At 63.7% G+C, this 56,199-nt stretch carries 55 protein-coding genes; 26 read left to right on the top strand and 29 right to left on the bottom strand.

Annotated features, from left to right (window positions below):
* The first annotated feature begins 50 nt into the window (after positions 1-50).
* Positions 51-1,142: a glycosyltransferase gene (locus J0M27_RS13155; RefSeq protein WP_294992353.1), complete on the top strand. Its 1,092-nt coding sequence runs from the start codon at positions 51-53 to the stop codon at positions 1,140-1,142.
* Complete coding sequence (locus tag J0M27_RS13150) at positions 1,142-2,476, top strand: NDP-hexose 2,3-dehydratase family protein (RefSeq protein ID WP_294992351.1); 1,335 nt, start codon at positions 1,142-1,144, stop codon at positions 2,474-2,476. Before J0M27_RS13155 ends, J0M27_RS13150 begins: the two co-directional genes overlap by 1 nt.
* A gap of 110 nt (positions 2,477-2,586) precedes the next feature.
* On the opposite strand, the gene dnaJ is transcribed toward J0M27_RS13150, so the two are convergent.
* The 7 genes from dnaJ to hrcA form a co-directional block, all read right to left on the bottom strand.
* The gene (gene dnaJ, locus J0M27_RS13145; RefSeq protein ID WP_294992349.1) at positions 2,587-3,714 is read right to left on the bottom strand and encodes a molecular chaperone DnaJ; all 1,128 of its coding nucleotides are present in this window, start codon (positions 3,712-3,714) and stop codon (positions 2,587-2,589) included.
* Between the two features lie 101 nt (positions 3,715-3,815).
* Positions 3,816-5,756: a molecular chaperone DnaK gene (gene dnaK, locus J0M27_RS13140; RefSeq protein ID WP_294992346.1), complete on the bottom strand. Its 1,941-nt coding sequence runs from the start codon at positions 5,754-5,756 to the stop codon at positions 3,816-3,818.
* A gap of 82 nt (positions 5,757-5,838) precedes the next feature.
* On the bottom strand, positions 5,839-6,432 hold the full coding sequence (grpE, locus tag J0M27_RS13135; protein WP_294992345.1) for a nucleotide exchange factor GrpE: 594 nt from the start codon (positions 6,430-6,432) through the stop codon (positions 5,839-5,841).
* Positions 6,433-6,508: 76 nt separating this feature from the next.
* Complete coding sequence (locus tag J0M27_RS13130; RefSeq protein ID WP_294992342.1) at positions 6,509-8,131, bottom strand: methyl-accepting chemotaxis protein; 1,623 nt, start codon at positions 8,129-8,131, stop codon at positions 6,509-6,511.
* A gap of 123 nt (positions 8,132-8,254) precedes the next feature.
* A complete protein-coding gene (gene trxC, locus J0M27_RS13125) occupies positions 8,255-8,689 on the bottom strand; it encodes a thioredoxin TrxC (RefSeq protein WP_294992339.1) in 435 nt (144 codons plus the stop codon).
* A gap of 51 nt (positions 8,690-8,740) precedes the next feature.
* Positions 8,741-9,826 carry a ferrochelatase gene (gene hemH / locus J0M27_RS13120; RefSeq protein ID WP_294992336.1) on the bottom strand — a complete coding sequence of 362 codons (1,086 nt, stop codon included), beginning with the start codon at positions 9,824-9,826 and terminating at the stop codon, positions 8,741-8,743.
* Positions 9,827-9,853: 27 nt separating this feature from the next.
* Complete coding sequence (gene hrcA, locus J0M27_RS13115; protein WP_294992377.1) at positions 9,854-10,873, bottom strand: heat-inducible transcriptional repressor HrcA; 1,020 nt, start codon at positions 10,871-10,873, stop codon at positions 9,854-9,856.
* Between the two features lie 108 nt (positions 10,874-10,981).
* Here hrcA and J0M27_RS13110 point away from each other — a divergent pair, with 108 nt between their 5' ends.
* Together J0M27_RS13110 and recN are read left to right on the top strand one after the other, a co-directional pair.
* A complete protein-coding gene (locus tag J0M27_RS13110) occupies positions 10,982-11,860 on the top strand; it encodes an NAD kinase (protein WP_294992333.1) in 879 nt (292 codons plus the stop codon).
* Positions 11,861-11,863: 3 nt separating this feature from the next.
* Positions 11,864-13,528: a DNA repair protein RecN gene (recN, locus tag J0M27_RS13105; protein ID WP_294992330.1), complete on the top strand. Its 1,665-nt coding sequence runs from the start codon at positions 11,864-11,866 to the stop codon at positions 13,526-13,528.
* Positions 13,529-13,582: 54 nt separating this feature from the next.
* On the opposite strand, the gene J0M27_RS13100 is transcribed toward recN, so the two are convergent.
* Entirely contained in the window at positions 13,583-15,031 is a 1,449-nt protein-coding gene (locus J0M27_RS13100) for a PcfJ domain-containing protein (protein WP_294992328.1), read from the bottom strand.
* A gap of 801 nt (positions 15,032-15,832) precedes the next feature.
* Between J0M27_RS13100 and J0M27_RS13095 the strand changes: the two genes are divergently transcribed.
* From J0M27_RS13095 to J0M27_RS13070, 6 genes are all read left to right on the top strand, one after another.
* Positions 15,833-16,828 carry a DUF2779 domain-containing protein gene (locus J0M27_RS13095; RefSeq protein ID WP_294992325.1) on the top strand — a complete coding sequence of 332 codons (996 nt, stop codon included), beginning with the start codon at positions 15,833-15,835 and terminating at the stop codon, positions 16,826-16,828.
* Between the two features lie 5 nt (positions 16,829-16,833).
* Positions 16,834-17,790 (top strand): WYL domain-containing protein, encoded by a 957-nt coding sequence (locus tag J0M27_RS13090; protein ID WP_294992322.1) that lies wholly within the window; start codon positions 16,834-16,836, stop codon positions 17,788-17,790.
* 92 nt (positions 17,791-17,882) lie between these two features.
* Positions 17,883-18,521 (top strand): hypothetical protein, encoded by a 639-nt coding sequence (locus J0M27_RS13085; protein ID WP_294992319.1) that lies wholly within the window; start codon positions 17,883-17,885, stop codon positions 18,519-18,521.
* 134 nt (positions 18,522-18,655) lie between these two features.
* Positions 18,656-19,180 (top strand): hypothetical protein, encoded by a 525-nt coding sequence (locus J0M27_RS13080; protein WP_294992317.1) that lies wholly within the window; start codon positions 18,656-18,658, stop codon positions 19,178-19,180.
* 137 nt (positions 19,181-19,317) lie between these two features.
* Positions 19,318-19,542 (top strand): AbrB/MazE/SpoVT family DNA-binding domain-containing protein, encoded by a 225-nt coding sequence (locus tag J0M27_RS13075; RefSeq protein WP_294992314.1) that lies wholly within the window; start codon positions 19,318-19,320, stop codon positions 19,540-19,542.
* Positions 19,539-19,940, top strand: coding sequence for a PIN domain-containing protein (locus tag J0M27_RS13070; protein WP_294992311.1), 402 nt, complete (start codon positions 19,539-19,541; stop codon positions 19,938-19,940). Before J0M27_RS13075 ends, J0M27_RS13070 begins: the two co-directional genes overlap by 4 nt.
* A 2-nt stretch (positions 19,941-19,942) precedes the next feature.
* Here J0M27_RS13070 and J0M27_RS13065 read toward each other — a convergent pair whose 3' ends face one another.
* Together J0M27_RS13065 and fur are read right to left on the bottom strand one after the other, a co-directional pair.
* On the bottom strand, positions 19,943-20,509 hold the full coding sequence (locus J0M27_RS13065) for a TMEM165/GDT1 family protein (protein ID WP_294992308.1): 567 nt from the start codon (positions 20,507-20,509) through the stop codon (positions 19,943-19,945).
* A gap of 97 nt (positions 20,510-20,606) precedes the next feature.
* Positions 20,607-21,056 carry a ferric iron uptake transcriptional regulator gene (gene fur / locus J0M27_RS13060; protein WP_294992306.1) on the bottom strand — a complete coding sequence of 150 codons (450 nt, stop codon included), beginning with the start codon at positions 21,054-21,056 and terminating at the stop codon, positions 20,607-20,609.
* 141 nt (positions 21,057-21,197) lie between these two features.
* Between fur and J0M27_RS13055 the strand changes: the two genes are divergently transcribed.
* The 6 genes from J0M27_RS13055 (at position 21,198) to J0M27_RS13030 (ending at position 28,127) form a co-directional block, all read left to right on the top strand.
* Positions 21,198-21,620, top strand: coding sequence for an outer membrane protein assembly factor BamE (locus J0M27_RS13055; protein ID WP_294992303.1), 423 nt, complete (start codon positions 21,198-21,200; stop codon positions 21,618-21,620).
* A gap of 3 nt (positions 21,621-21,623) precedes the next feature.
* A complete protein-coding gene (dapB, locus tag J0M27_RS13050) occupies positions 21,624-22,430 on the top strand; it encodes a 4-hydroxy-tetrahydrodipicolinate reductase (RefSeq protein ID WP_294992301.1) in 807 nt (268 codons plus the stop codon).
* Positions 22,431-22,568: 138 nt separating this feature from the next.
* Positions 22,569-23,699 carry a glutamine-hydrolyzing carbamoyl-phosphate synthase small subunit gene (gene carA / locus J0M27_RS13045; RefSeq protein WP_294992299.1) on the top strand — a complete coding sequence of 377 codons (1,131 nt, stop codon included), beginning with the start codon at positions 22,569-22,571 and terminating at the stop codon, positions 23,697-23,699.
* Position 23,700: 1 nt separating this feature from the next.
* A complete protein-coding gene (carB, locus tag J0M27_RS13040) occupies positions 23,701-26,946 on the top strand; it encodes a carbamoyl-phosphate synthase large subunit (protein WP_294992296.1) in 3,246 nt (1,081 codons plus the stop codon).
* On the top strand, positions 26,943-27,422 hold the full coding sequence (gene greA / locus J0M27_RS13035; protein WP_294992294.1) for a transcription elongation factor GreA: 480 nt from the start codon (positions 26,943-26,945) through the stop codon (positions 27,420-27,422). The genes carB and greA overlap by 4 nt, the downstream gene beginning before the upstream one ends.
* A 240-nt stretch (positions 27,423-27,662) precedes the next feature.
* On the top strand, positions 27,663-28,127 hold the full coding sequence (locus J0M27_RS13030) for a DUF4149 domain-containing protein (protein ID WP_294992291.1): 465 nt from the start codon (positions 27,663-27,665) through the stop codon (positions 28,125-28,127).
* Here the strand turns inward: J0M27_RS13030 and J0M27_RS13025 are convergent.
* On the bottom strand, positions 28,124-28,501 hold the full coding sequence (locus J0M27_RS13025) for a YhbY family RNA-binding protein (protein WP_294992288.1): 378 nt from the start codon (positions 28,499-28,501) through the stop codon (positions 28,124-28,126). The two genes, J0M27_RS13030 and J0M27_RS13025, sit on opposite strands and share 4 nt — an antisense overlap.
* Before the next feature lie 14 nt (positions 28,502-28,515).
* On the opposite strand from J0M27_RS13025, the gene rlmE reads away from it, so the two are divergent.
* The 4 genes from rlmE to glmM all read left to right on the top strand — a co-directional run bounded on the left by rlmE (position 28,516) and on the right by glmM (position 33,371).
* Entirely contained in the window at positions 28,516-29,157 is a 642-nt protein-coding gene (gene rlmE, locus J0M27_RS13020) for a 23S rRNA (uridine(2552)-2'-O)-methyltransferase RlmE (RefSeq protein WP_294992286.1), read from the top strand.
* Positions 29,158-29,246: 89 nt separating this feature from the next.
* Positions 29,247-31,127, top strand: a complete 1,881-nt coding sequence (gene ftsH, locus J0M27_RS13015; protein WP_294992283.1) for an ATP-dependent zinc metalloprotease FtsH — start codon at positions 29,247-29,249, stop codon at positions 31,125-31,127.
* A gap of 58 nt (positions 31,128-31,185) precedes the next feature.
* A complete protein-coding gene (folP, locus tag J0M27_RS13010; RefSeq protein WP_294992281.1) occupies positions 31,186-32,016 on the top strand; it encodes a dihydropteroate synthase in 831 nt (276 codons plus the stop codon).
* Positions 32,016-33,371: a phosphoglucosamine mutase gene (glmM, locus tag J0M27_RS13005; protein WP_294992278.1), complete on the top strand. Its 1,356-nt coding sequence runs from the start codon at positions 32,016-32,018 to the stop codon at positions 33,369-33,371. Before folP ends, glmM begins: the two co-directional genes overlap by 1 nt.
* 36 nt (positions 33,372-33,407) lie before the next feature.
* Here glmM and J0M27_RS13000 read toward each other — a convergent pair whose 3' ends face one another.
* Positions 33,408-33,860: a histidine phosphatase family protein gene (locus J0M27_RS13000; protein WP_294992275.1), complete on the bottom strand. Its 453-nt coding sequence runs from the start codon at positions 33,858-33,860 to the stop codon at positions 33,408-33,410.
* 601 nt (positions 33,861-34,461) lie between these two features.
* Here J0M27_RS13000 and J0M27_RS12995 point away from each other — a divergent pair.
* On the top strand, positions 34,462-35,487 hold the full coding sequence (locus J0M27_RS12995; protein ID WP_294992272.1) for a M14 family zinc carboxypeptidase: 1,026 nt from the start codon (positions 34,462-34,464) through the stop codon (positions 35,485-35,487).
* Positions 35,484-36,251, top strand: a complete 768-nt coding sequence (locus tag J0M27_RS12990) for an alpha/beta hydrolase (protein ID WP_294992270.1) — start codon at positions 35,484-35,486, stop codon at positions 36,249-36,251. Before J0M27_RS12995 ends, J0M27_RS12990 begins: the two co-directional genes overlap by 4 nt.
* A gap of 89 nt (positions 36,252-36,340) precedes the next feature.
* On the opposite strand, the gene J0M27_RS12985 is transcribed toward J0M27_RS12990, so the two are convergent.
* From J0M27_RS12985 to J0M27_RS12950, 8 genes are all read right to left on the bottom strand, one after another.
* Positions 36,341-37,420 (bottom strand): porin, encoded by a 1,080-nt coding sequence (locus J0M27_RS12985; protein ID WP_294992267.1) that lies wholly within the window; start codon positions 37,418-37,420, stop codon positions 36,341-36,343.
* A 249-nt stretch (positions 37,421-37,669) separates the two neighbouring features.
* Complete coding sequence (locus J0M27_RS12980; RefSeq protein WP_294992264.1) at positions 37,670-39,187, bottom strand: CYTH and CHAD domain-containing protein; 1,518 nt, start codon at positions 39,185-39,187, stop codon at positions 37,670-37,672.
* A gap of 56 nt (positions 39,188-39,243) precedes the next feature.
* Positions 39,244-40,056: a UDP-2,3-diacylglucosamine diphosphatase gene (locus J0M27_RS12975; protein ID WP_294992262.1), complete on the bottom strand. Its 813-nt coding sequence runs from the start codon at positions 40,054-40,056 to the stop codon at positions 39,244-39,246.
* Complete coding sequence (locus J0M27_RS12970; RefSeq protein ID WP_294992259.1) at positions 40,053-41,246, bottom strand: glycosyltransferase family 1 protein; 1,194 nt, start codon at positions 41,244-41,246, stop codon at positions 40,053-40,055. The genes J0M27_RS12975 and J0M27_RS12970 overlap by 4 nt, the downstream gene beginning before the upstream one ends.
* Before the next feature lie 2 nt (positions 41,247-41,248).
* On the bottom strand, positions 41,249-41,638 hold the full coding sequence (locus tag J0M27_RS12965; RefSeq protein ID WP_294992257.1) for a diacylglycerol kinase: 390 nt from the start codon (positions 41,636-41,638) through the stop codon (positions 41,249-41,251).
* On the bottom strand, positions 41,635-42,963 hold the full coding sequence (locus tag J0M27_RS12960; RefSeq protein WP_294992254.1) for a glycosyltransferase: 1,329 nt from the start codon (positions 42,961-42,963) through the stop codon (positions 41,635-41,637). Before J0M27_RS12960 ends, J0M27_RS12965 begins: the two co-directional genes overlap by 4 nt.
* The gene (locus J0M27_RS12955) at positions 42,960-43,733 is read right to left on the bottom strand and encodes a GNAT family N-acyltransferase (RefSeq protein WP_294992252.1); all 774 of its coding nucleotides are present in this window, start codon (positions 43,731-43,733) and stop codon (positions 42,960-42,962) included. The genes J0M27_RS12960 and J0M27_RS12955 overlap by 4 nt, the downstream gene beginning before the upstream one ends.
* A 50-nt stretch (positions 43,734-43,783) precedes the next feature.
* Positions 43,784-44,608 carry a lysophospholipid acyltransferase family protein gene (locus tag J0M27_RS12950; RefSeq protein ID WP_294992249.1) on the bottom strand — a complete coding sequence of 275 codons (825 nt, stop codon included), beginning with the start codon at positions 44,606-44,608 and terminating at the stop codon, positions 43,784-43,786.
* Between the two features lie 145 nt (positions 44,609-44,753).
* Here J0M27_RS12950 and J0M27_RS12945 point away from each other — a divergent pair, with 145 nt between their 5' ends.
* From J0M27_RS12945 to pstB, 4 genes are all read left to right on the top strand, one after another.
* Positions 44,754-45,740: a PstS family phosphate ABC transporter substrate-binding protein gene (locus tag J0M27_RS12945; protein ID WP_294992246.1), complete on the top strand. Its 987-nt coding sequence runs from the start codon at positions 44,754-44,756 to the stop codon at positions 45,738-45,740.
* Between the two features lie 111 nt (positions 45,741-45,851).
* Entirely contained in the window at positions 45,852-46,805 is a 954-nt protein-coding gene (pstC, locus tag J0M27_RS12940; protein WP_294992244.1) for a phosphate ABC transporter permease subunit PstC, read from the top strand.
* A 4-nt stretch (positions 46,806-46,809) separates the two neighbouring features.
* Positions 46,810-47,733 carry a phosphate ABC transporter permease PstA gene (gene pstA, locus J0M27_RS12935; protein WP_294992375.1) on the top strand — a complete coding sequence of 308 codons (924 nt, stop codon included), beginning with the start codon at positions 46,810-46,812 and terminating at the stop codon, positions 47,731-47,733.
* A gap of 5 nt (positions 47,734-47,738) precedes the next feature.
* Entirely contained in the window at positions 47,739-48,542 is an 804-nt protein-coding gene (gene pstB / locus J0M27_RS12930; RefSeq protein ID WP_294992241.1) for a phosphate ABC transporter ATP-binding protein PstB, read from the top strand.
* Positions 48,543-48,566: 24 nt separating this feature from the next.
* Here pstB and J0M27_RS12925 read toward each other — a convergent pair whose 3' ends face one another.
* From J0M27_RS12925 to frdA, 9 genes are all read right to left on the bottom strand, one after another.
* The gene (locus J0M27_RS12925; protein WP_294992238.1) at positions 48,567-49,778 is read right to left on the bottom strand and encodes a cytochrome c peroxidase; all 1,212 of its coding nucleotides are present in this window, start codon (positions 49,776-49,778) and stop codon (positions 48,567-48,569) included.
* Positions 49,759-50,235 carry a hypothetical protein gene (locus tag J0M27_RS12920; protein WP_294992234.1) on the bottom strand — a complete coding sequence of 159 codons (477 nt, stop codon included), beginning with the start codon at positions 50,233-50,235 and terminating at the stop codon, positions 49,759-49,761. The genes J0M27_RS12925 and J0M27_RS12920 overlap by 20 nt, the downstream gene beginning before the upstream one ends.
* A complete protein-coding gene (locus J0M27_RS12915; protein WP_294992231.1) occupies positions 50,232-51,116 on the bottom strand; it encodes an amidohydrolase family protein in 885 nt (294 codons plus the stop codon). The genes J0M27_RS12920 and J0M27_RS12915 overlap by 4 nt, the downstream gene beginning before the upstream one ends.
* 82 nt (positions 51,117-51,198) lie before the next feature.
* Entirely contained in the window at positions 51,199-51,861 is a 663-nt protein-coding gene (locus J0M27_RS12910; RefSeq protein WP_294992228.1) for a hypothetical protein, read from the bottom strand.
* A 24-nt stretch (positions 51,862-51,885) separates the two neighbouring features.
* Positions 51,886-52,650, bottom strand: coding sequence for a class I SAM-dependent methyltransferase (locus J0M27_RS12905; RefSeq protein ID WP_294992226.1), 765 nt, complete (start codon positions 52,648-52,650; stop codon positions 51,886-51,888).
* A 33-nt stretch (positions 52,651-52,683) separates the two neighbouring features.
* Positions 52,684-53,025 (bottom strand): fumarate reductase subunit FrdD, encoded by a 342-nt coding sequence (gene frdD, locus J0M27_RS12900; protein WP_294992223.1) that lies wholly within the window; start codon positions 53,023-53,025, stop codon positions 52,684-52,686.
* A gap of 2 nt (positions 53,026-53,027) precedes the next feature.
* The gene (locus J0M27_RS12895; RefSeq protein WP_294992220.1) at positions 53,028-53,420 is read right to left on the bottom strand and encodes a hypothetical protein; all 393 of its coding nucleotides are present in this window, start codon (positions 53,418-53,420) and stop codon (positions 53,028-53,030) included.
* A complete protein-coding gene (locus tag J0M27_RS12890) occupies positions 53,417-54,169 on the bottom strand; it encodes a succinate dehydrogenase/fumarate reductase iron-sulfur subunit (protein WP_294992217.1) in 753 nt (250 codons plus the stop codon). Before J0M27_RS12890 ends, J0M27_RS12895 begins: the two co-directional genes overlap by 4 nt.
* On the bottom strand, positions 54,166-55,923 hold the full coding sequence (gene frdA / locus J0M27_RS12885) for a fumarate reductase (quinol) flavoprotein subunit (RefSeq protein WP_294992214.1): 1,758 nt from the start codon (positions 55,921-55,923) through the stop codon (positions 54,166-54,168). The genes J0M27_RS12890 and frdA overlap by 4 nt, the downstream gene beginning before the upstream one ends.
* Positions 55,924-56,199: the final 276 nt, after the last annotated feature.

Raw genomic sequence — 56,199 nt, 5'->3', positions numbered from 1 at the left:
CCCATCGCGGCTGGAGGTTTCCGGCGGCAGCGAAGCCGTTGGCGCCCTGAATGGAGGGCCTGATACCGATGACCCATGTGCCCCTGATCACCATCGTACTGGCGACCTACAACCGGCCTGCAAGCCTGCGGTTGGCGATTCGTTCGGTGTTGCGGCAGACGCTCGCCGACTGGCGCCTTCTGGTCATCGGCGATGCCTGTGATGCGCGCACCGCCGAGGTCGTCGCCGCCATCGGGGACAGTCGCATCGACTACGTGAACCTGCCGGCGCGCTGCGGCGAACAGTCGATTCCCAATTCGATCGGCATGGCGCTGGCCGCGAGTCCCTGGATTGCCCTTCTCAATCACGACGACGTGCTGCTGGCTGACCACCTGGAGCAGGCCATGGCGTCTCTGGATGCGGGTGGTGGCGAGTTCTTCGCCGGTCGGGCCGCTTTTGCGCGCTTCAGCGGACAACTGAACGACGGACGCCTGGTGCCGGTATTTTCCGAAATGACGCCGCCCGGGCGCAGCCTCGGCGATGTGTTCAGCCGCGGTTGCGAGATGTTCGAGCCATGCAGCGCCTGGGTGTTCTCCCGCGATCTGGCGCGTCGCGTGGGGCCGTGGCGTGCCGCGGCCACAATCCACCGGACGCCGATGGAAGACTGGTTGTTGCGGGCATGGCGGGCAGGCGAGCGCTTGGTCGAATCCGGGGACATTACCGTGCTCCACATTCTGACGCACAACCAGAAGATCGGTCCGCACGGTTCCTACGCTTGGGATCGGGGTGAGGACCAACTGCTCGATGGTTTGATCCACGATGTCGGTGCGGGCGAGATTCGCGCCGCGCTCCTGCGGCAGATCGGATCGGATCTGGCTGCCCGGCTTCCGCGTCTTGGCTTTTCACGGCTGTTGCTCAGCGCGATGGGCGATCTGACCAAGGCCCAGGAGCGACGGGCTGAAGAACTGCTGTCGGCAACCGCCGCCCGTGAATACCTGAAGGATGGCCGTGATTCCTTCGAGCAGTTCTGCATCGAATCCGGCCTCGAGAAAGGACGTGCCATGCGCATCGCGCTGCGTTTGCGTACGGGCGAGGAACTGCCGCCGCCTCCCGATTTTGCGGGCCTGCTGCAGTTTGCGCGCCAGAGTCTTCAATCGCCGTGATGGTTGGCGATCTGGCTGAATGGCTGGCCGGCCGGCGTGCTGCCTGCCGGCTTTCCCTGCGCCCGATTCCCTGGGGTGAAAGTACATCCTGGAGGTTCCGCTGCGGTCGTCTTGAGCACGTGTCCGGGGGGTTTTTCTCGGTTGTCGGCATTCGGACCACCGCTGGCGCTAGCGTTTTTCATGACATCTGCCAGCCGATCATCGACCAGCCCGAGGTCGGGATCCTGGGTTTCATCGTGCGCCCAACCGCTGCCGGCTGGGAATGGCTGGTGCAGGCCAAGGCAGAACCGGGCAACGTCGGTGAAGTGCAACTGGCGCCAAGCGTGCAGGCCACGTTGAGCAACTACACGCGGGTGCATGGCGGTGCGGCAACCCCGTATATCGACCGGTTCATCGCGCCGGGTCGGAGCGATACTGTCGTCCGTGACAGCCTGCAGTCGGAGCATGGCAATCGCTTTCTCGGCAAGTACAACAGCAATGTCACCGTGCTGTCCGGCGACGGCGGCCCGACACCCTGTTCGGCTGATTGGCGCTGGGTGGCTGCGGCGGAGTTGCGCGCCATGCTTGCCATGGATTTCGCGGTGAATACCGATGCCCGGTCGGTATTGTTCTGCTCCGACTGGAAGCTGCTTGCCGAAGGGGCACCCTTTGCTCGCTGGCGTGGTGGATGCGACTGGCGCGCGGGCCTGCCCGGTTCTTTCGAAGCGGCTGCCGAAGACGATGAAACCGATGTGCTGGAATGGCTGGACGGGGAGCGTCGGGGCATCGTTCTGGATGTCCAAACCGTCGAGCTGGAGTCGCTGCCCAGCTGGGAAATAACCGGGGACGGGATTGTTCGTCGCGCCGACGGCCGGTCACGGATAGGTGCTTACGCGGTGGAGGCCAACTCGCGCGAGGTCGGCTTCTGGGACCAGCCGTTTTATCTTGGCGACCGGGAAGAAGAGGTCGTCCAGTTGTGCCAGCAGCGTGACGGGGTGCTGCGCTTTCTGATGCGCGCCAGCATCGAGGCCGGATTTCGCGAGCGGGTTCAAGTCGGCCCCAGCTGGCAGTCGGATGATCTGGCCAGCGGCGAACCGCCGGCGCTTGTGATAGCCGAGTTGATCAGGCGGGGGCAGGAGCGCATGGCGACAATGCAATCCGACGAGGGCGGCCGGTTCTTCCGTTCGGTCTGCCGTTACCGGATCGTCGAATTGCCCCCGGACTGCGAATTCCCCGGCCTCACGCAATCGCATGTATGGCTGACCCTCGGACAGATCTGGCGACTGTCGAACATCCAGGGCGTGTTCACCAACGAGGCGCGCAGCGCCTTTTCGATGTTGCTGGCCGACGTTTGAGCGGCATTGATCCGCGGCGTTGATCCGGCCATGGCAAGGAAGTCCGCTTGTTGCGATCATTCCTGGAACGGCGCTGTTCCAGCACCGGCTTCCCCGGCACAGCCGAGGCTTCAACTGCCGAAGAAATCCCTGACCTTGTCCAGCCAACTCTGCGCGCGAGGACTGTGGCGCTGGGCGTTGCCCTGGCTGATTTCCTCGAACTCGCGCAGGAGTTCCTTCTGCCGCTCGGTGAGGCTGACCGGGGTTTCCAGCACGACGTGACAGAGCAGGTCGCCGTGGCTGGATGAGCGCACGCCCTTGATGCCCTTGCCGCGCAGGCGGAAGACCTTGCCGGTCTGGGTTTCGGCCGGCACCTTGAGCTTGGCGACGCCGTCCAGGGTCGGGATTTCGATCTCGCCGCCGAGCGCCGCCGTGGAAAAGCTCACCGGCATTTCGCAATGCAGGTCGTCGTGGTCGCGCTGGAATACGGCGTGGGCCTTGAGGTGGATCTGCACGTAAAGATCGCCTGGCGGACCGCCGTTCACGCCGTGCTCGCCCTCGCCGGTGAGCCGAATCCGGTCGCCTTCGTCGATCCCTGCCGGGATCTTGACCGACAGCGTCTTGTGCTGCTTGACACGCCCCGCGCCGTGGCAGGTGCCGCAGGGATCGGCGATGTAGCGGCCGGTGCCGTGGCACTTGGGACAGGTCTGCTGGATCGAGAAGAAGCCCTGCTGCATGCGCACCTGGCCGTGGCCGCCGCAGGTGGGGCAGGTCTTGGGCTCGCTGCCCTTCCTTGCGCCGCTGCCGTCGCAGGTTTCGCACTCGGCCATGGTCGGAATGCGGATGCGGGTTTCTGTGCCGCGTGCCGCGTCTTCCAGGCTGACTTCGAGGTTGTAACGCAGGTCGGCGCCACGATAGACGTTGGCGCGGCCGCCGCCGCGTTGACCGCCGCCACCGAAAATGTCACCGAAGATGTCGGAGAAGGCATCGGCAAAGCCGCCCGCACCGCCCGCGCCCATGCCGGCCTGCGGGTCGACGCCGGCGTGGCCGTACTGATCGTAGGCAGGGCGCTTCTGCGCGTCGGAGAGGACTTCGTAGGCTTCCTTGGCTTCCTTGAACTGCTCTTCGGCCTTGGGGTTGTCCGGATTGCGGTCCGGATGGTGCTTCATGGCCAGCTTGCGGTAGGCCTTCTTGATGTCCTCGTCCGAGGCGTCGCGATTGACGCCGAGAACTTCGTAGTAGTCGCGCTTCTTTGCCATGTCAGATCATTCCAGAGCCATTACGTGCATCGGCCGGATTGAGGGGCGCGTCGTTTGCGCCCCTCGAATCCGGCCAGCTAAACCGGCGCTGCGCGCCGTGTTTAACCCTTCTTGTCCTTCACCTCCGTGAACTCGGCATCGACCACGTCGCCTTCGTCCTTCTTCGCCTCGCCGCCGCCGGCTGCGCCACCCGCTCCAGCGGCTCCGGCTCCTGCCGCGCCCTGGGTCTCGGCATAGACCTTTTCGCCCAGCTTCTGCGAAGCCTTGGCCAGTGCTTCGGTCTTGGCCTCGATGGTGGCCTTGTCGCCGTCCTTCATCACCGCTTCGGCATCCTTGACCGCGGCTTCAATGGCGGCTTTTTCATCGGCCGACATCTTGTCGCCATGCTCGCCCAGCGCCTTCTTCACCGAATGCACCATGGCGTCGCACTGATTGCGCGCGTCGACCAGTTCGCGGGTCTTGTGGTCTTCCGCGGCATGGGCTTCGGCGTCCTTGACCATGGCCTGGATCTCGGCTTCGGAGAGGCCGGAGTTGGCCTTGATGGTGATCTTGTTTTCCTTGCCTGTGCCCTTGTCCTTGGCTGAAACGTGCAATATGCCGTTGGCGTCGATGTCGAAGGTGACCTCGATCTGCGGCATGCCGCGCGGCGCCGGCGGGATGTCGGACAGATTGAACTGGCCCAGGCTCTTGTTGCCGGCGGATACTTCGCGTTCGCCCTGCAGCACGTGGATGGTCACCGCGCTCTGGTTGTCGTCGGCGGTGGAAAAGGTCTGCGCTGCCTTGGTCGGAATCGTGGTGTTCTTCTGGATCAGCTTGGTCATGACACCGCCCAGGGTCTCGATGCCGAGCGACAGCGGGGTGACGTCGAGCAGCAGCACGTCCTTGACCTCACCCTGCAGCACGCCGCCCTGGATCGAGGCGCCGACGGCCACGGCTTCGTCGGGATTGACGTCGCGGCGCGGCTCCTTGCCGAAGAACTCCTTGACCTTCTCCTGCACCTTGGGCATGCGCGTCATGCCGCCGACCAGGATCACGTCGGTCAGGTCGGAGGTCTTGACCCCGGCATCCTTGATGGCGATGCGGCAGGGCGCGATGGTGCGCTCGATCAGGTCCTCGACCAGGGCCTCGTACTTGGCGCGGGTCAGCTTCATGTTGAGGTGCTTCGGACCGGACGCATCGGCCGTGATGTAGGGCAGGTTGAACTCGGTCTGCTGCGCCGAGGACAGCTCGATCTTGGCCTTCTCGGCGGCTTCCTTGAGGCGCTGCAGGGCCAGCACGTCGTTCTTCAGGTCGACGCCCTGTTCCTTCTTGAATTCGGTGACGACGTAGTCGATCAGGCGCTGGTCGAAATCCTCGCCGCCGAGGAAGGTATCGCCGTTGGTGGACAACACTTCGAACTGGTGCTCCCCCTCGATCGCGGCGATCTCGATGATGGAAATGTCGAAGGTGCCGCCGCCCAAGTCATACACCGCGATCTTGCGGTCGCCTTCCTGCTTGTCCATGCCGAAGGCCAGCGCGGCCGCGGTCGGCTCGTTGATGATGCGCTTGACGTCCAGCCCCGCGATGCGGCCGGCATCCTTGGTGGCCTGGCGCTGGCTGTCGTTGAAGTAGGCGGGCACGGTGATCACGGCCTCGGTGACTTCCTCGCCGAGGTAGTCTTCGGCGGTCTTCTTCATTTTGCGCAGTACTTCGGCGGATACCTGCGGCGGCGCCATCTTGTTGCCGCGCGCTTCGACCCAGGCGTCGCCGTTGTCGGCCTTGACGATCTTGAAGGGCATCAGGTCGATGTCCTTCTGCACTTCCTTTTCCTCGAAGCGGCGGCCGATCAGGCGCTTGACCGCGAACAGGGTGTTCCTGGCGTTGGTCACGGCCTGGCGCTTGGCTGCGGCACCGCAGAGGATTTCGCCGTCGTCGGCGTAGGCGACGATGGACGGCGTGGTGCGCGCGCCTTCCGCGTTTTCGATGACCTTGGGCTTGCCGCCTTCCATGATGGCGACGCAGCTGTTGGTGGTGCCGAGGTCGATGCCGATGATCTTGCCCATGATTTTTCCTTTAAGAATGTTGCTCGCCGGGAAGGTCCCGCAGCGAATCTCTATGCCTGATATGGGGGTATTGCGGGTGGCTTCAAGCCGCCGGTGCTGCCTTTGCCCTGGAAACGACGACCAGTGCCGGGCGGATCACGCGGCCGTGCAGGGAATAGCCCTTCTGCAGGACGCTGAGCACCGTGTTGGCCTCGGTGGCATCATCCGGGGCCTCTATCTGGCTGATGGCTTGATGCTGGTGCGGATCGAATTTCTGGCCCACCGGGTTGATCTCGGCAAGGTTCGATTTCTCGAAGGCGGCACCCAGCTGGCGCAGCGTCAGTTCGACACCTTCCTTGAGGTGTTCGGCGCTCTGGTTGTCGCTGGCCAGGGCCGCTTCAAGGCTGTCCTTGACCGCCAGCAATTCGCCGGAGAACTTCTCGACGGCATACTTGCCGGCCTTGGCGATGTCGTCCTGGGCGCGGCGGCGGATGTTCTCGCCTTCGGCCTTGGCGCGCAGCCAGGCGTCGTGGTGCTCGGCAGCCTTGAGTTCGGCAGCCTTGAGCAGTTCTTCGAGGCTGGGCATCACCTCGACGGCGGATTCATCAAGAGTCGGCGCTGGCGGTACGGCGTTATGTGTGCCGCCCGTCGATTCGGGCAATGTCTCGGGATTCATCTTGTCAGTGCGGTCCTGCATGGGTCGGGCTCCTCAAGAAACCCGGCCCATATGAGGGCGATCAAGACGGGTTCAAGCCCCGAGCGACAAATTATTTTCAGGTCCGAAAGCGGCCGACCGTTGCCTGCAGATTGCTCGCCAATCCTTCCATCTGCCGTGCTGCCGCGGCGGTTTGATCCACGGCCAGGGCGTTATCCCGCGACATCGCGGCGATCGACTCGATATTTCCGGCGACGTCGCCGCTGACCCGGCGCTGGTCCTCGGTGGCTGCCGCAATGGTGTCGAGTCCGTGCCCTACCTCCGTGACTGCGGAGCTGGCGGTTGCGAGAACTTCAGCGACGGCATCCAGCGAACCTTGGCTGGAGGCGATATGAGCCTGTCCGCGCCCGATAGACTGGCGCACGTCCTGGGCCTGCTCGGCCAGGGTTTCGGTGACGTGGTTGATTTCGCTGGCTGCCGCGCCTGATTTTTCCGCCAGTTTGCGCACTTCGTCGGCAACCACGGCGAAGCCGCGTCCCTGCTCGCCGGCTCGCGCCGCCTCGATGGCCGCGTTGAGCGCGAGCAGGTTGGTCTGGTCGGCAATGTCCTTGATCTGGGCTGTCATGCTGGCGATCGCCTCCGTGCTGTGCATGAACTGGCTCACGACACTGGCAATTTCGCTGACCGTGCCCTCGACTTGTCCGATTGCGCCAATCAGATGCGAAAGGCTTTCATTGCCCTGTTCGGAGCGGCGCTTGCTTTCGCGCGACTGCTGATGCACCTGATCCATGCCCTGGGCTATGGCCTGGATGCTGGCGTGAAGATGTTCGACGGCCAAAGTCGCGGCAGCGGATTTTTCGTCCTGCCGGGCCGAACTGGCGGCGACCGAGGATGAGTTTGTCGCCAGCTTGTGCGCGGCAAGCGATACCTGGGAGGCGGATTCGCCGACCTGGGCCACCAGGTTGCGGAATTTGTCCATCATCTGGTTGAACGCATGGGCGGCGGCGCCGATCTCGTCCGCGCCGCGAACCGGCAGACGGCGGGTGAGGTCGCCTTCCCCGGAGGCGATCTCCGAGAGGCTGCCAACCAGCTTTTCCAGCGGTTCGGTGACGACGTTGCGAATGAACAGGTAGATGAAGGCGAGCAAAGGCAGGCTGACCAGAAGCACCGCCAGGAGCGACCTCATGCGCTGGTCGCTGACTTTCCGGTTTACGTGGTCAAGGGAAATCTTCATGCTGACCGCGCCGAGCACGGTCCCTTCCGGGACCTGATGGCAGGCCACGCAGTCCTTGCCCAGGTAGTTTTTCAGCGCGAGGGCCGGGCGCACGACGTACAGGTACTCACCCTTTTCGTCGGACTGAACCTTGATGGACTCAACGCCGGTCTTGAGTGTTTCCTGTTCGGCACCGTCACTCGGCGTAGCGTCCCTGGCCGTTCCCGGGCCGAATACCGTGCTGACGTTCTCGCCGCGGATCACCCGCAGGTCCCGGATGATCGACAACTGCTTGATCTGGTCGAGAAATACTTCGCGCTGGGCGACAGTGCCGGTGATCATCATCCCCGTCAGGCCCGCCATCGTCGCTTCGTGCATGGAGTTCGAGAATTCGCCAGCCTGCTCGATGGCGGTTTCGCGATTGACGTGGCTTTCCCAGAACACCATTCCCACCCATGCCACCAGCAACATCAGCCAGATGGCGGCTGTCAGCCGTATCCAGATCTTCAGGTCGGAAACTCGGGCCATGGCATGTCCTTCAATGCGTCTGCATGCTTGCGCTATAACGCAGAACAATCTGGACCGCCCCGCTATCGGAGAAAGCGCGATCGCGGGGGGTATATGACGTTTACGGCCGCTTGCCGGGAATATTTAGCGTCTTTGCCGGGCCCAGCGCGTCAGTTCCGCTGCGTTCATCGCTCCAGACTGCCGTGCGACTTCGCGGCCATGGTGAAACAGGATCAGGGTGGGAATGGAGCGAATCCCGTAGTGGGCGGCAAGCTGCTGTTCTTCCTCGGTATTCAGTTTGGCGAGGCGGAACTCGGGCTCAAGTTCGCGGGCGGCAGCGGCAAAAGCCGGGGCCATTGCCCGACAGGGGCCGCACCAGGGCGCCCAGAAGTCCACCAGCACCGGGATTTCAGAACGGCCCACCTGCGCCTCGAAGCTGGCGGCATCGAGCTCCAATGGCTCGCCACGAAACAGCGGCGACTTGCATTTGCCGCAGGCGCCGCCGTCAGCCAGGCGGTCGGCCGGCACGCGATTGCGAGCGTGACAGTTTGGGCAAACGACGATCCGGGGTTCTGCCATGATGGGCTCCGTATATCAGTTCATGTCGATATAGGGCCGCACCCGGTCGATTCAAGACGGCGCGCCGTGGGCCTTTGCGCGCGCGAGGGCATCCGGATCGTGGCTCGACGCCAAGGCCCAGCCGGAAAGATGCCGGCTTACCAGCCCGCCCAGCGCCGCGATCCAGTCCGGACGTTCGTTCACCGCGGGGATGTAGTGGTACTCGCCGCCGCCGGACGACAGGAAATCGTCCTTGCAGTCCATGGCGATTTCTTCCAGGGTTTCCAGGCAGTCGGCGACGAAGCCCGGGCAGATCACATCGACGCGCCGGGTCCCGGCATGGCCGAGTTCTTCCAGCGTGGCCTGGGTGTAGGGTTTGAGCCATTCCGCCTTGCCGAAGCGTGACTGGAAGGTGATCAGATACTGCGCCGTGGTCAGGCCCAGGGCCTCTGCGATCAGCCGACCGGTCTTCTGGCATTCGCAATAATAGGGGTCGCCCAGGTCGAGCGAGCGCCGTGGCAGGCCGTGAAAGCTCATCAGCAGCTTGTCCGGGCGACCCGTGGTGGCCCAATATTCCTTGACGGTGGCGACGACGCTGGCGATGTAGCCTGGGTCGTCGTGGAAATGTTTGACGAAGCGGATTTCCATCGGGTTGCGCGTGCGCTTGATCCAGTCGGCGACATCGTCCATCACGCTGCCCGAAGAACTGGCGGCGTACTGCGGGTAGGCCGGCACTACCAGCACACGCTCGACGCCGTCTTCCTTGAGCCTGTCGAGCTCCCCGGCGATCGCGGGCCGGCCGTAGCGCATCGCCCAAGCCACCGCTACCTCGGGGTTGCCGGATTCACCCATCCATCCATTGAGCAGCTTGGCCTGGCGCTCGGTGTGCACCTTAAGCGGCGAGCCTTCCGGCAGCCAGATCTTGGCGTACTTGGCGGCCGATTTGGCTGGGCGGAGATTGAGCACGAAGAGATTCAGGATCAGCCACCAGACCGGGCGCGGGATTTCGACGATGCGCGGGTCCCAGAGGAACTGGCCCAGATAGGCACGCAGGGCGGACCTGGTTGGCGCCTCGGGGGTGCCGAGGTTCACCAGGAGCACGGCCGTGCGGCGGGTGGCGCCGTGCTTGGGAGCGGGTTCGGGGGCGTAGCGGGGCATGGATAGCGGGGTGCGCTCGGGACGCGCTCAGGGGGCGGAGAGGGCGGACGTAAGCAGTTTGGCGGTGATGTCGACAATCGGGATCACGCGCTCGTAGGCCATGCGCGTTGGACCGATGACGCCGATGGTGCCGACGATCTGGCCGTCGACTTCGTAGGGCGCGGCGACCACCGAGCATTCGTCGAGCGGGGCGATGCCCGATTCGCCGCCGATGAAGACCTGCACGCCCTCGGCGCGACTGGATAGCTCCAGCAGCTGGGCCAACCCGGTGCGCTGCTCGAACAAATCGAACAGGCGCCTCAGGCGGGCCATGTTGGACGACAGGTCCTCGACGCCGAGCAGGTTCTTCTCGCCGCTGATCACATACTGCGTCGAGGTATCGGAAATGGCCTGGTTGCCGGCATCGAGTGCGGCCGTCATCAGTTCCGACATGTCGGCGCGCAACTGGCGCAGTTCTTCGACGACGCGCGCGCGCACCTGGTCGAAGTCGAGGCCGAGGCAGTTCTGGTTGAGGTAGTTGGCGGCCTCGACCAGTTCGGAAGAGCCGTAGTTGCGCTGGGTGAACAGGATGCGGTTCTGCACGTCGCCGTCGGCGGTGACGATGATCAGCAGCACGCGCTTGTCGGACAGGCTGAGGAATTCGATCTGGCGGATGCGTGGCTGCTGGCGGCGCGGCGCCACCACCACGCCGGCGAAGGCAGTAAGCTGCGACAGTAGTTGCGAGGCATGGCTGATGACCAATTGCGGCTGGTCGGGCTGGATCGCTTCCTTGATTTCCGACAGTTCGCTGCCCTGCAGCGGTTTCACCGTCAGCAGGGAATCGACGAACAACCGGTAGCCCAGCGGGGTCGGCACGCGTCCGGCCGAGGTGTGCGGGCTGGCGATGAACCCCATTTCTTCAAGGTCGGACATCACGTTGCGGATCGTTGCCGGCGAAAGTTCGAGACCGGAATACCTGGACAAGGTGCGCGATCCGACCGGCTGACCTTCCGCTATGTAGCGTTCGATGAGGGTCTTCAGCAGAGTTTGTGCGCGATAGTCGAGCATGGCGCCGATTCTAGCCGTTTCGGGCACCAGCATCGCTCTGGCCTCGCCGGTGGAAAATCTGCCGGCCTTCGCCTGCCTTCGGTGCGCTGATATGGTTTAATCGCCGGCATGAACAACGCATTTCGCAGCGTCGCCCTGATCGGCAAATATCGGAGCCGGGAGATCGCCGCTTCCCTGCTCGAACTGGCCAGATTCCTCAGCCAGCGCGGTGTCGAGGTGTTGCTGGAGGAGGCGACGGCGGGCGCCGTCGGCGCCAACGGCTACCTGGTCGCCGGCTACGAGAAGATCGGCGAGCGCGCCGAACTCGCGGTCATCCTCGGTGGCGACGGCACCATGCTCAACGCGGCGCGGCAATTGGCTCGCTTCGACGTGCCGCTGGTCGGCATCAACCAGGGCCGCCTCGGCTTCATGACCGACATCGCGCTGGACGAAATGATAGGGAGCATCACCGCCCTGCTCGATGGCAAGTTTTCGCGCGAACACCGATTTCTGCTCGACAGCGAAGTCCTGCGCGATGGCGAGGTGGCCTACCGGACCCTGGCGCTGAACGACGTCGTGGTCAACAAGGGCGATCTGGGGCGCATGATCGAACTCGAGGTCAAGGTCGATGCCGAATTGATCCACGTCCTGCGCGCCGACGGCCTCATCGTTTCGACCCCGACCGGTTCGACCGCCTATGCGCTTTCCGCCAATGGTCCGATCCTGCATCCCTCGGTGCAGGGCATCGCCATCGTGCCGCTGTGTCCGCATGCCCTGTCGAACCGGCCGATCACGGTCAGCGACAGCAGCAAGATCGACATCGCCCTGCTCCCGCCGCACGACGCACGGGTACACTTCGACGGCCAGACGAGTTTCGACGCCCGCGCCGGCGACGTGGTGCGCATGCGCCGCTCCAGCCACGGCGTAACCCTGCTGCATCCGCCCGGCTACAGCTATTTCGCGATGCTGCGCGAAAAGCTGCACTGGAGTGCCACTCCCCGTCACTGATCCATGCTGCTGCGCCTGATCATTCGCGATTTCGTCATTGTCGACCGGCTCGAACTCGAGTTCAGCGCGGGTTTCGGCGCCCTCACCGGCGAGACCGGCGCCGGCAAGTCGATCCTGGTCGATGCGCTGTCGCTGGCCCTGGGCGAGCGCGCCGATGCTACCGTGGTGCGTAGCGGTGCTGAGCGCGCCGAGATTTCCGCGGAGTTCGACGTCGCGCCGGACGGCGCGCTGCGGGGCTGGCTGCAGAGCAACGACTACGACAGCGATGCCTGCCTGCTGCGCCGCGTGATCGACAGCGCCGGGCGCTCGCGTGCCTACATCAACGGCGCCGCGGCGACTCTCGGACAGTTGCGAGAGCTGGCGGATTTCCTGGCCGACATCCATGGCCAGAATGCCCACCATTCCCTGATGCGCGCCGACGCCCAGCGCAGCCTGCTCGACACCCACGCCGGGGCCCAAACGCTGGCGAAGGATGTCGCCGTCGCCTGGTCCGCGTGGCGCGTGGCGCGCGAGGCGCGACAGGCCGCCGAGAAGGATGTCGAGGCGACGCAGCGCGAACGCGAACTGCTCGACTGGCAGGTAAAGGAACTGCTTGCGCTGGGCTTCGATGCGGACGGCTGGCTGGAAACGGAACAGGAGCAGCGTCGGTTGGGCAATGCCAAGGAGTTGCTCGACGGCGTCGGTGCCGCATTGGCGGGGCTGGAGGATGGCGAGGCGGCGAACCTGCCCTCGCTGCAGCATGCCGGCGCCCGCCTGGCGCAGCTGACCGCTTTCGACCCGGCACTGGGCGAGGCGGCACAATTGTTCGAAGGCGCGCTGATCCAGCTCGAAGAGTCGGCGCTGGCGCTACGGCGTTACCAGGATCGCCTGGAACTCGATCCGGCGCGTCTGGGTGAACTGGACAACCGCATCGACGCGGTGACGCAGATGGCGCGCAAGCACCGCGTCACTCCCGAGGAACTGCCCGAGTTATTGCAGCGCCTGCAATCCCGCCTCGCCGAACTGACCCTGCGCGCCGATCCTGAGGCGCTGGCCGAGCGGGAACGCCGGACGGAGGCGGCATTCCGCAGCGTGGCGAAACAACTCTCGGCGCTGCGAGCGAAAACCGCCAAGGCACTGGCCAAGGCGGTCACCGCCGGCATGCAGGAACTGGCGATGGCAGGCGGGCGTTTCGAGATTGCCCTCGAAGCCCTGCCGGAGGGCGCCGCCAGCGGGCTTGAAAGCGTTGAATTCCGGGTCTCCGCCAACGCTGGGCAGCCCTTGCGTGCCCTGGCCAAGGTCGCTTCCGGTGGCGAGTTGTCGCGCATCGGCCTCGCGCTGCAGGTGATCGCCAGCCAGGCGAAGTCAGAAAAACTCGCCGCCGGCACGCTGATCTTCGACGAAGTCGATGTCGGCATCGGCGGCCGCGTCGCCGAGATCGTCGGCCGCATGCTGCGCGAGTTGGGACGGAGTCGGCAGGTGCTGTGTGTGACGCATTTGCCTCAGGTGGCGGCGCAAGCCAACTGGCAATGGTCGATCGCCAAGCAGACGCGCGATGGCGCGACGACCTCTACGGTGCATGTACTCGACGCGGAGGCCCGCGTCGGCGAGATCGCGCGCATGCTCGGCGGCGAAAAAATTACGGACACCACGCGCCGCCACGCGGCGGAAATGCTGGGGCTGGAATGAATTGGACATCGGCTGACGAACTCGAAGTAGTGCTTGATAAAGGCACCTACGCCGTCAGTAGTAGTTTTTCCAGTATCTGAGGCTCAGGTCGAAGCATCGCTCGTTGCCGGTGGCTCGGTAGTGCTCCATGGCACGGTCGTCGGTCAGTTCGTCATCAAAGCCGAACTCGCGGAATTCAACGGCGGCTTTTTCATTGCAGTGCCAGTACCAGGCTTCCTCTTCCTGAAGTCGTCGATCAAGCCAGGCGAAGGCGCATTGCGAATCGCGCAGTACGCGCTGCATTACCCTGTTCAGCAATTCGCTCGGGTATTCGTCGTCGTCCACTGCAAAAATTAGCTTGATACGCTCATGGCGCGCTGCGTGAAAATTCAGAATACGGAGAAGTTGATTCTGCTCCGATCCCCGCATTTTTTCGATGACAAAGTCGATGATCTCCCTGCACCCCGCGAGCGGAGGTTGATTCCCGTATCCACGGTGCTGTACAACTCCAAGAATGGCATGCGCCTTGGTATTCTTTCGCAGCGAGATTTCGGCGGTCGACAAGCTTTGGCCCTCGCCGGTTCGGATTGACAGAATATGACTGGCGCCCAACATGCAATTCTTGACATAGCTGCTGACGCAGTGGTTTAAGCGTTGGGTTTCGATTTCCAGTTCGCCCGGATTCGTCAGGGATACGGCAGTCAGATTTCCAAGGCTATAGGGCATTCCGGGTAAGGCGGGCCAATCGCGTAAGTCTTCTGGCGCCGTATTTGCAATTTCCAGGCGTATCGCCCGCCGCACCTCCTTCTTCCATCGTGCGGCCTGCCTTATCAGTTCCGATGCCGAATAGCGCTCCAGGAACTCCGGTGCCAGGCAAGTTTCCGCGATGTCTTTCAGAAAGAGATTCGGTTCCCCGTAATTTCCACCGGAGCCACACCATTGGCGGACAGCACGAATGTAGGCCCTGACAGCCAGCCAGCGACGAGACTTGTCTCGCCCAAGTTCCCGTTGCAGGAACTTGTCGCTGGCTTCGTAGCCCGCCGAGCAAAGCCCTGCCAGGATGCGTCGATACAGTGGATCAGGCTGGTAACGCAGATCGGGGTTCCGATGGGTGCTCCAGTCGCCAATGTGTGTGGAGCCAAACCACATTTCCTCGAAGATGCGCCAATCCGTACTCCGCACCGGAAGATGCTCGGGCGGCAGCATGTCGAGCATCAGGCACATTTCGCCGAAGCGATTCCACCAAACGAATTTGGCAAGTGTGGAAACCTTGTTTCGCAGGCACCGGACCGTGCTCTTCTTTATGCCGAATTGGGACGCAACAAGTTCGATCAGAGGTTTTCCGGCGTCGATGGCCGTTTCGATTGCGGCGGAATTCGGAGTGATCGACTGTTGGGCGACGAGCTTCATGATGCCCGGAAAGGCTTCCGCCGCCTGTTGGCGGTTGCGCTTTACAGTGGGGTCGGGATGATCCATCCATATCGTTACCGGATCGATCTCGCCGCATTCGATTTGCCGTTCCATGGCTATTCCATATTGAATGAATGCTCGACAGAGTTCGTGGGCCCGATCGGACCAGCCATCAATCTATCGCGTGCGTGCGGCAACTTGTGTCGCACCCTGTCGGTGAAGGCACGCCGGTCATATTGGTTGCCATTGCCCAAAACCTGACGCGTGCGGCGCATTTTGTCGCATCACCGAATTACGATGTACATGTCTGGAATCGTTCGGATGGGGTCGCAAAAAATATCTCTGGCATAAGCCCTCAAGCTCGATTTGGATGGTAAAAACAGACAATCTGTCTCGGCGGATCAACGCATGCGCATTCTCTCGAAATCCAAGTTGCTCGCCTTCCGCCAGTGTCTCAAGCGGCTCTGGCTGGAAATCCATCGCCCTGAACTACGGCAGGACTCGGCGTCAACGCAGGCAAGTTTCGCCGTCGGGAACCAGGTGGGAGTTATTGCGCGGCGTTTGTATGACCCGCAAGGCAAGGGACAACTGATCGACGTGCAGGCGGAGGGTTTCGAGGCGGCGTTTGTCCTTAGCCGGAATCTGCTCGATTCATCGCGGCCGATTTTTGAGGCGGGATTTTCCTCGTGCGGCGCGCAGGCCTTTGCCGACGTGATGTTGCCGGCGAAAAGGGCAGGCAAGAAGGTTTGGAAGATGGTCGAGGTGAAGTCATCGACCAGCGTCAAGGACTACCATCGGGACGACGTTGCCGTTCAGGCCTTCGTTGCCAGGAGCGCGGGCGTACCGCTGCTGTCCGTTGGGCTGGCGCATATCGATAGCCACTGGGTCTATCCCGGCGGGGAGGATTACCAGGGGTTGCTGGTCGAGACCGATCTGACCGATGAAGCCTTCGGCCGGGAAGCCGAAGTCAAGACATGGATTGCAGAGGCACAATCCATCGTTCGCAGGCGCAGGGAACCAAAAATCGCCACGGGCCGGCGCTGCGTGCAGCCCTATGCCTGCGGCTTTCTTGGGTACTGCGAGAGTCTGGAAACCGAAGCCAAGTTTCCCGTCAACTGGCTGCCGAAAATTCAGACGAAAGCCCTGAGGGCGCTGATCGAGGTCGAGGGCGTGACCGACATGCGCAAGGTTCCCGACGAACTTCTCAACGAGCGCCAGTTGCGCGTCAAGTCGCATACGCTGACGGGCAAAACCTACTTCGATTCCCGGAACGCCTTGGCCGATCTGGCGGCCTGCAAGCTTCCCGCGTACTTCATCGATTTTGAAACCATCCAGTTCGTCGTACCCGTCTGGAAGGCGACGCGACCGAATCAGAACATCCCCTTCCAGTTCAGCGTTCATCGCCTTGCGCGAACCGGAAAACTAGACCATCAAGCCTTTCTCGATTTGTCCGGCAAGGATCCGTCAAGGGCATTCGCCGAATCCCTGATCAATGCATGCGGTGAGACAGGGCCGGTGTTCGTCTACAACGCATCTTTCGAAGCGACGCGCATCCGGGAACTCGCCGATCGCTTTCCGCGCATGAAAAAAGCGCTGCTCGCCATCACCGACCGTGTGGTTGATCTTCGTCCGATTGCCGAGCAACGCTACTACCATCCGAAACAGCAGGGAAGCTGGAGCCTCAAGAAGGTATTGCCGGCGATCGTGCCGGAGCTTCGTTACGATGCGCTGCCAGGCGTGCAGGATGGCGGAATGGCCATGAATGCCTACGTGGAAGCCGTATCGCCGGATACGACGCCGGCCAGAATGGCCCGCATCGAGCAGGAGCTGCTCGATTACTGCAAGCTCGATACCTACGCAATGGTCAGACTCTGGCAGGTTTTCGCGGGCCGTGGCGACCTGACGATCTGATTCCCATGGCCAAGCGTTCCGATACCCTCACCACGGTTCTGCTGGCCCTTGAACTGCTGCGCCGGATACCGCGTAATCGGAAGATTTCAGCATCCGAACTACGGGATCAACTGTCCGGGCTTGGGCTCGATCGCGATCTGCGAACCATCCAGCGCCAACTGGAAATGCTCAGCGAACACTTCGACATCGAGCGCGATGATCGCAGCAAACCCTTTGGTTATCGCTGGAAGGAGCGTGCCAAAGGGCTTGCCTTGCCGATGCTGAGCGAGCAGGAATCGCTGCTGCTGACCTTGGCGGAGAAGCATTTGCGGAACCTGTTGCCTGCCAGCCTGATGAAATCCATGGATGGATTTTTTGTCCAGGCGCGCACCAATCTCGGTCCATCGGGCAATTCAAAACGCGAGCGCGAATGGCTGTCCAAGGTCCGGGTGGTCAGCACCACGCAACCACTCCTGCCGCCGAAGATCAGGCCTGGCGTGTTCGAGGAAGTGAGCAATGCGCTGTATGCCAACCGGTGGCTGACCGTGGATTACAGGAATGCGGCGGGCAAGCGGTCGGAGTCGGAAGTGATGCCCCTGGGTCTCGCCCAGCAGGGACCACGCCTGTATCTGGTTTGTCGCTATCGCGATTTCGACAATGAACGCAGCCTGGCAATCCACAGGATCGTCTCCGCCAAGGCCTCGACGCTGACCTTCGATCGTCCCAGGGATTTCGACTTGCAGAAGTACGACGATGACGGGCGGTTCGGTTTCGGCGACGGCAAGCGAATTCGTCTCACGTTTCGAATTGACAAGAAAGCCGACCTGCATCTTCTCGAATCGCCCTTGTCTGCCGATCAGATGGTGAAGGAACTTGGTGAACAGTTGGAAATCAGTGCAACCGTGGTGGATACGGCGCAACTGGAATGGTGGTTGCGGGGGTTTGGTGACCGGGTGAGCGATATTCGGCGAGATGCAGACTAGAGCTCGGAGGCCAAATAAATGAGAATTGTACTTGTGCTCAACTGGCTTGTTCTCTGAATCGAGAACGCGGGAAACTTAAGGAGGAAGGAGTTATGGCGCAAAACGTGTGTCGACCAAAGATATGGAAAGCTGTTAAGAAAGTATGGAGCGATACCATTCGCGAAAACTATAACCGCTCCCATGAGCTAAATTCGGAACACAGTCTGCAGGCCGCGCTATATGCACGCCTTAAACCAGAGATTGCGGACATTAGTCCAAACTTAACAATTTTCGTCGAACCAAAAATCAGGCTGGGGCGAGAAGCAAAGGCTGTGGTCTTCCCGGATATTTTGATTTGCAATATCAGATCATTGACACTGATATGTGCGATTGAACTGAAATACAAACCTCGAGTTACGGGGGCGGCAATCAAAAAGGCGCTTGCAAAGGATATCAAAACTCTTCTGGCTCTGGCCAATGTCAATAGCAGCATTTGCTTTGAACATGAACGTCACCATGGCCCACGACCAAGGGAAAATTTGTACAAGAGCACTCCTACTACGCTCTATGTCTGGGCCGGGGTATATGCAGCAAAAAGCAAGGATACTCAGGCTTCGGAGGATGCAAAATTCGTCATGAATGTGATCGAAGACGGAGGGTTGCGCGAATTGGCAGAAAGCGGCAAGTTTCGATCTTTGCATGCGATAACCAGTAAGGACGAACCTGCCCAGGTATGGCCGACTTGCCCGTAATTGCTGCCGTCCCGCCAGCGCCGACTTTTACGGCTTGGCCCGCTTGAAGCGACACAAACTGTCGCACGTTCTCGTAACCTGTATTTATAGCCGGACGCACCGAGTGCGTCGGCCTTTCATAACAGGAGAACGACATGACCATCAAGGCACAACTGACGCTCGACGACGGCGAGCAAAGCGTTTCCATATTGCTTGATTCCAAGGTGGTGGTGGCATTGGCTGAGGCTTTGTCTGACCATCAGGACAATGCCCAGACTTTCGATCTGCTTTCCCGCCACGGCGATTGCCTGGTGCGGGAGGCAATTGCCGACAAGTCCAATTTGCCGGTTGCCGCCGTCCATCGCCTGGCGGCGGATTCCGCGATGTCGGTGGCGAGGGCGCTGCTGACGATTAACGAGGCTTGCGCGCGTTTGAGCAACGACGAGGTTCTCGCGCTTTGTCGGCGCGATCCGGAATTGGCCGGCATGGTAGCGTGCCGCTATGAAGATTTTGTGCTGGATGACGATGCGGTCATCGATTTTCTGGAAAAGCATCCGGACACGAAGGTACGCGAGAGCCTGGCTGACAATCCTTTTGTCCCCAAGCCGGTACTGCGCCGCATCGCGCAAGGTGATCCCGACCCGCGGGTTCGGGAATCCGCGCGGCAAGTGATGCTTTGATCCGGGTGGTTGGCCAAGTCCGAGTTGAAACAGCTTTCTCGTTCCCGCCGGGCGCCGTCCCGTCGTCAGTCTTGATCCTTGGTTCGCTTTGAATTACATTACTAGTCGATAGGTAATTCAATGCAACGGAGAATTCCATGAAAAGCACACTGACTTCACGCGGGCAGACCGTGGTGCCGGCTGAAATTCGACACCAGTTCGGTCTGACGCCATCCGACGGCCTGGAGTGGCTGGTGGAAGGCACGACAATCCGCGTGGTGCCGGTGCGGCGCGATCCGGTGGCGGCGTTTCGTGGCCAGGGCAAGGGCGGTACGGTCAAACGACTGCTCGCCGAGCGCAAGGCGGACCGGGCGCGCGAATGAAGCGCTGGCTGCTGGACACGTCGGCCCTGCTGGCCCTGCGCGACGACGAGGCCGGCGCGGAGCGGGTCGCGGCGCTGCTGCGGCAGGCTCAGGCGGGGCGCGCCGCTTGCTGCGGCTGCTTCATGTCCTTGATGGAGGTGTATTACCGCGTCTGGAAGGACGAGGGTGAGGCGGCCGGGCGTCTCGCCTATGAGCAGTGTCGTTCCCTGCCGATGGAGTGGATCCATGAATCCGCCGAGTTGCTGGAGGAGGCGGCGGCAATCAAGGCGAAGAATGCCTTGTCCCTGGCCGACGCGTGGATCGCGGCGACGGCGCGCCTTGCGGGCGCAACGCTGGTGCACAAGGATCCGGAGTTCGCCGCGCTCAAGCAGCCGCAGGAAGTTCTGCCACTCAAATAGGCTTATACGGCCGGCGCGCCGAGCATGGTCGCCACGCCGGTGGCGATGAAAACACCCGCCGCGATCCAGCGGATCTGGTCGAGCGGCAGGCGCTTCGCCAGTTTTTCGCCGACGATCACGGCCGGCACGTTGGCCAGCATCATGCCCAGCGTGGTACCCAGCACCACGGCGACCAGCGCGCCCTGGAACTGCGCGCCCAAAGCCACTGTCGCGAACTGCGTCTTGTCGCCCATCTCGGCGATGAAGAAGGCGATCGTGGTGGTGACGAAGGCGCCGGCCGGGTGAATTTTCGGGTCTTCGTCGAGCGAATCCGGATGCAGCGCCCAGAGGCCGAAGGCGATGAACACGGCGCCCGTGATCCAGGGCAGCCATTGTGGCGCGATCAACTGCGCCAGCCAGACGCCGACAGAGCCCGCCAGTGCATGGTTGAGCACGGTCGCGACGAAAATTCCGGCAATGATGGCCCATGGCTTGCGCAGCCGTGCGGCGAGGACAAAGGACAACAATTGTGTCTTGTCGCCGATTTCGGCGACGGCCACCAGCATGGTGGAGGTGAGGAGGGCTTCCATGGGGACGTGAGTCGAAAAGGAGGAACGCGATGCGCGTACCGGGTCGCCACCACGCTTGTCGTGCCGGCTTCCGGTGGCTGGCACCACCGGTTGGCGTTCAGGCGTCCTGCTTCCTGCGGTTGGGGCAGTCGGCCTTGTTGCACTCGACGTAAAGATAGAGGGCGTGTTCGCGCATGATGAAACCGCGCTCCTCGGCGATCTTGTGCTGGCGCTTCTCGATTGCCGCGTCGAAGAATTCCTCCACCCGGCCGCACTGCAGGCAGACCAGATGGTCGTGGTGCTTGCCTTCGTTGAGTTCGAAGATCGACTTGCCCGACTCGAAATGATGGCGCTGCAACAGGCCCGCCTGCTCGAACTGGGTCAGGACGCGATAGACCGTGGCAAGGCCGATGTCGAGTCCGTCGGCCAGCAGGTGCCGGTAGACGTCCTCGGCGGTGACGTGTCGCGGCGAACCTTCATCCTGCAATTTGTGGAAGAGGTCGAGTATCTTCAGGCGCGGGTAGGTTGCCTTGAGGCCGATGCTCTTGAGGTCGTCGGGATGGGTCATTGGCGGGACGCGCAGCGCTGGGCCGAGTGGCCCGCTATGATATAGTTTTCGCGGGCCGATGGCGACAATCCTTCCGGCCGACATTGCGGCCAGCCGGCAACGATGGCCACTAACGACCCGCGGTTTTTCCGGATTCTCCCGATGAAGCGAACTTTCCTGCTGTTGCCATTTCTTGCGGCCTGTTCCAGTACGCCGCAGATCACCAACGTGCTGTCTCCCTATCGCATCGACGTGCGGCAGGGCAACCTGGTCACCCAGGAGATGGTGGCGCAACTGAAGCCGGGCCTGACCCGTGAGCAGGTTCGCTTCATCCTCGGTTCGCCGCCGCTGGCCGACATGTTCCATGTCAATCGCTGGGATTACGTGTACCGCCTGCGGCCGGGGCAGGGAGAGGTTCAGCAGCGCGTTCTGACCGTATTTTTCGAGAACAACAAGCTGACTCGCGTTGCCGGCGACGTGGTCGCCGAGGACGGTGCGCAGGCTGCCGTGCCCAAGCCGGCGGCTCAGGTCATCGACATCCCCGCGCCGGCGGCCACTGGTGCCGCGGCGCCGGAGAAGAAGTAAGCCATGGAAAAGATCCGCTATGCCATTGCCGGGAGTTCCGGGCGCATGGGCCGCACCCTGATCGAGGCCATCCAGCAGGATGCCGGTGCCGCGCTTGCTGCCGCACTGGAACACGCCAGCAGCCCCTTCATCGGCAAGGATGCCGGCGAACTGGTTGGCACGCCCTGCGGCATCAGGATCACCGCCGATCTCGATGCGGCGCTGGCGGTGTCCGATTGCCTGATCGATTTCACCCGCCCGGAGGGCACGATGCTGCACCTGGAGGCCTGCAAGCGCCACAAGGTCAGCCTGGTGATCGGCACCACCGGGTTTTCGGCGGAAGGCAAGGCGGCGATCGCCGAGGCGGCGCGTACCATTCCCGTTGTCTTCGCACCGAACATGGCGGTGGGCGTCAATGCGGTGTTCCGCCTGCTCGACGTCGCGGCGCGCATACTCAGCGAGGGCTATGACGTGGAAGTCATCGAGGCGCACCATCGGCACAAGGTCGATGCGCCGTCCGGCACGGCCCTGCGCATGGGTGAAGTGGTGGCCGCGGCGCTCGGTCGCGATCTGAGCCAGTGTGCCGTGTTCGGCCGCGAGGGGCACACCGGGGAGCGCCCGGCGGCGCAGATAGGCTTTTCGACCATACGCGGCGGCGACATCATCGGCGACCATACGGTCCTCTTCGCCGGTGTCGGCGAGCGCATCGAGATCACCCACAAGTCGGCCGGTCGCATGCCATACGCACAAGGCGCGCTGCGCGCCGGGCGGTACATGAGCGGGCGCGAACACGGCCTGTTCGACATGCAGGACGTGCTGGGCCTGAAGTAAACCAGAGTGATGCCGGAGGCCGCTTCGCGTTGCGGTTGACGGCGCAAAAGGCTATAATTCGAAGGTTTGCCGGACGCCATGAGAAACATGCGGTGTCCGGTTCCTATCGCCGCATCGCCTTGCTCCGGGAGCTTCATCGTGCCTCACTTTCCGCCTGCCCTTCTAGCCTTGGCCGACGGAACGGTGTTTCAAGGCAAGGGTATCGGCGCCAGTGGCAGCAGCGTCGGCGAAGTGGTGTTCAATACCGCGCTGACCGGCTACCAGGAAATCCTCACGGATCCTTCGTATTCGCGGCAGATCGTCACCCTCACCTATCCCCATATCGGCAACTACGGCGTCAATCGCGAGGATTGCGAAGCATCGCGCATCCACGCCGCCGGTCTGGTGATTCGCGACCTGCCGTTGCTGGCTTCGAACTTCCGCAGCGAACAGACCCTGGACGCCTACCTGCGGGCAGAGAATGTGCTCGGCCTGGCCGATATCGACACGCGCAAGCTGACCCGAATCCTGCGCGAAAAGGGCGCCCAGGCCGGTTGCCTGATGGCAGGTGAAACGCTCGATGCCGATGCCGCAGTGGCCCAGGCGCGCGCTTTTCCAGGTCTGGCCGGCATGGATCTGGCCCAGGTCGTCAGCGTGGCGAAGCCCTATGCCTGGAACGAGGGTGAATGGAAGCTCGGTGCCGGTTTCAGTGCCCAGGAGAATCCCCGCTTCCATGTCGTGGCCTATGATTTCGGCGTCAAGCGCAACATCCTGCGCATGCTGGCCTCGCGCGGTTGCCGCCTTACGGTGGTGCCGGCGCGAACCTCCGCCGAAGAGGTGCTGGCGCTGCGGCCCGACGGCATATTCCTTTCCAACGGTCCCGGCGACCCGGAGCCCTGCGATTACGCGGTAGCCGCGATTCGCGTCTTCCTTGACATGAAACTGCCGACCTTCGGCATCTGCCTTGGCCACCAGTTGATGGCGCTCGCTTCCGGTGGCAAGACCATGAAGATGAAGTTCGGCCATCACGGCGCCAACCATCCGGTGAAGGACCTCGAAACCGGCCAGGTCTTGATCACCAGCCAGAATCACGGCTTCGCCGCCGATCCGGCGACTCTCCCGGCGAACGTCAAAGTCACCCACGTCTCGCTGTTCGACGGCAGCCTGCAGGGCATGGCCTGGACCGACCGTCCGGCGTTCTGCTTCCAGGGTCATCCCGAAGCCAGCCCGGGGCCGCACGACGTGGCCTATCTGTTCGACCGCTTCATCCAGTCGATGGAGCGTAAATAACATGCCAAAGCGCACTGACATCCAAAGCATCCTTATCATCGGCGCCGGGCCGATCATCATCGGCCAGGCCTGCGAATTCGACTATTCGGGTGCGCAGGCCTGCAAGGCCTTGCGTGAAGAAGGCTACCGGGTAATTCTGGTGAACTCGAATCCTGCGACGATCATGACCGATCCGGAGATGGCCGACGTGACCTACATCGAGCCGATCACCTGGAAGGTGCTGGAAAACATCATCGCCAAGGAGCGCCCCGACGCGGTGCTGCCGACCATGGGCGGCCAGACCGCGCTGAACTGCGCACTCGACCTGGCCAAGCACGGTGTCCTCGAAAAGTACGGCGTCGAGATGATCGGCGCTTCGCGCGAGGCGATCGACATGGCCGAGGACCGCGAAAAGTTCAAGCAGGCGATGACGCGCATCGGCCTAGGTTCGGCGCGTTCCGGCATCGCCCACAGCATGGAGGAGGCGCAGCAGGTGCAGGGCGCCATGGGCTTCCCTACCATCATACGGCCCTCCTTCACCATGGGCGGCTCGGGCGGCGGCATCGCCTACAACCAGGAAGAGTTCGTCGAGATCTGCAAGCGCGGCCTCGAAGCCAGTCCGACGCGGGAGCTCCTGATCGAGGAATCCCTGCTCGGCTGGAAAGAGTACGAGATGGAGGTGGTGCGCGACCGCAAGGACAACTGCATCATCGTCTGCTCGATCGAGAACCTCGATCCGATGGGCGTGCACACCGGCGACTCGATCACCGTCGCCCCGGCGCAGACCCTGACCGACCGCGAATACCAGATCATGCGCAACGCCAGCATCGCCGTGCTGCGCGAAATCGGGGTCGATACCGGCGGCTCCAACGTCCAGTTCGCCATCAACCCGAAGAATGGCGCGATGGTGGTGATCGAGATGAACCCGCGCGTTTCGCGGTCGTCGGCGCTGGCCTCGAAGGCCACCGGCTTCCCGATCGCCAAGGTTGCGGCCAAACTCGCTGTTGGCTACACGCTCGACGAACTGAAGAACGACATCACCGGCGGTGCGACGCCCGCGTCCTTCGAACCCTCGATCGACTACGTGGTGACCAAGGTGCCGCGTTTTGCCTTCGAAAAGTTTCCGCAGGCGAACGACCGCCTGACGACGCAGATGAAGTCGGTGGGCGAGGTCATGGCCATCGGCCGCAGCTTCCAGGAGTCGATGCAGAAGGCGCTGCGCGGGCTGGAAGTCAGCGTCTATGGCTTCGATGACATCGATGCCGACAGCGAGGAAATCAATCGCGAGCTGGCGAGTCCGGGGCCGCAGCGCATCTGGTACCTCGCCCAGGCCTTCCGCGAGGGCTACACCCTGGCGCAGGTATTCGACCTGACCAGCATCGATCCCTGGTTCCTGGTGCAGATCGAGGACATCGTCAGCACGGAGTCCTGGATGCGTTCGCAGAACCTGGACGACCTCGATCGCGCGACGCTGCGCGGACTCAAGCGCAAGGGTTTTTCCGACCGCCGCATCGGCACGCTGGTCAATGCGAGCAAGGATCCGGCCGCCGGCGCCAGCGGCGAGACGGCGGTGCGCGAGCGGCGCCATGCTCTCGGCATCCGCCCGGTGTACAAGCGTGTCGATACCTGCGCCGCCGAATTTTCGACGGCGACGGCCTACATGTACTCGACCTACGAGGACGAGTGCGAGGCGCGACCGACCGCACGCAAAAAAATCATGGTCCTCGGTGGCGGGCCGAATCGCATCGGCCAGGGCATCGAGTTCGACTACTGCTGTGTGCATGCTGCGCTGGCGATGCGCGAGGACGGTTACGAAACCATCATGGTCAATTGCAACCCCGAGACCGTGTCGACCGACTACGACACCTCGGATCGCCTCTACTTCGAGCCCGTGACCCTCGAAGACCTCCTCGAAATCGTGCACGTCGAGCAGCCCGCGGGAGTTATCGTGCAATTTGGCGGGCAGACCCCGCTGAAGCGGGCGCGCGAACTTGAGGCCAACGGCGTGCCCATCATCGGCACCAGTCCGGACATGATCGATGCCGCCGAGGATCGGGAACGCTTCCAGAAGCTCCTGCACGACCTCGGCCTCAAGCAACCGCCGAATCGTACGGCGCGTACGGAGCCAGATGCGATTCGCCTTGCCGCGGAAATCGGCTATCCGCTGGTGGTGAGGCCATCCTATGTGCTCGGTGGCCGTGCGATGGAGATCGTCCACGAGCAGAAGGATCTCGAACGCTACATGCGCGACGCGATCAAGGTGTCCTTCGACTCGCCCGTGCTGCTCGACCGCTTCCTCAACGACGCCACCGAGGTCGATGTCGATGCCTTGTGCGACGGCAGGCAGGTACTGATCGGCGGCATCATGGAACACATCGAGCAGGCCGGCGTGCACTCGGGCGATTCGGCTTGTTCGCTGCCGCCGTTCTCGCTGTGCCCGGAAATCCAGGACGAACTGCGACGCCAGACGGAGATGATGGCCAAGGGCCTCAACGTGGTCGGCCTGATGAACGTGCAGTTCGCCATCCAGGGTCGCGGCCACGAAGCCGTGGTGTACGTGCTCGAAGTCAATCCGCGCGCATCGCGCACGGTCCCCTTTGTCTCCAAGGCGACCAGCCTGCCTCTGGCCAAGATCGCGGCGCGCTGCATGGCAGGACGCAGCCTGGCCGACCAGGGCGTTTCGCGCGAGATCATCCCGCCCTATTTCTCGGTGAAGGAGGCGGTGTTCCCCTTCATCAAGTTCCCCGGTGTCGATACCATCCTCGGGCCCGAGATGAAATCAACCGGCGAGGTGATGGGCGTCGGCCGGACCTTCGGCGAAGCCTTCGTCAAGTCGCAGTTTGCCGCCGGTACCCGCTTGCCGAAATCCGGCAAGGTGTTCCTCAGCGTCAAGCCGGCGGATCGCCCGAAGGCCGTCGATGTCGCGCGGGAGCTGCACGAACTGGGCTTTTCGCTGGTGGCTACCCGCGGCACCGGCGGCGCGATCGCGGCGGCTGGGATCCCGGTGGGCCTGGTCAATAAAGTCACCGAGGGCCGGCCGCATGTGGTCGACATGATCAAGAACGGTGAAATCGTCCTGATCATCAATACGGTCGAGGAGAAGCGCACCGCGATTGCGGATTCGCGCTCCATCCGTACATCGGCGCTGGGGGCCAAGGTGACGCTGTTCACCACCATCGAGGGTGGCCGGGCCGCCTGCGCAGGAATGCGCCACGCCGGCCTCGAAACCTATTCCTTGCAGTCCCTCCACGCAGAGTTGCCGGCATGAGCGGAAAATTTCCCATTACCCTGCGCGGCGCGGAACTGTTGCGCAAGGAATTGCAGCGCCTGAAATCGGTCGATCGCCCGGCTGTCATTGCGGCAATCGCCGAGGCGCGCTCACACGGCGACCTTTCCGAAAATGCGGAATACGATGCGGCCAAGGAACGCCAGGGCTTCATCGAAGGCCGCATCAAGGAGGTCGAAGGCAAGCTCGGCAACGCGCAGATCATCGATCCGGCATCGCTCGATGCCGATGGCCGCGTCGTGTTTGGCGCCACGGTCGAGCTGGAAGACACGGACAGCGGCGATGTCGTCACCTACCAGATTGTCGGCGACGACGAGGCCGACATCAAATCCGGCATGCTTTCGCTGAATTCACCGGTGGCGCGGGCGCTGATCGGCAAGTTCGCCGGCGACGTGGCCGAGGTGCAAACTCCGGGCGGACGCCGGGAATATGAAATCCTCGACGTCAAATACGTCTGAGCGCTTTTGAATAAATCTACTGCGCGTGCCGGATCCGGGCTTGGGCGGTGCTTTTCCACGGCCCGCTTTGCACAGCGGGCCGGCTGCGGCGGCGCAAAGCATGCTTTGCGAAACCCCGCCTCGCCCTCATGTACAGAAACGTACATTGGGGTAGCTGCGCTCCGGCCGCACTCCGCTGCGGCCCAGCGGCTACGCCCCGTAGGAAGTCCCCTTGGGGGACGATTTCTTCGTAAGCTCTGAATGAGGAGCTTTTTCTCCGCGCTGTACAGCGTCGCGGTGACCGTCTGGGTCGGAAGCCTGCTGGCGATCGGATATCTCGCCGCGCCGGTGCTGTTTGCCCAGTTGTCCGATCGCGGCCTGGCCGGCAACCTCGCGGGCGCGATGTTTACCTACACGGCCTGGATCGGAATGGGCTGCGGCGCCTATCTGCTCCTCTACCTGTTGGGCGCCAAAGGATGGCGGGCGATCCAGTCGGGAGTGTTCTGGATCGTGGTGCTGATGTTGGCGCTGGCGGCCGCCGGCCATTTCGGCGTGCAGCCATTGCTGGCCCAGTTGAAGGCCGATACTCTGCCACGCCAGGTCATGGAAAGCGCGCTACGGAGCCGTTTTGCGACCTGGCACGGGGTTTCCAGCGTGCTCTACCTGGTGCAGTCGCTGCTGGGTATTGCACTGGTGGTGCTGCAGGAGCGGGGCAGGGGACGTTAACGTTTCTGGCTGCGGGCTTCGCTGCGTGCGGCAGCCTGCTTCTTGGTCGCCGGTTCCGCTTTTCGCCGTACCGCCGGCGCCGACTTTTCAATGCGGGTCTCTTTGGGATTCTCGCGCCACAGCACCAGCAGGTTGCCGATGTGCTGAACCTCGGCACAGTCGAGCGCCGTGCGGATTTCGAGGAACAGGGCCTCGCGTACTTCCCGGTCAATGCCGTAGAGTCGGAGCTTGATCAGTTCGTGGGCCTTGAGGCAGCGGTCGATCTCGGCCAGCACCGAAGGCGTCAGGCCCTTCTGGCTGATGGAGACGACAGGTTTCAGATGGTGCGCGGCGGCCCGCAAGGCGCGGCGCTGGGTGGAGGAGATATCGATCATGGCGGGATTGTAACTTGGGCAGCAAGGTGGAAAGCAACAAGAAGAACAAGACCAACAAGGCCTGGATCCACGAGCACGTCAATGACGCCTACGTGCAGCGTGCCCGTGCCGAAGGCTGGCGCTCGCGTGCGGCGTTCAAGCTTACCGAGATCGACGACAAGGACAAACTGCTCAAGCCCGGCATGACGGTGGTAGACCTCGGTTCCGCGCCGGGCAGCTGGTCGCAGGTCGCGGCGCGGCGCGTGGCGCCCGGCGGCCGCCTGATCGCACTCGACATCCTGCCCATGGATGCCATGCACGGGATCGAGTTCATCCAGGGCGACTTTCGCGAGGATTCGGTCCTGCGGGCGCTGGCGGCTGCCTTGGGCGGCCGCCAGGTCGATCTTGTATTGTCGGACATGGCCCCCAATATGTCCGGGATCGCGGTGGTGGATCAGGCGCGCGTGATGCTCCTGGCGGAACTGACGCTGGAATTTTGTGCCCAACACCTGAAACCCGGCGGCGACATGCTGGTCAAGGTGTTCCAGGGCGACGGTTTCATGGAATTGCGCAAGGCGCTGCAGGAGCAGTTCGCCAACCTGCAGATGAGGAAGCCCGCGGCGTCGCGCAATCGCAGTGCGGAGATTTACCTGCTGGCGCGGGGGAAACGTGCTTGAACGCCTGAGGCTCGTGGTTTGCAGGGCGGTGCATTCGGCACTACAATGATTCGATTCGTAATCCCGGTTGCGGGAAAGAGAGGCTCCACTTGAATAACATGTTCAAAAGCATGGCGATCTGGTTGGTGATCGGCATCGTCCTGATGACCGTATTCAACCAGTTCAACACGCGCCAGGTCGCGCTCGGGTCGCTCGAGTACTCGCAGTTCCTCGAAGAGGTCAAACAGGGCCGCATCACCAAGGTGGTGATCCAGGGCCGCACGCTCGAAGCGACTACCACCGAGGGCAAGCGCATCACGACCTACGCGCCGCCCGACCTGTGGATGGTGTCCGACCTGCTGAAGAACAACGTCAAGGTGGTCGCCAAGCCAGAGGAGGAGCAGTCCTTCCTCACCAGCATCTTCGTTTCCTGGTTCCCGATGCTGCTGCTGATCGGCGTCTGGGTGTTCTTCATGCGCCAGATGCAGGGTGGCGGCAAGGGTGGTGCGTTCTCCTTCGGCAAGAGCCGGGCGCGCATGATGGATGAATCGTCGAACAACATCACCTTCGCCGATGTTGCCGGCTGCGATGAAGCCAAGGAGGAGGTTACCGAGATGGTGGACTTCCTGCGCGATCCCTCGAAGTTCCAGAAGCTCGGCGGCCGCATTCCCCGCGGCGTGTTGCTGGTGGGCTCCCCGGGCACCGGCAAGACGCTGCTGGCCAAGGCCATCGCCGGCGAGGCCAAGGTGCCCTTCTTCTCGATTTCCGGCTCCGACTTCGTCGAGATGTTCGTCGGCGTCGGCGCGGCGCGCGTGCGTGACATGTTCGAACAGGCAAAGAAGGCGGCCCCCTGTATCATCTTCATCGACGAGCTGGATGCCGTCGGCCGCCAGCGCGGTGCCGGCCTCGGTGGCGGCAACGACGAACGCGAGCAGACGCTGAACCAGATGCTGGTCGAAATGGACGGTTTCGAAGGCTCGGCCGGAGTCATCGTGGTCGCGGCCACCAACCGCCCCGACGTGCTCGATCCGGCCCTGTTGCGCCCCGGTCGCTTCGACCGCCAGGTCGTCGTCCCGCTGCCCGACATCCGCGGCCGCGAGCAGATCCTCAAGGTGCACATGCGCAAGGTGCCGGTGGCGCCGGACATCGACGCATCCGTTCTCGCGCGCGGCTGCCCGGGGTTCTCCGGCGCCGACCTGGCCAACCTGGTGAATGAAGCGGCCTTGTTCGCCGCGCGTGGCAACAAGCGCCTGGTGGACATGGAAGACTTCGAGCGTGCCAAGGACAAGATCATGATGGGTGCCGAGCGCCGTTCAATGGTCATGCCCGAGGAAGAACGCCGGAACACTGCCTACCACGAGTCGGGCCATGCGGTGGTCGCCAAGCTGCTGCCCAAGACCGACCCGGTGCACAAGGTCACCATCATTCCGCGCGGCCGCGCCCTCGGCCTGACCATGCAGTTGCCGACCGAGGATCGCTACAGCCAGGACCGCACCCGGCTGCTGTCCACCATCACGGTGCTGTTTGGTGGCCGCATTGCCGAAGAGTTGTTCATGGACCAGATGACTACCGGCGCATCGAACGACTTCCAGCGTGCCACCGACCTGGCGCGGCGCATGGTGACGCAATGGGGCATGTCGGACATCATGGGCCCGATGGTCTATGGCGAAGAAGAAGGCGAAATTTTTCTCGGCCGCTCCGTCACGACGCACAAGAATGTTTCGGAATCGACCATGCAGAAGGTCGACCTGGAAATCCGTCGCATCCTTGACGAGCAGTACGCCGTGGCGCGCCGTCTGCTCGAAGACAATCGCGACAAGGTCGAAGCCATGACCGCCGCCCTGCTCGAGATGGAAACCATCGATTCCGACCAGATCAACGACATCATGGCCGGCCTGCCGCCCCGTCCGCCGAAGCCTTCCAGTGCGGCTCCAACCCCTCGCGGCGACAACTCGCCGGGCCCTGAGCCGACAGCGCCGGCGCCGGCCTGATAGCTTCGCCACGCTACCTGCCGCCGAATAGTTCGTAGTTCGGCGGCTTTCTCATTTCATGACCCAGCACTTTCACTGCGGCCGCCATGTCCTGAACGCTGAGCGTCCGCTCATCATGGGCATCGTCAACCTGTCCGACGATTCCTTTTCCGGTGACGGACTGTGCGGCAATGCCGCTGCCGCGATCGGGCAAGGCTGGCGGCTGGTCGAGGAGGGGGCGCACATCCTCGACCTGGGTGCCGAGTCCTCGCGCCCCGGCGCGATGCCGGTGCCGACGCAGATGGAGATCGGCCGCCTGCTGCCGGTGATCGAGGGGCTGCAGGGCTGCGGTGTGCCGCTGTCCGTCGATACCGTCAAGCCCGAGGTAATGCGCGCGGTTCTTGCCGCCGGCGCCGACATGATCAACGACATCAACGCCTTGCGGGCGCCTGGCGCCATGGAACTGATCGCCGCCAGCCGCGCCGCGGTCGGCCTGATGCACATGCAGGGCGAGCCGCGAACGATGCAGGAGCATCCACACTATGCGGACGTCGTCGGCGAGGTCGCCGCTTTCCTTGCCGAGCGGGTTGCCGCCGCCGAGGCGGCCGGCATTGCGCTCAACCGCATCGCCGTCGATCCGGGCTTCGGCTTCGGCAAGACCCTGGAACACAACGTCGAACTGCTGCGTCGACTCGACGAACTGGTGGTGCCGGGTCTGCCCTTGCTGGTCGGCATGTCGCGCAAGTCGATGCTGGGCCTGATCACCGGTCGCGCGGCGCCCGATCGGGTCCATGCCGGCATCGCGGCGAATGTGCTTGCCGTATTGCGCGGCGCAAGGATTCTTCGGGTGCATGATGTCGCCGCGACGCGCGACGCTGTCGCCGTATTGCAAGCTGTGGAGGATTACTGATGGGACGCAAATATTTCGGCACCGATGGCGTGCGCGGTCGTGTCGGCCAGGCGCCGATCACCCCGGATTTCGTCATGCGCCTGGGATATGCCGCCGGGGCCGCACTGGTCGCGCGCGACAGCCTGCGGCCGCAGGATCGCCCCGCGGTACTGATTGGCAAGGACACACGCATTTCCGGCTACATGCTTGAAGCCGCACTTGAATCGGGATTCGCCGCGGCCGGGGTGGACGTGATGCTGTGCGGCCCGATGCCGACGCCGGCCGTGGCCTACCTCACCCGCGCGCTGCGCCTGCAGGCGGGCGTGGTGATCTCCGCCTCGCACAATCCGTTTGACGACAATGGCATCAAGTTTTTCTCGGCCCAGGGCGCCAAGCTGCCCGATGCGGTGGAACTCGACATCGAGGCGCGACTCGAGCAACCGATGGCATGCATGGATTCGGCTCAACTGGGCAAGGCGCGCCGGGTCGACGATGCCGCCGGGCGCTACATCGAGTTCTGCAAGAGCACCTTTCCCAACGACCTCGACCTGCGCGGCCTCAAGATCGTGGTCGATAGCGCGCATGGTGCGGCCTATCACGTCGCGCCGAACGTTTTCCATGAACTCGGCGCCGAAATAGTCGGCGTTGGCGACGCGCCCAACGGGCTCAACATCAACCACCAGGTCGGTGCCACCGCGCCTGCGGCGTTGCGCCAGGCGGTGCTGGAGCACAGGGCCGACTGCGGAATCGGGCTCGACGGCGACGGCGACCGGCTGGTGATGGTCGATGCGGCCGGAACCCTCTACGACGGCGACCAGTTGCTCTACGTGATCGCCCGCCATCGTGCGCGCAGCCAGGCCGTGCCCGGCGTGGCCGGTACCCTGATGAGCAACCTTGGCTTCGAGCACGCACTGGGTCGCCTTGGTATCGTCCTGGGCCGGGCCAAGGTCGGAGACCGCTATGTCCTCGAAATGATGCAGGACAAAGGCTGGATTCTCGGTGGAGAGAACTCGGGCCACATCATCTGCCTCGATCGGCACACCACCGGCGACGGCATCATCGCCGCCCTGCAGGTCCTCGCCGCGCTGCGCGCGACGGGCGAGACGTTGGCCGATGCCTGTGCCGACCTGACCCTGTATCCGCAGAAGCTGATCAACGTGAAAATGCCGGTCGGATTCGACTGGGCCGCCGACAGCGGCATCAAGTCGGCGGTGAGCGCCGCCGAGGCCACGCTCGACGGCAGCGGTCGCGTATTGCTGCGCCCCTCCGGTACCGAACCCTTGCTGCGCGTGATGGTCGAGGGGCGCGATGCCGCGCTGGTTCTGGGCCAGGCGGAGGCCATCGCGGGTTCGGTAAGGCGGGCGTTCGGCGCCTGATCGAATCCCTCGCCGCGTCGCGCGGCGCGGCCGGCGTCAGGGATTGCGCACCGCGCGCAGCACGGTTTGCGTTTCGTCGTCCCGCACCCGGTTGGTAAACCACCATACGCCGCCTTTCTTGATGGTCCAGTCGGCCTCGCTGCCTGCCAGCAGCACGGCGGCCAGGCGGCCCAGCGCGGGTTGATGGCTGACCAGGATGATCGCGCCGGACTGATCCGGCCATTCGGCGGCGCCCAGCAGGTCGGCGGTGCTGGCACCAACGCCAAGCTGCTTCTTGACGTTGACCGGCAGGCCAAGCATTTCCGCCGTTTGAATGCATCGCCTGGCGGGGCCGGACAATACGGTTACCTTGGCCAGCTTCTGTTCCCGCAGCCAATCCGCCATTTCCCGGGCGTGCTTGCTTCCCCGCGCCGTCAACTCCCGCTCCGCGTCCGGCACCGGGCCGTCGCCATCTTTCGCATCGGCATGACGCCACAGTATCAAGTCCACCGGGTCCTCCCCTGTTGTCGAGGCCGGCAGGGTATGCGTCCTTCGTGACAGGCGGATGACAGGTGTGGTGGCGACAGCGCCGCGCGACCGCTTCGTTTGGTCAGGAGTCGGCGCTGGCGGCACGGCGCGGCCGACCGATAGGTCGTTCGCCGCGCTAGTTGCGGAGCGAATGGCGAGAGTCCGCCCTCCGGGAGCGGAGCAATGCCAGGACTTCGATCATTCCCCAGAGCAGTGCGCTGGCCAGCACCAGGGAGCGCTGGGCGATCGGGCCGCGCATGGTGTTCTCCTTGCGGGTAAGGTCATTTCGCGTGGATAAGGGGCGTGGCCAGGGCTCAAAACTCGTCGAGTTGCCAGACCAGCACCCAGGGTTCGTCGAACAGGCGGTCAAGTTCTCCGAACAACCGGTCGATCAGGAATCTCATGGCGGTCACCTTGGTTGGAGCGATGTCGGAACAGCCTACGCAGTCGATGTTTCAACCCGATTGCGCGGAAATGACAAATTGCACCATGGCATTCGCAACCGCGCTCGGGAGGCACCTCCGACATACTCCTGCGTTATGCTGTCGGTGAAATACATCCGGTTTGAATCAGGGCTGTGGCGATGACGTGGAACGATATTGACGAGCTCGACGAACTGGAACAAATCGTTGCTGGTGGCGCCCCGGGAATCGAGGTACGTACCTTGCGCGAAGTCGATTGCGGTTCGCGGCGACTGCCGATCCATGCCATATCCATTGGAAATCGTGATCCAGCCGTACCGGCGATCGGCATATTCGGCGGCGTGCATGGCCTGGAGCGGATCGGTGTCCAGGTGGTGCTGGCCTACCTGCAAAGCATCGTCGGAAGGCTGCGCTGGGATACCACGCTGCTTCACCAGCTCGATCGGCTGCGGCTGGTGTTCGTTCCCGCGCTCAATCCCGGCGGCATGTTGCGGCGCACGCGGGCCAATCCGAAGGGTGTGGACCTGATGCGCAACGCGCCGCTGGAGGCGAAGGAAAAGACGCCGTTGTTGATCGGCGGGCATCGCCTGGGGCCGCGCCTGCCCTGGTACCGGGGGCCCGGCGGGGCCGCCCTGGAGGACGAAGCCGACGCCCTGTGCCGCGTGGTCGACGACGAACTGCTCAGCCACCGGTTCAGCATGGCCGTCGATTGCCATTCCGGCTTCGGCCTCAGCGATCGAATCTGGTTTCCCTATGCGCACACGGTGCAGCCGATACCGCATCTGGCGGAAATGCATGCCTTGCTGGAGATTCTGGATCAGAGCCACAGTCACCATCGTTACGTGTTCGAGCCACAGAGTCGGCAGTACCTTGCGCACGGTGACCTGTGGGACTACCTTTACTTGCGTTCGCTGGAGAACGCCGAAAGGCTGTTCCTGCCATTGACACTGGAAATGGGATCCTGGCTGTGGGTCAAGAAAAATCCGCGGCAACTGTTTTCCCGGCTCGGCATGTTCAATCCGCAAATCGAACACCGTCGCCAGCGCGTGCTGCGGCGGCATCTGGCGTGGCTGGAATTCATGACCCGCGCTGCCAGCGGCAGCGCACTCTGGCTGCCCGCTGGCGAGGCGCGTGAAAGGCATCGCGCGGCCGCCATGCAGCGCTGGTATGGCGGGCGGGCGGCGTGAAGCCCGGGCAGCCCTGGATTCTGCTTCGCGGCCTGACCCGCGAAGCGCGACACTGGGGCGACTTTCCGCGCCGCCTGGGCGAAGCCTTCGCCGGCGCTCCGGTGATCTCTCTGGATCTGCCGGGCAACGGCAAGCTCAATGCGCGGCCGAGTCCCGCCAGCGTCGAAGACATGGCGGACTTCTGCCATGCCGAAGTTGCGCGGCAGCGGATTGCAGGACCCTGCCGGGTGCTGGCGATGTCGCTGGGCGCGATGGTCGCCGTTTCCTGGGCGCAACGCCACCCGCAAGACCTGACGGCGGCAGTGCTGATCAATACCAGCCTGCAGCCGTTCAGCCCGTTTTTCCAGCGGCTGCGTCCGGCCAATTACGCACGCCTTTTGCGTCTGTTCGCCCTGCCCGTCAGCGCGCGCGAGGTGGAGGCGGAGATTCTGCGCATGACCACGCGCCTTGTCGCCGATCCTGATGTCGTGATCGCGCAATGGCTGCAATGGCGACGCGAAAATCCGGTATCGCGGCAGAATGCCCTGCGCCAATTGATGGCAGCGGTACGCTACCGCGCCCCATCGGCGCCTCCGCTGGAGCGCCTGTTGTTGCTAACCAGCGAGCGCGATGCGCTGGTTCATGCAAGTTGTACGCTGCGACTTGCGCGGCAATGGGGCGCACCGGTCGCAGTGCATCCGAGAGCCGGACACGATCTCGTACTTGACGATGCGGCCTGGGTGCTGGCGCATCTGCGGCGCTGGTTAGAGGGCGCCCGATCCTGATTCGGATCAGGCGCCGGCCAAATGGAAAAAAGCCGCCCGAAGGCGGCTGCAAGGGAGGCAATGCCCTCTTTCTGGTTCGGTACTCGTCTTTAGAACGAGTGATAGACGGTCAGCGCAATCTGGGAGACGTCCGCACCCGGGGTGGCCGCAGTGCTCGTGCCGCCACCGAACAGGTTGTAGGTTGCACCTGCTTCGTTGGTCAGCTTGCTGTAGTTGATGCCGACGTTGGTGCGCTTCGACAGTGCGTGGCCGAATGCCAGCGTGAAGGCCTTCGCATCCGAACTGGCGACACCGGTGGTATCGCCTGCGCTGAGGTAGGTAAAGTTGACCCGGTTGGCACCGAAATCGTAGGAGATCGGCAACAGCCAGGCCGTGCGCGAGCGGTCGCCGGTGGTGAGACCCAGCTTGGATTTGTTCCAGGCGATTCCCACCTTGAGGCCCATCGGAAAACTGTAGCCGAATTGCAGCGTATCGCCACGCTGGTCGCCCACCGCCGCGGTCTTGCCGCCTTCGACCGTGGCGTTCCAATAGCTGTAGCCAGCCTTGATCGGGCCATTGGCATAGTTCAGTGCAAGGTTGGTAGCGCCACCCTTGCCCGGATCGGCTGCGCCGGCCGCACGCACGCCGGATCCCTCGGCGCCGGCGAATGCGGTCGAGCCGGCAACCCGCAGCGTTAACCCAGACATGTTCGGGCTGTCATACCAGACGCTGTTTGCCGTGCGGCTGGCGAGGGCGATGACGGTGCCATTGACCTGGGATAGCGGGCCATTGCCGAGGAAGTTCTGGTTGGTGAAGGCCAGGTAGGACTCCAACGCCGTGCCGTAGTGCAGATCCTGGCGGCCTACGGCCAGCGAGCCCCAATTGCCGCCCAGCGTGAGGTTGGTATTGCCTCCGGCGCTGAAGGCGCCGAGATCCGGCGAGAAGCGGTTCTCGATCTGGAACGAAGCGTAGCCACCGCCGCCGAGGTCTTCCTTGCCTCGGATGAACAAGCGGGAGGATTCGTCGGTGACATGGTTTTCGGCGGAAGCCGCAAAGGCCGCGCCGACATTGCTGAGTTTGTATTGGTTGACGCTCATCCGGACCTGGCCGGAAATCGTGACGTTCGACTGGGCGTATGCCCCACCGGAGATCACGCCGGCAATCGCCAGTGCGAGTAGTTTTTTTTGCATTTGTTTATTGCTCCAAAAAAATGGACTGGTTTGAATCGCCGCAATGACTCCACGTGGTCGGTCACTGCACGCGGCACCGCCCGCATGCGGGAAGTGATCGAAAGTCTAGGGAGCCAATGTGACGAGCCTGTTGCGTTTGTGTGACGTTGCCCCTCCGCGAGGGCACCGGGCCGGATTTGCCGTCTCGCCGGCCACCGAAGGAAGTCCCCGCGAGGCGCCGACTTTCAGGAGCGCCGCCGACCCCGGCGATCAGACCAGGCGCGGCAGCGTCAGGTCGCGGACCCTCTTGAGTTTCTCTGGAATGTCGTCAAGCAGCGCCGCGTGCCGTTGCCCGTGCCAGCCGCCGACCAGCGTCACCGCCTCACGCAATTGCGTGTCGCGGCCGGCGCAAACCATCAGCAGCGTGCCGGCGCTGGCCAGGTCGTTGAGTTGGCCCAGTTCGTCCTGCAACGCGGCAAGGCGCTTGATCGCCGTGGCGCCGGACTTGCCCGGGATCATGGTGTCGAAAAACTCGATGGCATAGCGCAGGCGCTTGATGGCGATCCGCAGCGCGTGCAGTGACGGCGGGCTTTCCGCGCGCGCGGCCGCGGCAAGCCGATGGATCGCGCCGAGCAGGCGGCGCAGGCGGCGGTCGGCAAACTGGAGCAGCGAGGGTCCGTCGGCTTCCCCGCCGGGCGGCTCGATGAAGGGCGCCTGCTGCAGCAGCCTGGATGCCGTAAGCAGGAACTGCCCATAGGCCGGTCGGCGCAGCACCCGGCGGATCTCGGCGCGGGCGGCATACAGGCGGTTGGTGATCGCGCCGGCGAGGTCGGCCAGGCGCGGCTCGTCGGGCAGGGCGACGGCGACCGGCGCGACGATCTCACCCATCAGCACGTCGAGGTCGCGAGCCTGCCCCAGTGCCGACATCAGTTCCCGCATCGGCAGCACCAGCTGCTCGGCAAAGCCCTCCGGCAGCACCGGGCGGAACATGCGCAGCGCCGCGCGCAAGCGGCGCATGGCGACACGCATCTGGTGCACGTACTCGGGATCGTCGAGGTGCGCCGCGCCGTCGTGGTTCAGCTGGAGGTGGGTCAGGCAATCCAGCCCGATCAGGCGAAAGGCGGCCAGCGGCGTATCGGCGGCATCGATCGCGACATCGCCTGCTTTCACCGGTGCGGGCAGGGTGCCGCGAAACAGGCGGTAGCCGCGCTCTGCCTTCGATAGCAGCAGCGGCGGCAGGGCTTCGCGTTGCGCCAGCTGCAGGGCGATCTGGTAGAGGCTGTCGATGCTGCCGGTGACCAGTTGCAGTTCCACTTCGGAGATCGTTTCACGACGGCCGTTGGAGGCGATCCAGCCGCGGTCGAGCTTGACCTGAATGCGGGTGTTCGGTGTCGGGTCCAGTTCCCAGACGGTTCGGCGCAGGTTGGTCTCGAACACGGCACCGAGGCGGCCGCCGATCTTGTCGCGTTGCAGCCATTCGCGCAGATCGACATCGTTGATGTGCGCAAAATCGAAATGATTGAGATAGGGCGCCTGCCACTCCGGCCGCATCGTCAGCCCTCCTGCGGACTGGTCCTGGCGCCTCACCATCTGTTGCCAGGATGTTCCCTGCTTGCGCAGGCGCAGCAGGACGCCGGCACGGCGCAGCGCCAGGCGGCCGGTGTCGTAATAGATGCTGACGAGCGACTGCTGCGTGCGGGTCGTAGCGGAGGCGAGGCAAGGTTGCCTGAGCAGCCCGGCATGGCGTTCCTCGGCGACCGCCAGTTTGAGGACGACTTGCTGGTTCATCGGGTGGGTATCGACAGAGTGGGTCCCAAGTGTAGCTACTGGGATCGGCGGCAGTATTACGATTTCGTTGCAAGTTCTTTACAGCCGAGGGCCATGTCGGGCAATGGATCAATAGTCGGCGCTGACGGAACGGCGATCGGCTGCCAGGCGCGCACCAGTTCCAGCCGTCCATCGTGATGTTCGACGATGGCAGTGCAGCTGTCTACCCAGTCGCCGCAATTGACATACACCACGCCATCCACGGCGCGTATCGCCGCGCTGTGGATGTGGCCGCAGATCACGCCGTCCAGTCCGCGTTCGCGCACGGCCCGGATCAGCGAGTCCTCGAAATCGAAAACGAAGGACACCGCACGCTTGACCCGGTTCTTGGCATAGCCCGCCAGCGACCAGTAGCCCGGGCGGCGCAGCAGGCGGCGCAGGCGGGAGAGCGTGGCATTGAGCCGTACCAGCAGGTTGTAGCCGATGTCGCCGACGACCGCCAGCCAGCGGTGGTAGCGCGTCACCTGGTCGTACTCGTCGCCATGCAGCAGCAGGTAGCGGCGGCCGTCGGCGGCGATATGGACATGTTCGCGTTTGACGACGATGTCGCCGAAGGAAAGCCCGTCGTATTCGCGCATGGCTTCGTCGTGGTTGCCGGGAATCAGCATGACCTGCTCGCCGTGGCGCGCTCGGCGCAGGATCTTCTGCACCACGGTGTTCTGCGCCTGGGTCCAGTGTATGGATCGATTCATGGACCAGAAATCGATGATGTCGCCGACCAGGAACAGGTTCTCGCTTTCGTAGTCGCGCAGGAAATCAAGCAGGCGGTCGGCCTGGCAGCCGCGGGTGCCGAGGTGGACATCGGAAATGAATATGGAACGGACCTTCATCGGCCGGCGAACACTTGTAGCGCGGAGTCGCCATCCACCGGCTGCGCCGCGCCGGCGATCGCCTCGCGCAAGGCGGCTTCGAGCTGGTCGTGGATGCTGTCCCAGTCGAGCATGGCGACGCTGTAGGGGGCGGCGCTGGCGGCGCGGCGCCGGGCGCCGGGGCGGGTCACCAGATCGAGGGCGGCGCGCTCGAACTGGTCGCCGGCGCCGGGTTCGGCCAGCATGCCGTTGCTGCCGTGACGGACCAGTTCGGCGGCGGCGGCCATGCGGTAGGCGACCACCGGCAGGCCGCTGGCCAGGGCTTCGAGCGTGACGTTGCCGTAGGTGTCCGTCATGCTGGGAAAGAGGAACAGGTCGGCCGAGGCATAGTGGCGGGCGAGGTCCTCACCGTGGCGCATGCCGGCAAAGATGTGCTGTGGATGCTCCGCCTGCAGCCGTGCCCGCGCCGGTCCGTCGCCGACGAACAACAGGCGTGCGCCAGGGGCGTGGCGGCGGATCGCCGCGAAGGTGCTGAGCACCAGTGACAGGTTCTTTTCCGGAGCCAGGCGACCGACATAAGCCACGACCAGGTCGTTTTCGGTGACGTTCCAGACGGCGCGCAGGCCCGGATTGCGCCGGGAAGGATTGAACAAGTTGGTATCGACGCCGCGGGCGACCACGCGCAGATTGCGGTAACCCTTCTGCTCCAGTTCCCCACCGAGCTGGCGTGAAGGCACCAGGGTGAATCGGCTGCGGTTGTGGAGGCGGCGCAAATGGAAGGCGACCAGGCCTTCCAGCCAGGCGAAGCCATAGTGCCTGCTGTAGCTGTGGAAATTGGTGTGGAACTCCGACACCACGGGGATGCCCAGTTCGCGCGCGGCACTCACCGCCGACGCGCCGAGCGGGCCTTCGGTCACGACCTGGACCACATCGGGCCGTTCCGCGCTCCATTGGCGCAGCAACAATCTCCGTGCCGGCAAACCGAAGCGCAGCCCGGCATAGCCGGGAATCGGCAAGCCGCGGACCAGCGTGGTCGGCGGCCGGGCGCTGGTTGCCGGCGTTTGTTCGCCGGCCTGGCGGGGTCTTGTCAGGCTGACGCGATGTCCGCGTGCCAGCAATCCGCGCACCATGCGCCCGATGGTCATGGCGACGCCGTTGATTTCCGGCGGGAAGGTTTCCGTGACGACCGCGACATGCAGTGGAGTATTCATGCTCAGCCCAGCAATACCAGCGACCAGGTCACCAGCACATTGATCAGCGCTATCAGTACTGCCGCGCTGCCGATGTCCTTGGCGCGCTCGGACAACCGATGCCGATCCAGGGAAATGCGGTCGATGGCCGCTTCGATCGCCGAATTCAGCAGTTCGACGATCAGCACCAGCATCACGCTGGCAACCATCAGGGCCCGCGCCACGCTGGGCAGGGGCAGCAGCAGGGCGATGGGAATCAGGACAGCGGCGAGCAGGCATTCCTGGCGGAAGGCGTCCTCGTTCTTGAAAGCGGCACGCAGGCCGGCGAGGGAGTAATTGAAGGCATTCCAGATTCGGCGCAAGCCGGTTTGACCCTTGAACGGGCTTTCCTTTGCCAGGGGCTCGCTGTTCATTGCGCGACTGCCTGCTGCCTGGCGGCGTAGATGGGCGGTGGCGCGCGCAGCAGCGACCGATACAGCGCCGCCAGACGCGCTCCCTGAGCATCGGCATCCCATTCGCGGGCAAAGGCGATGGCGTCGCGGGACATTGCGGCAAGCCTGTCCGGGCGCTCGAACAGGCTTAGCAACTGCCCTGCAAACGCTGCCACGGTATCCGCCGCGGCGATCGCGCCACGCCGTGGCGCGACGATGCCGGCCACACCCAGCGCCGGGATCGCCAGTACCGGCAGCCCGACCGCCATGGCTTCGAGCAGCACCAGCCCTTGCGTTTCCGTATGCGAGGCAAAAGTGAACACGTCGGCCGCGGCATAACAGTCTCGCAAACCGCTGGCACGCGGCAGGTAGCCGACAAAGCGGACGTGGTCTTCGATGCGCAATTCCGCAGCCTGGCGACGCAAGGCAGGGAGGGCCGGCCCTTCGCCGGCAATGACCAGCATCAACCGCGGTTGCAGTTTGCACGCCAGCGCCGTCACCCGAAGCAGGAAGCCGATGTTCTTCTCGAAGGCGGCGCGGCCGACGAACAGGGCCAGTTTGCGGGTGGTGGCGATCCCCCACTGCCGGCGAAAGCGTTCGCCATTGCCGCGCACGAACTGGCTTTCGGGCATGCCGGTGGGGATCACGTGCAGCGGGCTGCGGATGCCGTAGCCGCGCAGCGTCTCGGCCATCGCCGGCGAGGGCACGACGACGGCGTCGAGCGCATTGCATTGCTGGCGGGCCAGGGCGCGCGCGGCGAAGCGCAAGGCAGCCTTCGGCAGGAAGCGGATGTAATGGAACAGGTATTCCTCGAAATGCGTGTGGTAAGTCGCAAGGCAGGGAATGCCCAGCCTGCGGGCCAGCCGCAGCCCCGCATAGTGGGCTGCGAACGGCGTCTGCACATGCACCAGGTCGATGTCGCGAAAGTCGGAGTCCCACGGGGACTTTCTTCGGTCGCTGGCGAGCCGGCGATCGAGCTCGGCCAGGGGCTTCCAGCGCATCAGCCGATCTTCCGGATCGAGCGGAACGGCGCGCGAGGGCAGGCGCATGATGTCGGCGGGCAACGCATTGGTGGAGGCGTCTGCGGCGGTCGCGCTGTCGGGATACTCCGGGGCGACCAGGGTGACGCGGACGCCCTGTGCCGAGAGCGCCGAGCAGAAGGTTTCGATGGAAGTCGAAACGCCATTGATGCGCGGATGGAAGACATCGGTCAGCATCAGTACATGCAGCCGGTGTCCCTGGAACGGGGTCAGGTCGTTGGCGGCTAGGCGACTGGCATCGCTCTGCGCGACCAATGCCCGGCTCACGGAACGAGCGCCGCGCTCGGCTTGACGAAGTGGCGCAGGTAGCGCGGATTCATGCGCGACATGGGCAGCAGCAGCAAAAGGTCGGCGGTATTGAAGTCCGGATCCCAGGCGGGTTCACCGCAGACCCAGGCGCCAACGCGCAGGTAGCCCTTGATCAGGGGCGGGACCATCGCCGTGCGTCCGTCGGCGAGACGTTCGAAGGGCAGCCCATGCTGAGGGAATACACGGTATTCGGCCGGCGCCATGTGTTCCTGTGCGAGCTGGCTGAACAGGTTGGCGGCATTGTGTCCGCCATCGGCCATGCCGATCGATGCGCAACCGATCAGGTAGTCGTAGTTGTTGCGCACCATGTAGTCGGCGAGTCCGGCCCAGAGCAGGGTGATGACGGCGCCGCTGCGATGGTCGGGATGGATGCAGGAGCGGCCGACTTCCACCATGCGCCCGCGCAGGTTCTGCAGCCGGTTGATGTAGAACTCGTTTTCCGAGTAGTAGTTGCCGACGCGGCGCGCGGCGGCCGGTGACAGGATGCGGTAGGTGCCGACCACTCGATCTCCGTCGTTTTCGCGCACGATCAGGTGTTCGCAGAAGGCGTCATAGAGGTCGATGTCGTGGTTCGGGATGCGGGTCTGCACGCGGGCACCGAGTTCCTCGACGAACACCTTGTAGCGCAGGCGCTGCGCCTCGCGGACTTCCTCCTCGCTGCGCGCCAGCGTCAGGCTGTAGCCGATCTTTTCCCGGGCGGCGGTGTTTTCGTTCAGGCGTTCTTGCATGGCGTTCTCCTTTGCTCTCTTGGGTTCGCCTGAATTTTCAAGAGCCTGCGTTACTGCCTGATTTCCACTTCGTTACGGAGAGGTTGCCGAGGGGCTTGAAACGGCTTTGCCCCTCTGTTTCGCGGATCGGGCAGATGTGCCAGCGTGCGGACGATCGCCTGGTGGGCATGGTGCGCTAGATGGCGGCGGTTGGGCAGCGGTGGCCGGAAACTGGCGGCGCAGTGCACCCGGGCGACGAGGCCGCGGGTGCGCAGAATGGCGCCCAGGCAATCGATCAGCGTGACATCGTCGATGTAGGCGGGGGCTTCGGAGCGAACCCCACTCGAATCGTGGTAACTCAGCGCCAGGGCGTATACCGGCACGGCGGCGTCGATCGCAGCCTGGAATAGCGCGCCGTGAAACGGGAGGACGCGATCGCCCGCCGTCGTGGTGCCCTCGGGGAAGATCGCCAGCCGCTGGCCCTTGCCTAGGGCGGCGAGCAGGTGCTCGCGGGCTTGCTGGGCGGCCTGGCGGTTGCCGCGTTCAATGAACACCGTGCCGTTGCGCCGGGCCAGCCAGCCGATCAGGGGCCAGCGCGCGACATCGCCCTTTGCGACGAAGGCGGATGGAAGCAGGGCGTTGATCAGGAATATGTCAACGAAGGAAATGTGGTTCGCGACCAGCAGGCCACCCTCCAGGCCGGCGGCAATGTCTGCGGCGACTTCGATGCGGATGCCCAGCACCCCCAGCAGGCCTTGCGACCAGCGCCTTCGCAGCCGCTGTCGGCGGCTGGCGCCGGCCAGCGGAAAGAGCAGGGCCACTTGCAGGGCGCCATAGAGGAGATGTAGCCCTACCAGCAACAGGCCCAGGCTGGCTGGCAATCGAAAAGTCGGCATGGATCAAGCTTGGCGGTTCATCGTTACAGGGGGATGACCATGGCCCCTGCTCGGGTTGGTCGATTTCGCCAGCTTTCACGGCTCTGTAACATTCGCTGCCTAGACTTCGGGCTTCTTATATCGCACCGCACAAAGGAGTCTGTATATGAAATCCCTGAAAATTGCCGCCGTCGTCGCCGGTGTGTTCGCCGCCACGGCTGTTCATGCACAGGCGCTGGTCAAGATCGACGGCTCCTCGACCGTGTTTCCCGTAACCGAGGCGGTTGCCGAGGACTTCCAGAAAGCCAAGAAGGGTTCCGTTCGCGTGACCGTAGGCATCTCGGGCACGGGCGGCGGCTTCAAGAAGTTCTGCCGCGGCGAGACCGACATCTCGAACGCCTCCCGTCCGATCCTGAAGAAGGAAATGGAGGAGTGCGCCAAGGCCGGCATCAAGTATGTCGAACTGCCGGTGGCCTTCGACGCCCTGACCGTGGTGGTGAATCCGAAGAACACCTTCATCAATCAGTTGACCGTGGCCGAGCTGAAGAAGATGTGGGAACCCGCCGCCCAAGGCAAGGTCATGAAGTGGAAGGATGTCAATCCGGCCTGGCCCGATGCGCCGCTCAAGCTGTTCGGACCGGGGGCCGATTCGGGCACCTTCGACTACTTCACCGAGGCCGTCAATGGAAAATCCAAGTCCAGCCGCGGCGATTTCACCGCCTCGGAAGACGACAACGTGCTGGTGCAGGGCGTCTCGCGCGACAACAACGCGCTGGGCTTCTTCGGCTTCGCCTACTACGACGAGAACAAGGGCAAGCTGAAGGCGGTGCAGATCGTCAACCCCAAGGGCAAGGCCGTGACGCCGTCGATCGATGCCGTGATGGCGGGCGAGTACGAGCCGCTGGCGCGCCCGATCTTCATTTATGTCAGTGCCAAGTCGATGGACAAGCCGGAGGTCAAGGACTTCGTCGAGTACTACCTCAAGGAAGGCGGCAAGCTGGCCAAGGAAGTCAAGTACGTGCCGCTGGGAGCCGCCGATTACAAGCATGCGCAGGATAATTTCCGCAAGAAGAAGACCGGCACGGCTTTCGGTGGTGAGGCCGAAGTCGGCGTAAAGGTCGCCGACCTGCTGAAGCGTGATCCGAAAGAGTAAGAGTCCGTGATCGTCAGATCGGACGCCGGTTTTTTCCCCGCGTCCGTTCTGGTCGTATCGCGTTTCTACAATGCCGCAATGCTCCGAATCCAATAGTTCCGGAATCCTGCAATGACCGCCAGCGCATCCCATCCGTCCCAACCGCTGCCGCTTGGCAGTGGTATCAGCGACCGGCTGAGCAAGAAGGCGTCGCGCCACGTCAAGGAACGCATCATCGAGGGCTTGCTGTTCAGTGCGGCGGCATTCTCGGTCTTCGTCACGATCGCCATCGTCTACGTGCTGGTCAAGGAATCCTGGGTGTTCTTCGAGACCGTTCCGCTGTCCGATTTCCTGTTCGATACGCAATGGACACCGCTGTTCGACGACGCCCACTACGGCATCATGGTGCTGCTGTCGGGCACCTTGACCAGCTCCGCGGTGGCCCTGCTGGTGGCGATACCGCTAGGCACCATCATCGCGATCTACCTCTCGGAGTTCGCCGGCTTCAAGGTGCGCGAGATCGCCAAGCCTTTCCTTGAGCTGCTGGGTGGCGTGCCGACCATCGTCTACGGCTACTTCGCGCTGACCTTCCTGACGCCGATCCTGCAGACAATCTATCCCGACCTGCCGGGCTTCAACCTGCTGTCGGCGGGCCTGGTGATGGGCATCATGATCATTCCCTACGTCGCCTCGCTCTCGGAAGACGCCATGCGCGCGGTGCCCATGTCGCTGCGCGAAGGGTCCTACGCGATGGGTGCGACGCGCCTGCAGACGGCGCTGTGGGTGGTGACCCCGGCGGCGACCTCGGGTATCGCCTCGGCCTACATCCTCGGCATCTCGCGCGCGGTGGGCGAGACCATGATCCTCGCCGTGGCGGCCGGCATGCAGCCCAACCTGACTTTCAACCCGACCGAGCCGGGCGCCACCATCACGTCCTATATCGTGCAGGTGGCACTGGGCGACCTGCCGCACGGCTCGATCGGCTACCAGACCATCTTTGCGGCCGGCCTCACGCTGCTGCTGATGACCCTGTTCTTCAACCTGCTCGGCTACTGGCTGCGCAAGCGCTTCCGCGAGGTCTATTGAAATGCTGAAAGCCGCCGACCTCGACGCCATTCGCGCCATCATCACCCGCGCCAAGCGCTGGGACCTGTTCTTCTCCATGCTCGGCATCCTCTCGCTGATGGTGGGGGTGCTGACCTTCACCGTGCTCTTCGTCGACATGGCGATACAGGGCGTGCCGCGTCTGAGCTACGAGTTCTTCACCTCGTTTCCCTCGCGCCGCGCGGAAAATGCCGGCATCCTCTCGGCCTGGGTCGGCACCATCCTGGTGATGCTGGTGACGGCCTTGTCCGCCGTGCCGCTGGGAGTCGCCGCCGGTGTCTACCTCGAGGAATACGCGCCGAAGAACTGGGTCACCGACATCATCGAGATCAACATCAGCAACCTGGCCGGCATTCCGTCAATCGTCTATGGCCTGCTGGCGCTGGGCTTGTTCGTTTATTACTTCGGTTTCGGCCAGAGCATCCTTTCCGCCGGCCTGACGCTGGCGCTGCTGATCCTGCCGGTGATTATCGTCGCCACGCGCGAATCCATCCGCGCCATCCCGCAGTCGATCCACGAAGGCTCCTACGCCTGCGGCGCGACCACCTGGCAGACGGTCAGCGACCACATCCTGCCGTATTCGAGCGCCGGCATCCTCACCGGGGTGATCATCGGCATGGCACGCGCCATCGGCGAGACGGCGCCCATCATCACCATCGGTGCCCTGACCTTCATCGCCTTCCTGCCCACCGCGCCCTTTGCCGGCGATCCGCCGGCCGGCCTGTTCGACTGGATCCTGGCGCCCTTTACCGTGATGCCGATCCAGATGTTCAATTGGACTTCGCGTCCCGAGGCGGCCTTCACCGTCAACGCCGCGGCAGCGGGCTTCGTCCTGGTTTTCATGACCCTGGCCATGAACGGCCTGGCCATCTACCTGCGCTATCAACTGCGCAAAAACATCAAGTGGTGAACGATATGCAAGTTCCAAGCGTCATGGAGGCAGGTGTCGAGGGCACCCTGCTCAAGGCGGAAGTGCGCGACCTCGACTTTTTCTACGGCGCCTTTCATGCCCTGAAGCGCGTATCGATGCCGATCTACGACCACAAGGTAACGGCGCTGATCGGCCCCTCGGGCTGCGGCAAGTCCACGCTGCTGCGCTGCTTCAACCGCATGCACGATCTTTATCCCGGCAATCGCTATGCCGGCGGTGGCATCGTGCTCCACCCGGACGATACCAACCTGCTGGCGCCCGGGGTCGATCCGATCGAAGTGCGCATGCGCATCAGCATGGTGTTCCAGAAGCCGAACCCCTTTCCCAAGTCGATCTACGAGAACGTCGCCTACAGTCTGCGTGTGCGCGGCATGACGAACAAGAGCGAACTCGACGACCGCGTCGAATCGGCGCTGAAGGGCGCCGCCCTGTGGGGCGAGGTCAGCAACCGCCTCAAGGAACTCGGCGCCAACCTCTCCGGCGGACAGCAGCAGCGCCTGTGCATCGCCCGCGCCCTGGCGTCCGATCCTGAAATCATCCTGTTCGACGAACCGACCTCGGCGCTCGATCCGATCGCGACGGCGAGCATCGAGGAGTTGATCACCGAGTTGAAGGAGAAGGTCACCATCCTGATCGTCACGCACAACATGCAGCAGGCGGCGCGGATTTCCGATTTCACCGGCTACATGTACCTGGGCGAGATGGTCGAGTTCGGCGTTACCGATCAGGTCTTCATCAAGCCGCAGAAGAAGGCGACGGAAGACTACATCACGGGAAGGTTCGGTTAGTCCGATCAAGAGTCGGCGCCGGTACTACGGCGCACGACAGGCCGGAACAGGCGCCGGCACCACTGGCGGCGGCAACGGTGTCGCGGGTGACAGCGATTCGAGAAAGGCCACCAGGTCAGCATTTTCCGCTTCGCTGAGATTGAGCGGCCTGAGGATGCGTTCGCCGTCGGCGTGAAGGCGGTCTTCATCTAGGTCGGAATAGTGCCGCACCACGTCGCGCAAGGTGGCGAGGCTGCCGTTGTGCATGTAGGGCGCGGTGAGCGTGAGATTGCGCAAGGTCGGCACCTTGAATTCGCCGAAGTTGCGATGTTCCGGCCTCACGAACTTAGTTCCCGTCGTGTTGCCACCTGTGGCGTCGTCGTTATAGGCGCCGAGCAGGTTCCAGGGGTTGGCCAGCAGGCGCTTGATGCCGCCCTGGCGACCGGGATCGACTCCCGCGGGCTTGATGAAGAAGGGCACGCCGATGTCACCGAACTCGCCGTTGGTGAAGTTCGGGCCGGCGTGGCAGGTCGCGCATTGGCCACGGCCGAGGAAGATTTTCAGGCCGCGACGCGCCGCCGCAGGGTAAGCCGCCGCAGCCGCGACATCCTTGCGTTCGAGCGCATCGCGAAAGTGATCGAAGGGTGCGGGTGGCGAAAGCAGGGTTTCCTGCCAACTGGCAATGGCCTTGGCGACATTGACCAGCAGGTCGGAATCGCCGGCGGTCGGCGCCTTGCCAAAGGCTTGCCGGTAGTGGCAGGCCAGTGCGGCCGAGCCGCGCAACACATGTGCGGTACGTCCGGCGCTGCCGCCCATTTCGCCCTGGTCGAGGATGGGACGCAGGCTGGCCGACCACAAGTTGTCGTGGCCACCGTCCCAGCCGAACCAGCGCTGTTGGCGCACGTCGAACAGGCCGGGCGTGTTGCGCACGCCATCGGTCAATCCGCGCGCCGTGGCGCGTCCGTCCTGGAAGCCGCGAGCCGGGTCATGGCAGGTGGCGCAGGCGACGCGACCGTTCGCCGACAGGCGCGGCTCGAAGAACAAGCGGTAGCCAAGATGGACCGCCGCCGGGTTGGCGGAAACCCGGTTGCCCGGGTCGCGCATCCATGCTGTCGGCCACGGGCCGTGTGAAGCAATGCGCTCGAGTTCGCTGGCGCTGAATCGGTCGGGCTCTGCGGCGGCGGCAGGCGCCAGCAGGAACAGCAGCGTCGCGAGAACGCGCCGGCCGCGGTGGTGCTCAGTCCGCCTGAACGCCATGGGTGAGTCGGGTGATTTCTTTGCCGGCCTGCACTTCGAAGGCGAGTTGCCACTCGCCCGCCATGTGGAACATCATGCCATCGACGCGAAAGCGCCCGTTGCCCAGCGGCTTGATCGTCGGTCGATAGTTCATGCCGTGCTTGTGCGCGGGCATGTCGGCATCCGCCTTTGCCAGTTGCGCGCCCGAGACACCGCCCCTGTCGCACAACTGGACATCCAGCGAGAAATGCCTGGCCATGGGGATCCGGCCGCTTTTCAGGGCACCGTCCGGAAGCAGAACCCGCCAGGCGAGGACCACATCGCCCCGGGTGATCGTCGTGCCGTCGGCTGCAGCGGGCGGGCAGGCCGCATTCGCCGAGGTGGTGCTTGCTCCCAGTGCCGCCGCGAACAAGGCGCGGCGCAGGAAATTGCCGTAGCGCCGGCGCCGACTTTCAATCTGTGCCGAAACCGGGTTCATTTCGTCGCCATCATCGAGGCGAACAGATTTTCGCCATTGCGCCAGCCGATGCGTTCTGCGACGTCCTTGGGCAGGTCGGCCAACCATGCGCGCGACCAGTCGGCGTGCTCGGCGATGTAGTACCAGCGCTCCGGTGTGAAAGTGTCGGTGCCGACCAGGAAACGGTCGGGAAATTCGATGAAGGCCTCGCGCCAGGCGGGATCGATCTTGCCGCCGGTGGCGTGGTCGTTGCGGAAGGCCAGGTCGGCATGCAGCTTGCGGTGCTTCCTCAGCATCGCGCGCACCGCTTCCGGACGGTCGAAGCCGGAGTGCGCCCAGAGGATGCGCGCTTCGGGATCCTGGACCAGCACGCGCTCGATGGCGTCGCTGTCGCCATGCAGGTGCAGCCACAGCTTGTACTGTTTCGCCAACTGGACCATGCGCCGCACCACCGGCAGGTCGGCGTCCGAGCCATAGACATGGAATTCGCCGATCGCCGCGTAGCGGAACTTGCGCAGGCGGTCTTCGAGGTGGGGGATGACGGTCTCGTCGCGCACCCAGGTCGAAATCTCGCCGCGCTTGCGGTAGGGCCGCAGCGAGGGCACCACCAGGTCCGGCGCTTCGGCATAGAGTTTTTGCGTGCCATCGTCGCTGGAACTGGAGACCATGGCGCGCTTGAGTCCGGCCTTGCGCAATATGGCGATGGCTTCCTTCGGCGGCGTGCGGTCCCAGGCATCGTGGCTGTAATGCACGTGGGCGTCGAATATCGGAAGCTTCGGTTCCGCTGCCGATGCGGCTGGCAACATCGCCAGTGCGCCGGACAGGCCGGCAAGGGCAGCGAGCAGGGTCGCCAGCGGCCGTCGGGCGGCCCCTGCTGTCGGAACGTGTCGGGGAGATTTCATGCGTCCCTCCTGCGGGTGTCGATCCAAGTAATTGAGGTCCAACGTAACCCAGCGCAAGTATCCATCGCCACGCCGCACGCCGTCAATCGGGTCCCGGGTTTCGGGGTGGGGCCTGCGCAGGGCAGGATGCGGCGGCGATTTCCTTCGCCAGCGACCAGGCAACGCGCAGCATTACGTTGAGCAACTCCTGTGCGATGATTTCGCGCAGCGGAACCAGTGGTCGCGGCAGGCGCACCGAGCGGCTCAACGATCGCGTTTCTTCGGCGTACAGGCGGAACAATTCGTAGAGCAGTTGCGCAAATTCGTCGCGCGAGTAGCAGGCCTGCAGAGCGCCACGCAAGCGCAGGCGGCCCGCGCCAGCCGCAAAGACTTTGAGCGCGGCGTCGTGCAGCAGCTTGATGCGCCGGGCGCGGATCGGCACGATCTCGTCGTAGCGAACCACGATCTCGACCGGGAAGTCGCCAACTCGGGCGAGGAACTGACGGTCGATTTCCTTGGTGGCCAGCATCAAGTGCGTCAGGATCGCCTCCTGATCCGACGCGTCGATGTTGCCGGTTTCACCCGCGCGCAGTATGACCAGCGTGTCCTTTTCGACCTCCTTGCCGACGTTGAGCGCCAGCACGGGTTCGAGATGGGGCAGGGCGAGCCGCAATGGCAATGCCGCGCGCAACGCGGCGGTGGTGCGCCGGCTGTAGGTATGGAGCATCCGGCCGTTAAGCCGGGCGAGCGCCTTCGCCCGCTTCACTTCGCGCGTATTCCCGTGGGCGGTTCAGGGACCGGCAGTGGGTTTGACCGCGCGGTGGAAACCCAGCATGCCATGGAACACCGTATCGACCGCCACTTCGACGTAGCCCAGTTCGCGCAACAGGATCGAGAGCTCCTCGGCGGTATAGAAAAGCTCCAGGGCATCGAGGAAATACTGCTTGGCCTTCACCGCGGCCGGGCCGCTGCCAACGATCAGGCCGGTGATGCCGAGGCAACTGCGCAGGTAGGTGTAGTAGAGGTTCTTCACGATCGGATTGCGCGGACGCAGCATGTCCGAATGGTGGAAGTGCCCGCCGGGCTTGAGTACGCGCAAGACCTCGGTGAATACCTCGCGCACGCGCAGGTGGCGCGAGGCGAATTGCAGCGTGACCACGTCGAAGTGGTTGTCGGGGAAGGGCAACACATGCACGTCGCCGATGGTGCTCTTGATCTGGAAACCCTGGGCGGCCGCCCGCTGCTGGCCGACGGTCTGCATGGCGACGCTGCGGTCCATGGCGTGCACGTCGAGCGTCGGTTCGCGCTTGAGCAGGGCTATGCCGATGGCGTTGGTTCCGGCGCATACGTCGAGAACCTTCTGCTGCGGCTTGAGCACGACCAGTTGCATGAAGCGGCGCAGGAAATTGCCGAACTGGCCGAGCGCGGCGATGTTGTTGGCGCGGTCGTAGTAAGGGGCGACGTCGGCAAAGACGTCGTTCAGTTCGTTGCTCCAGACGTCGCCGAGCCTTTTTTCGCGTACCGCTTCGCGCGCGGCCAGTGGGGGAGGTGCCATCGGATTCTTGGTCTTCTTCGGGAATGTGGTGGGTCAGATTCGCAGCAGGAACAATGCGGCCGCAATACCGCCAAGGATTGCGGCGACATAAAGCACCGTCGCGACCAGTGTGTCCGCACGCAGGCCGAAGTCATAGCAGGTACAGCGCAGCCGGTGCGCCGAACTCCAGAGCGACAGGGAAATCACGCCGAACAGGACCAGTTTGCCAACGCCGTTGGCGGCGAAGGCATGCAGCCTTTCGTAGCTCAGGCCGGCCGGCATATGGCCGAGCGCGGCAAGGAAGGTGAGCACCACGATCACCGGGATGCAGAACGCGATGACCGTGCCGCCGGCGGCGAAGGGAAACCAGACGACAGGCTTGTGCGATTTGGTCATGGTCAGAACACTCCGGCAAAGTAAAGCACGACCAGCGATAGCAGAATCCAGACCACGTAATGCGCGCCGGAAATCACGTTGCCAGGCACGAAATTCTCGCCGATCTGCAAGGGCATGGCCTTCTGCGTGGCATTGAACCAGGTCGCGGCGTGATAGACGGCCGCGACCAGGCACAGGAACTGGAACACGATCGAAGCCGGACTGCGCAGTGCCAGCAGGAAGCCTTCCCATGCCGTCTGGCCGGCAGAGAGGCGCTGCAGACCGACCACCAGCAGCACGCAGTAGGCGCCAATGAAGATGCTGGTGATCTCGCGCGACATGTAGCGCAGGTAGCGTGGCTGGCGGAAGAACCAGGAAGTTGGCGGAACTGCTCTGACCAATGGATTGCGGCTCATGGCTTGCCTCCCGGAATCAGGTGTTCGACGATCCAGTCGATCGAGCTGGTGATCTTCATCTGTTGCAGCGCACTGGCCGGATCGACGTGGGCCGGGCAGACTTCGGAACAGGCGCCGACGAAAGTGCATTCCCAGACGCCCTCATGGGTGGCGACGACTTCCTGTCGTTCCTTGCGACCGCCGTCGCGCGAATCCTGGTTGTAGCGGTGGGCCAGGGTCAGCGCCGCCGGACCGATGAAGCTTGGCGTCAGGCCATATTGGGGGCAGGCCGCATAGCACAGCATGCAGTTGATGCACATCGAATACTGGCGGAATTTCATGAGTTGCGCCGGGGTCTGCCTGTACTCTCCCTCGCTGATCGGCTTCATTTCCTTCGGGATGACGTATGGCTTGACACGCTTGAGCTTGTCCATGAAGTCGTCGGGCGCGGTCACCAGGTCGCGTTCGACCGGGAAGTGCGCCAGCGGCTCGACCCGGATCACGCCTTGGTAGTCGCGCAGGAAGGCGTGGCAGGACAGCTTCGGTTCGCCGTTGATCATCATGCCGCAACTGCCGCAGACGGCCATGTGGCAGGACCAGCGGTAGTTGAGCGTCGGGTCGATGTCGGCCTTGACCTTGTTCAAGGCGTCGAGCACCACCCATTCTTCCTGGCACACCACTTCGTAATGCTGGAAGTGGGCTTCGGTGTCGGTGTCGGGGTTGTAGCGCAGGACTTCCAGCTGAACCAGGCGCTCTTTCAGCGGCGTCATTTGTGGTCTCCCGAGTAATCGCGCACTCCGGGCGGCGACTTGGTGATCACCACGTCGAGGTAGTCGACACGGGGAAGGTCCAGCCCCTGGTGATAGACCATCGTGTGGCAGAGGAATTTCCGGTCGTCGCGTTCGACGAAGTCGAGGCGCTGGTGGGCGCCGCGTGACTCCTTGCGCGCCAGCGCGCCGACCGTCACGGCCTCGGCGCAGTCGAGCATGGAACCGAGTTCAAGCAACTGGAACAGGTCGGTATTGAAGACACTGCTCTTGTCCGTGAGCTTGACGCGTCGGTAGCGCTGACGCAGTTCATGGATCTTGCTCACGCCTTCCTGCAGGCCTTCCTCGCTGCGGTAGATGCCGACGTTCTTCTCCATGGTGTCCTGCATCTCCTTGCGCAGACCGGACATCGATTCGCTGCCGTCGGTGCGGGTCATGAGTTCGTCGATGCGCGACTGCGTCTGTTGTGCGTGAGCATTCAGCGCGGCTGCATTCGGTGCCGCCACACCCTGAACGTGCTCGATCGCGGAAAGCGCGGCACGGCGGCCGAACACCAGCAGTTCCACCAGCGAGTTCGACCCGAGGCGATTGGCGCCGTTGAGGCTGACGCAGGCGCACTCGCCGGCGGCGAAGAGACCGGGCAGCGGCGTGGCGGCTTTCGTGTCGGTCGAGATGCCGCCCATCATGTAGTGCACCACGGGGCGGATCGGCACCGCATCCTTGACGATATCGACGCCGAGGTAGCTTTCGGCCAGTTCGCGCACCAGCGGCAGGCGCTCGTTGATCTTCTTCTCGCCGAGGTGGCGCATGTCGAGCAGCACGCATTCGCCCCATTGGGTCGTCACCGTGTTGCCCTTCTGCAGCTCGTGCCAGTAGGCCTGGCTGACGCGGTCGCGCGGCCCCAGTTCCATGGTCTTCAGCTGCGGCTGACCGACCGGGGTTTCAGGGCCCATGCCGTAATCCTGCAGGTAGCGGCGGCCATGCTTGTTCACCAGGATGCCGCCTTCGCCGCGACAGGCTTCGGTCAGCAGGCTGCCGGTGTTGGGTAGCCCGGTCGGATGGTACTGGACGAACTCCATGTCTTTCAGCGGCGCGCCGGCGCGGTAGGCCATGGCCATGCCATCGCCGGTCTTGATCGCGCCATTGGTGGAGAAGGGGAACATGCGGCCGGCGCCACCGCCGGCGATGATCACCGCCCTGGCGTGGATTTGCCACAATTCGGCGCTACGCATTTCGAGCGCGGTGACGCCCTGGCAACGGCCGTCATCGACCAGCAGGTCGAGCGCGTAGAACTCGTCGTGGCGGGTGATCGAGGGGAACTGCAGCGAGGTCTGGAACAGGGTGTGCAGGATGTGGAATCCCGACTTGTCGGCGGCGAACCAGGTGCGTTTCTTTTTCATTCCGCCGAAGGGCCGCACCGCCACCGAGCCGTCCGCATCGCGGTTCCAGGGGCAGCCCCAGTGCTCCAGTTGCAGCAGTTCCTTGGGTGCCTCGTGGATGAAGTATTCGACGCAATCCTGATCGGAAAGCCAGTCGCCGCCGCCCACCGTATCGTCGAAATGCAGGTCGAAACTGTCATCGGGTTTGATCACCCCGGCGGCGCCGCCTTCGGCGGCGCAGGTATGGCTGCGCATCGGGTAGACCTTCGAGATCAGCGCAACTCGAAGTTTTGGATCGCTTTCCGCCAGCGCGATCGCGGCGCGCAAACCGGCACCTCCGGCACCTATGATGGCGACGTCGGTCGATATGGTTTTCATTGAGCCCACCCTGGAGGTATTCGTGGTTGTTGGGTCGAAAGTATCGGCGCTTTGCGGGTGATGCTATTGACTTGTGTCAAACGCGGCTGGCCGGCCCGGCCGGATGTCGGCCAACTTGGCCGCAAACCAACGGCCACGTGGCCGCAGTCTGTCGCGGGTTTTTAGACTTGTCCGGTTCTGTAGCACATGAATTGTCCGCTTTTTCTGTTGGGGGCGGGAAGCGGCGGAGGGCGTAGCCCGCAGCCGGTTTCGGCCCCCAACGGCGCGTCTGGCGGA

The organism is Sulfuritalea sp., from assembly GCF_017302275.1.
Taxonomy (GTDB): domain Bacteria; phylum Pseudomonadota; class Gammaproteobacteria; order Burkholderiales; family Rhodocyclaceae; genus Sulfuritalea.
This window is presented reverse-complemented; position numbering and strand designations above follow the sequence as displayed.

Excerpts from the sequence above, each read along its gene's own strand:
- J0M27_RS13150 (WP_294992351.1), top strand. The coding sequence starts at position 1,142 with ATGGTTGGCGATCTGGCTGAATGGCTGGCCGGCCGGCGTGCTGCCTGC.
- carB (WP_294992296.1), top strand. The coding sequence starts at position 23,701 with ATGCCAAAGCGCACTGACATCCAAAGCATCCTTATCATCGGCGCCGGG.
- J0M27_RS12975 (WP_294992262.1), bottom strand. The coding sequence starts at position 40,056 with ATGAAGGTCCGTTCCATATTCATTTCCGATGTCCACCTCGGCACCCGC.
- frdD (WP_294992223.1), bottom strand. The coding sequence starts at position 53,025 with ATGACCAAATCGCACAAGCCTGTCGTCTGGTTTCCCTTCGCCGCCGGC.
- dnaJ (WP_294992349.1), bottom strand. The coding sequence starts at position 3,714 with ATGGCAAAGAAGCGCGACTACTACGAAGTTCTCGGCGTCAATCGCGAC.
- hrcA (WP_294992377.1), bottom strand. The coding sequence starts at position 10,873 with ATGCTCGACTATCGCGCACAAACTCTGCTGAAGACCCTCATCGAACGC.
- dnaK (WP_294992346.1), bottom strand. The coding sequence starts at position 5,756 with ATGGGCAAGATCATCGGCATCGACCTCGGCACCACCAACAGCTGCGTC.
- J0M27_RS13090 (WP_294992322.1), top strand. The coding sequence starts at position 16,834 with ATGGCCAAGCGTTCCGATACCCTCACCACGGTTCTGCTGGCCCTTGAA.
- J0M27_RS12995 (WP_294992272.1), top strand. The coding sequence starts at position 34,462 with ATGACGTGGAACGATATTGACGAGCTCGACGAACTGGAACAAATCGTT.
- J0M27_RS13025 (WP_294992288.1), bottom strand. The coding sequence starts at position 28,501 with ATGATCGATATCTCCTCCACCCAGCGCCGCGCCTTGCGGGCCGCCGCG.
- hemH (WP_294992336.1), bottom strand. The coding sequence starts at position 9,826 with ATGCCCCGCTACGCCCCCGAACCCGCTCCCAAGCACGGCGCCACCCGC.
- J0M27_RS12970 (WP_294992259.1), bottom strand. The coding sequence starts at position 41,246 with ATGAATACTCCACTGCATGTCGCGGTCGTCACGGAAACCTTCCCGCCG.
- frdA (WP_294992214.1), bottom strand. The coding sequence starts at position 55,923 with ATGAAAACCATATCGACCGACGTCGCCATCATAGGTGCCGGAGGTGCC.
- J0M27_RS12955 (WP_294992252.1), bottom strand. The coding sequence starts at position 43,733 with ATGCAAGAACGCCTGAACGAAAACACCGCCGCCCGGGAAAAGATCGGC.
- J0M27_RS13100 (WP_294992328.1), bottom strand. The coding sequence starts at position 15,031 with ATGGAACGGCAAATCGAATGCGGCGAGATCGATCCGGTAACGATATGG.
- pstC (WP_294992244.1), top strand. The coding sequence starts at position 45,852 with ATGACCGCCAGCGCATCCCATCCGTCCCAACCGCTGCCGCTTGGCAGT.
- J0M27_RS13065 (WP_294992308.1), bottom strand. The coding sequence starts at position 20,509 with ATGGAAGCCCTCCTCACCTCCACCATGCTGGTGGCCGTCGCCGAAATC.
- J0M27_RS13155 (WP_294992353.1), top strand. The coding sequence starts at position 51 with ATGGAGGGCCTGATACCGATGACCCATGTGCCCCTGATCACCATCGTA.
- J0M27_RS13070 (WP_294992311.1), top strand. The coding sequence starts at position 19,539 with ATGAAGCGCTGGCTGCTGGACACGTCGGCCCTGCTGGCCCTGCGCGAC.
- J0M27_RS12890 (WP_294992217.1), bottom strand. The coding sequence starts at position 54,169 with ATGACGCCGCTGAAAGAGCGCCTGGTTCAGCTGGAAGTCCTGCGCTAC.
- greA (WP_294992294.1), top strand. The coding sequence starts at position 26,943 with ATGAGCGGAAAATTTCCCATTACCCTGCGCGGCGCGGAACTGTTGCGC.
- J0M27_RS12905 (WP_294992226.1), bottom strand. The coding sequence starts at position 52,650 with ATGGCACCTCCCCCACTGGCCGCGCGCGAAGCGGTACGCGAAAAAAGG.
- dapB (WP_294992301.1), top strand. The coding sequence starts at position 21,624 with ATGGAAAAGATCCGCTATGCCATTGCCGGGAGTTCCGGGCGCATGGGC.
- J0M27_RS13130 (WP_294992342.1), bottom strand. The coding sequence starts at position 8,131 with ATGGCCCGAGTTTCCGACCTGAAGATCTGGATACGGCTGACAGCCGCC.
- pstB (WP_294992241.1), top strand. The coding sequence starts at position 47,739 with ATGCAAGTTCCAAGCGTCATGGAGGCAGGTGTCGAGGGCACCCTGCTC.
- J0M27_RS12915 (WP_294992231.1), bottom strand. The coding sequence starts at position 51,116 with ATGAAATCTCCCCGACACGTTCCGACAGCAGGGGCCGCCCGACGGCCG.
- J0M27_RS13030 (WP_294992291.1), top strand. The coding sequence starts at position 27,663 with ATGAGGAGCTTTTTCTCCGCGCTGTACAGCGTCGCGGTGACCGTCTGG.
- J0M27_RS13085 (WP_294992319.1), top strand. The coding sequence starts at position 17,883 with ATGGCGCAAAACGTGTGTCGACCAAAGATATGGAAAGCTGTTAAGAAA.
- J0M27_RS12980 (WP_294992264.1), bottom strand. The coding sequence starts at position 39,187 with ATGAACCAGCAAGTCGTCCTCAAACTGGCGGTCGCCGAGGAACGCCAT.
- recN (WP_294992330.1), top strand. The coding sequence starts at position 11,864 with ATGCTGCTGCGCCTGATCATTCGCGATTTCGTCATTGTCGACCGGCTC.
- J0M27_RS12895 (WP_294992220.1), bottom strand. The coding sequence starts at position 53,420 with ATGAGCCGCAATCCATTGGTCAGAGCAGTTCCGCCAACTTCCTGGTTC.
- fur (WP_294992306.1), bottom strand. The coding sequence starts at position 21,056 with ATGACCCATCCCGACGACCTCAAGAGCATCGGCCTCAAGGCAACCTAC.
- J0M27_RS12985 (WP_294992267.1), bottom strand. The coding sequence starts at position 37,420 with ATGCAAAAAAAACTACTCGCACTGGCGATTGCCGGCGTGATCTCCGGT.
- grpE (WP_294992345.1), bottom strand. The coding sequence starts at position 6,432 with ATGCAGGACCGCACTGACAAGATGAATCCCGAGACATTGCCCGAATCG.
- J0M27_RS13110 (WP_294992333.1), top strand. The coding sequence starts at position 10,982 with ATGAACAACGCATTTCGCAGCGTCGCCCTGATCGGCAAATATCGGAGC.
- J0M27_RS13055 (WP_294992303.1), top strand. The coding sequence starts at position 21,198 with ATGAAGCGAACTTTCCTGCTGTTGCCATTTCTTGCGGCCTGTTCCAGT.
- folP (WP_294992281.1), top strand. The coding sequence starts at position 31,186 with ATGACCCAGCACTTTCACTGCGGCCGCCATGTCCTGAACGCTGAGCGT.
- trxC (WP_294992339.1), bottom strand. The coding sequence starts at position 8,689 with ATGGCAGAACCCCGGATCGTCGTTTGCCCAAACTGTCACGCTCGCAAT.
- J0M27_RS13075 (WP_294992314.1), top strand. The coding sequence starts at position 19,318 with ATGAAAAGCACACTGACTTCACGCGGGCAGACCGTGGTGCCGGCTGAA.
- J0M27_RS13080 (WP_294992317.1), top strand. The coding sequence starts at position 18,656 with ATGACCATCAAGGCACAACTGACGCTCGACGACGGCGAGCAAAGCGTT.
- glmM (WP_294992278.1), top strand. The coding sequence starts at position 32,016 with ATGGGACGCAAATATTTCGGCACCGATGGCGTGCGCGGTCGTGTCGGC.
- J0M27_RS12920 (WP_294992234.1), bottom strand. The coding sequence starts at position 50,235 with ATGAACCCGGTTTCGGCACAGATTGAAAGTCGGCGCCGGCGCTACGGC.
- J0M27_RS12925 (WP_294992238.1), bottom strand. The coding sequence starts at position 49,778 with ATGGCGTTCAGGCGGACTGAGCACCACCGCGGCCGGCGCGTTCTCGCG.
- J0M27_RS12965 (WP_294992257.1), bottom strand. The coding sequence starts at position 41,638 with ATGAACAGCGAGCCCCTGGCAAAGGAAAGCCCGTTCAAGGGTCAAACC.
- J0M27_RS12950 (WP_294992249.1), bottom strand. The coding sequence starts at position 44,608 with ATGCCGACTTTTCGATTGCCAGCCAGCCTGGGCCTGTTGCTGGTAGGG.
- J0M27_RS12945 (WP_294992246.1), top strand. The coding sequence starts at position 44,754 with ATGAAATCCCTGAAAATTGCCGCCGTCGTCGCCGGTGTGTTCGCCGCC.